Raw genomic sequence first — 42,137 nt, 5'->3', positions numbered from 1 at the left:
TCACCCAGGCCGATCGCCTCGTCCTGGGCCTGCTCTGCCAACTGCTCCATGGGACACCTCCGACTCAGCTGATGCAACAGCAGAAGGATATCTCAGAAGTCAGTGTTTAAGTTAGCGCTTATGGGATTTGATCCGGCATCCATGACCCCGGCTGTCATTGCGGACTTGATCCGCAATCCATGAACCCGAATTCATTCGTTGTGTTCTGAGGCCGCGTGGCAAAGCTGTGCGTGGGCGGGCTGCGGCGCGATGGCTACGGCGTTCGGCTTCGGTGCTTCGCACCTCCAGCCGAATCCCTTGCGCCGGGAGACCCCGCGACCCGCGCGAAAAAACTCGCCTCCGCTACGCTGCGACTCAAACAATTTTCGCGAGCATGAGACGGTCGCACGGCTGAAGCCGTGCTGGGTCGCGCGGTCACCCGCCGCAAGCGCCTGGGCTTTATTCGCGCCACAGCCCGCCCACGCACAGCTTCGCAAATCATCGAGGCGCGCCACCGGTAGAGTGCCAACACTTCACGGGGCCGCCGACACGTCGGCGCACCACCGCTGGCACGCCACCCTGTCACCGCAACGCCGTGCATGGCCGGGCCGCGGCGCGAATAAAGCACAGGCGCCCGCGGTGGGCCGCAAGACCGTCCAGCGCGGGGACTCCGGCAGGAGCTTGCGAGAGCAAGTGATGCCGGACGCCGTAGCCATCGCGCCGCGGCCCGGCCATGCACGGCGTTGCCGCGCGCGGCCTCAGAGCACAGGCAAGGAGTCATGGATTGCGGATCAAGTCCGCAATGACAGCCAAAGAGAGAGCCCCGCGATCCGGGGCCGCAATGACGACTGAAGCGGCTCAGTGGGCGTCGAGCAGTTCGACGTCGAACTTCAGTGTGGCGTTCGGCGGAATCACGCCACCCGCGCCGCGCGCGCCATAACCCAGCTGCGGCGGGATGATGAGCGTGCGCTTGCCGCCGATCTTCATGCCGGCGACGCCTTCGTCCCAGCCCTTGATGACCATGCCGGCGCCCAGCGAGAAGGCGAAAGGATCGTTGCGGTCCAGGCTGGAATCGAACTTTGCGCCTTGCTGGCCGTCGTTGAAGAGCCAGCCGGTGTAGTGCACGTGCACGTGCTGGCCTTTGGTGGCTTCGGCGCCGCCGCCCACGGTCGTGTCTTCGTATTGCAGGCCGGAGGGTGTGGTGATCATGGGTGTTCCTTTGCTTTTGATGGGTTCAACGCGGCAGTCCGCGGCGGGCGAGGTCGCGCATGAGCGCGGCTGTGCCATAAGTCCACGGTGCCACCTTGTCGCTGGTGTTGACGCGATTGACGAGTGTACCGAGGCGCGGGGTCGACACCGCAACGATGTCCCCGACGACATGGGTGAAGCCCTGGCCCGGGCCATGGCGGTCCTGCGTGGGCGCGAACATGGTGCCCAGGAACAGCATGAAGCCGTCCGGGTATTGGTGATTGGCACCGATGGCCTGACCGGCCAGATCGAGCGGGTCGCGGCTGATCATGGAGATGGCGCTCGAGCCCTGCATCACGAAGCCCTCCGGGCCGAGAACCTGCATCGCCAAGTCGCATTGGCGCACGTCGTCAATGCCGAAGGCATCATCGAACAGGCGGATGAATGGGCCGATCGCGCAACTCGCGTTGTTGTCTTTCGCCTTGCCCAGCAACAGCGCGCTGCGGCCTTCGAAATCGCGCAGGTTCACGTCGTTGCCGAGCGATGCGCCCACCACCTGGCCGCGGCCGTTCACGGCCAGCACGATCTCCGGCTCGGGGTTGTTCCAGGTGCTGGCGGGATGGATGCCGACTTCCGCACCGGTGCCCACCGAGCTCATGGGCTGCGATTTGGTGAAGATTTCGGCGTCGGGGCCGATGCCCACTTCGAGGTACTGCGACCACATGCCTTGCGCGACCAGCACCTCTTTCAAGCGCGCCGCTTCGGCGGAGCCTGGCCGCACGGCCGCGAGGTCTTCGCCGATCACGGAGACCACGGCGGCGCGAACTTCTTCCGCACGCGATGCATCGCCGCGCGCCTGCTCCTCGATCACGCGCTCGAGCATCGACGCGACGAACGTGACACCGGCGGCCTTGATCGCCTGCAGGTCGCACGGCGCCAGAAACCAGGGCAGCGAAGGCTTGCGCGCGTCGTACGCGCTGTTCAACAGGATGTCGGGCGTGGCGCCGATGCGCTTTCCCTGGCTGGCGCGCACGGCAGCGGCGGCGCCGGGCAGTTCGAGCAGCTCACTGCACGTGGCTGCCAGGTGCGACAGGTCGAACACGCCGTCGGGGCGCACCTGCACGACAACGGCTCCCGTGCCTTCGACATGCACGCGGCCGATGAGCAGCGCATCGTGCGCGTCCGCCGGCAACACGCGTGCGGCTTCGAGGTGGGCAATCATGCGGCTTTCTCTTTCTTCTTGATCTGGCTCGCGACCCACTTGGCCGCGAACGCAGGCAGTTCGTGCAGGCGCTTGAGCAGATCGGCGCCCGCAGGCGTGACGACGTAGCCGTCGCTGCCGTGCGTGACGAGTCCCGCTTCGCGCAGTTCCTTGATCCGGGTGTTGAGGGTGTTGGGGGTGATGCCGCCCACGCTGTCCTGCAGCAGGCGAAACGTCTGCGCATGGCCGTCACGCAAGGCCCAGAGCACCCGGATCGCATAGCGCGCCTCCAGCAGCCCCAGCAGCTGGCTGATGGCGGCGTTTTCCTTGGAACTCATGCCAGACGTGCTCCTCGAGCCGGTTTTGTTTTTTGGACGGCGGGGAACGGAGTGTACGCACTTGCCGCTATACAAACAATAGCAGCGTCAGCAAACCGCAACGAGGCAAACTACAGGTAGACTTTTTTCAGCAGGCGGATCAGGGTCTTGGCCTCGGTGGGCGAGAGGCGCCCCGAGACCTCGGCTTCGAGCGCCGCTGCGGTGCGCTCGGCATCGCGCATCAACTTCAGGCCGCTCGGGGTGAGGTGCAGTCCCATGGCGCGGCCGTCGCGCGGATGCGGCTTGCGCGCGATGAGTTCGCGCTTTTCCAGCGCATTGATCATGCCCACCAGGTTGGGCGGCAGGATGCCCAGCGTGCTGCACAACTGGCGCGATGTGATGCCCGGGTTGTGCGTGATGAGGGAGAGCACGGAGAAATCCACCGGCCTCAGGTCGTACGGCGCCATGCGCTCCATGAAGACTTCGATGACGGCCAGTGCCGCCCGCCGCGCGTTGTACCCCAGCAGGCCTTCGAGGTAGCTGGTGTCGACGGCATCAACCGCGGGCGCGGGGCTGGGAGTCTTGCGGGCGGGCACGTTCATCATCGGGCGGAGCGGCGAGCATAGCGCGCCAGTCCTCGCTTCGTCATGGCGTGCAACGGAAGCTGGCGGCGGACTCCGCATCGCCGCCACGATAACGCGGGACCTGTGGGTAGGGGCACAGGAGGCGCGTGCGCGTGGGGCTCCAGGTCGCCGGGACCTCGGGGTTGGGAACGGCAGAACCCGGCCCACGCGCCTGCGCGACAACAGCCTCGGGCGCCTGGCCTTGCTCCACCCACTTCACCAGCGCATCCAGCATGTTGACCTGGTCGGTGGCTGGCCCGCCGCGGCTGTGGTTCATGCCGGGCACCAGGTACAGGCGCGCGTGCTGGTCTGCCGCGCTGACGTGCACCTGCCGGAATGCATCGAGCCACGCGACGGTGTCCAGCGCGGAGAACACCGGGTCCGCCGTGCCGTGGAACGCCAGGAGCTTGCCGCCGCGAGCCACGAAAGCGCGCATCGCCGGATCGGGCGGCGTCATGAAACTCATCGCCGATTCGGTGTAGGGGCCACTGGTCGCGAAGATGGTGGGGAGGTCGCGATCGAGGTTGAACGACAGCGCGTAGTCGATGAGTGTGTTGCCTTGGCCCGTCACCACGGCGGGCGAAGCGGGCGGCGTGCTGAACACGAACGCGATGGCGATCGCGTCGCGCGGGCCCACGCTGTTGACGAACTTCCACGCGCCCCAGTCGCGCCCGGCGATGCCCGGGTCGGCAGGAAGGCCGGCGTACACCGCCGCGCCGGCGCGGTCTTTGGGCCCCGCCAGTACTTTGCCGAGCACCGCCTTTTGCGCATCGCTCAAGCACGTGCCTGCACCCGTGGCGGCCGAACACGTCGGCACGTCGCGCTCGATGCGAAACGCTGCCTGGCAGCCCTGCACGTCGGAAACGATGCCGTCCGCCAGGCCATCGAGGGCGTCGCATCGGGCGAGGACGCTTCGCGCGAAGACCGCGAGGTCGGCCGGCGTGAGCGCCGTCGTGAGGTCGGGCCGCCCGGTCGAGGCGTTGGGTTTGGAGATGCCCGCGAACTGCTGCGCGCCCCAGACTTGGGCCACTGCCGCGCGAGGAAGCCGCCAACCCGGTGTACTGACCAGGATGCCGTCGTACTCTTGCGGCAGCCGCGACGCGGTGACGAATCCGTGGCGGCCGCCGTTCGAAGTGCCTACGAGATACGAGACGTCCGGAGTCTTGCCGTAGTAGGTGCGAATCAGCGTCTTGGCCATCGGCGTGAGCTGCGCCACCGCGTTGTAGCCGTAGTCCAGGCGGGCTTGCGGATCGAGGCCGAACGTCGCACCCCCGATCGGGCTCGTCCGGTCGAAGGCGTGCCCGGCGTCCGAGCTGATGACGGCGAAGCCTTGCTGCAGGCCATTGGTTGCGGGGCCGCCGCCCAGGATGTCGCCGTAGGCCGGCGTCTGGAAGCCGTCCAGCCCGCCATTCGCTTGATAGAAGAAGCGGCCGTTCCACGCGATGGGCAGGCGCATCTCGAAGCCGATCGCGTAGCGCTTGCCGTCCACAGGACTGGTGCGCTCGTGCATCACGCCCTTGACCACGCAATGCTCGGGCATGGGCTGGGCGATGCCCGGCAGGGTCAGCTGGCCCGCGGCAATTCGTTCAGCCGACAGCAACCGCGTTTGCGGAAACGCGAAGCGCGCAGCCAGTGCGTCGCACGCCATCGCGGCACTGGCGGGCGCGGCAGCCTTGGCCGTGGGCCGATGCGGCGTGCTGCCGCATCCGGCGAGCGCAGCGACGCATGCGGCCGCCAAGGCGGCGCGCATCACGCGGCGCCCCGTCGCGGCGCTCATCACGACTCCGCCGTGAAGCCGACCTTCTTGACCAGCGGGCCCCAGCGCGCGAATTCTTCCTTCTGGCTCTTGTCCATGTCGGCTGCCGATGAGCCGTGGGCTACCAGGCCCATCACGGCCAGCGACTCGATGACGCTGCGCTCGCGCAGCGCGGCGTTGATCGCGGCGTTGGCGTTGGCGACGACATATGCCGGCGTCTTGGCCGGCGCGTAGAAGCCGAACCATTCTTCGGTGGTCAAGTCGGCGAAGCCTTGTTCCGCGTACGTGGCCACTTCAGGCGTGAACGGCGTGCGCTTGGCGCCCGACGTCGCGAGGATGCGGACCTTGCCGGCGCGATGGTTGGCCAGCGCGTCGCCGGTTGGAGTCGACGTGGAAGCCAACTGTCCGCCGAGCATGTCCGCCACGGCGGGCAACGAACCGCGGTACGGCACGTGCTTGAGATCGACGCCCGTGTTGATGCCCAGCAGCGCTGCCAGGAAGTGCGGCGTCGAACCGGCGGCGGGCGAACCGTAGTTGGCGTCCTTCGGGTTGGCCTTGGCCCATGCCAGGAAGTCTTTCACCGTCTTCACGCTGGCCGGTACCATCGGGCCGACCGTGAGGGCGTGCGTCATCACCGCGCCCATCGACACGGGAACGAGATCCTTGAACGGGTCGTAGCTGAGCTTGCTGTAGATGTGCGGGTAGATGGCGGTGCACGAGTAGGGCGTGAGCAGGAGCACAGAGCCATCCGGATTGGCCGACTTCACCGTTTCGCAGGCGATGCGTCCGCCGGCGCCGGGCTTGTTCTCGACGACGCCGGCGCTCTTGGAGTACGGCGTGCCGCCGAGCTTTTCAGCTACGCGGCGGCTGGTGCTGTCGGCCGTGCCGCCGGCGGGAAAACCGTTGACGATCTTCACGGCATCGAACGACTGGGCGAAAGCGCCCAGGGGAAAGGCTCCGAGCGCAGCAAGCGAAGCGGCGGACTGGACGAATTGGCGGCGCGTAGTCATTGACAAATCTCCGATCGGTGAACATCCGGGGGCCACCGCGGAACCGGCTTTGCCGGGCCGCCAGTGGCGCCCCCTTGAGGGGGAGGCGGCCGCAGGCCGCTTCGGGGGTGGGCTAGGACTCTGCCGTGAAGCCGATCTGCTTGATGAGGCGGCGCCATTCTTCGGCGTCCGCACGCAGCAGGTCGCCCAGCACTTGCGGCGACGAAGACTGCACCTCCATGCCGACCTGCGCCATGCTGGTGATCAGGTCCTGCTGCGCAAGCGCGGGCTGCAGGTAAGCGGCGGCGCGGCGCACGGCTTCCGGCTTGGCCTTGCCGGGCAGGAAGACGCCGTACCACTCGCGCACGGTGATCGGGTAGCCCTGTTGGCGGTACGTGGCCACATCGGGCACGAACGGGCTGCGGTTCAGGCCGGAGATGGCCAGGATGCGCAGCTTGCCCGACTTGAGGTAGGGCAGGTAGTCGCCGACGGGCGACGACATAGCGGAGATCTGTCCGCCCAGCAAGTCCTGGATGCCGGGCGCCGATCCGCGATAGGGAATGTGCTTCAGGTCGCTGCCGGTCAGCTTGTTCAAGAGGCCCACGATCAGGTGCGGCATGGAGCCGGCGCCGGGCGAGCCGTAGTTGGCCTTGGTGGGGTTGTCCTTGGCCCACGCCAGGAAGTCCTTCACGGTCTTGACGCTCTCGGGCACCGCGGGGCCGACGCCGAAGGCGTGGTTGAAGTAGCAGGCCAGCGAGACCGGCTGAACGTCTTCCAGCGGCTTGTACGGCAGCGTCTTGTAGACGAAGGGGTAGATCGACAGCATGGACGACGGCGTCAGCAGCATGGTGCTGCCGTCGGCCGGGCTGTCCTTGAGCAGGCTGACGGCGATCTGGCCGCCGGCGCCCGGCTTGTTCTCGACCACGACGTTGTTCGCGTAGTTGCCGCGCAGCTTGTCGGCGATGCGGCGAGACATCGCGTCGCTGGTGCCGCCGGGCGGAAATCCGCACAGGATCTTGGCGAGGTCCAGGCTCTGCGCCCGTGCGGTGAGCGGCAGGCCCGTTGAGCCGAGAGCGGCAAGGGCGGCCGTTTGGTTCAGGAAGTGGCGTCGAGTGGTCATGATGTCTCCTGGCTTGTGATCAGTGTAGGGTTCAGCGGGGCGCCATGCGCAATGCGCCGTCGAGGCGAATCACTTCGCCATTGAGGTGGGTGTTGGTGACGATGTGACAGGCCAGCTGGGCGAATTCCTCCGGCTTGCCGAGCCGCGGCGGGAACGGGATGGACGCGGCCAGCGACTGCTGCACGGGTTCAGGCAGCTGGCGCATCAGCGGCGTCGAGAACAGGCCCGGCGCCACGGTGCACACGCGAATGCCGTGCTGCGCGAGGTCGCGTGCCATTGGCAGCGTCATGCCCACCAGCCCGCCCTTGGACGCACTATAGGCCTGCTGGCCGACCTGGCCGTCGAAGGCCGCGACCGAAGCCGTGAACATCATCACGCCGCGTTCGCCGTCTTCCATCGGCGCCAGCTTGGCACATTCGGCCGCGAACAGCCGGCTGGCGTTGTAGGTGCCGATGAGGTTGATGGTGACGACGCGAGCGAAGTCTTCCAGCGGCGCCGCGCTGCCGTCTTTCTGCACCACGCGCTTGGCGCTGCCGATGCCGGCAATGTTCATCAGGATGCGGGCCGGGCCGTGCGCAGCGGACGCCTTCGTGAGCGCGGCAGAGAGGCTGTCGGCGTTCGTGATGTCGCACTGGCACGCCACGCCGCCAATGTCAGCGGCAACCTTCTCCGCCAGTTCGAGATTGACGTCGAGCACCGCGACCTTCGCGCCCAGCCGCGCGAGTTCCCGCGCTGTCGCTTCGCCCAGGCCCGATGCGCCGCCGGTCACCAGTGCGGCTTGTCCTTCGATCTTCATTTCGTATTTTCTTTCGGTGTCAGGGTATGCGGCAATGTGCCGTCGTGCAAGGCATTGACCAGCGCTTCGCGGTGCTTGAGCACGGCGCGCTGGTTGATCGAGCCCTTGTCGGTGACTTCGCCCTTGTCGATCGACGCGGGCTCGTGCAGAAGATGCATGCGCGCGACACGGCTGGCGCTGCCCGTGGCGCCGCTCGCGAGTTCATCCAGCACCTTCTGGAAGTGCGCCTGGACCGGCGGGCTCTCCAGCACGTCCTTCATCGTCGCGCCGTCGGGCAGGCCCGCCAGCTTGCGAATGGCGGTGGTGGGGAAGATCAGCGCGCCGATCTCCTTCAAGTTGATGCCGGTGATCACCGCGTCCTGCACGTAGGGCGCTCCCGCCGCGATGATCTTCGAGCGAAGCGGCCCGACCGAGACGAAGGTGCCGGTGGCGAGCTTGAAATCCTCGGCGATGCGGCCGTCGAACTTCAGGCCCTGATGCACGTCGTTATCGTCGATCCACAGCACCGCGTCACCGGTGCAGAAGAAACCTTCTTCGTCGAACGCCTCGGCGGTCGCATCGGGCGCGCGCCAGTAGCCGGGGGTGATGTTCGGCCCCTTGTAGCGGATTTCCGTCTTGCCATCGGTCGGCACCAGCTTGAGTTCCAGGCCCGGCGTGGGCACGCCGAGGTAGCCGGCCTTGACGTTGGGGTTGGTGACGAACACGGCGAACGGCGACGACTCCGTCATGCCCAGGCCCGTGCCCATCACGATGCGTTCGCCGATCTCGCGCTCCTGCACTTCATGCAGTGTGTCCCACACCGGCTGGGCGAGCGCCGCGCCGGCATAGAAGAACATCTTGACGCGCGACAGCAGGTTGCGGCGCAGCGCGTCATCCGTCTTCATCGCGTTGGCGATGGCTTCGAAGCCCGTGGGCACGTTGAAGTAGACCGTGGGCGCGATCTCGCGCAGGTTGCGCAGCGTCTCGCCCATCAGCGCGGGCACCGGCTTGCCGTCGTCGATGTACAGCGTGCCGCCGTTGTAGACGGTGAGCCCGAAATTGTGGTTGCCGCCGAAAGTGTGGTTCCAGGGCAGCCAGTCCACCAGTACCGGCGGCTCTTGCGCGAGCACCGGCATCGACTGCCGCATCTGCTGCTGGTTGGCGCACCACATGCCGTGGGTGTTGATCACGGCCTTGGGCAGCTTGGTCGAGCCGGAGGTGAACAGGAACTTGGTGATGGTGTCGGGGCCGGTGGCCTGCATCGCGGCGTCGACGGTGGGCGAGGCCTCTGTCGCCAGCAGGGCGGAGAGAGCAGTCGTTGCCCGGCCGTCGATGGCGCCATGGGTCAACACGACTTCGACGTCGGCCGGAACTGCCGCCGTGATCGCCTTGCCGTAACGCGCCGAATCGGCGGCGAAGACCAGGCCTGGTGTCAGCGTCGTCAGCACGTGGCGCAGCTTTTCGTAGTCCTGGCTCACCGTCGAGTACGCGGGCGACACCGGGCAGTAAGGGATGCCGGCATACAGGCAGCCCAGCGCCAGCAGCGCGTGCTCGAGATCGTTTTCGCTCAGGATCGCCACAGGCCGTTCGGCATCGAGCCCGCGGTCGAGCAGGGCCTGCCCGATGCGACGCGCGCTGTCGAGTGCCTCGCCGTACGAGATGCGGCGCCACTCGCCTGTACTGCCATCCGCGTTCCTGGTGCGGCGTGCGATGAAGGTGCGATCGGGCTCGGTGTTGGCCCAATGAACCAGACGGTCCGTCAGGCGGCGGGCGTGCTCGGCCAGGGGCTGCTCGGCGCGCACATAGCGCTCGCCGGCGGGGCCGTCGCGCAAGGCGACGCGCGTCACGCCGAATTCGAGGGGGCGGTACTTGGGCTGGCTCACGTCACACCTTCGCGACTTTGGCGGCCCGGCCTTCCAGGAAGGCGCGGACACGGTCTTTGGCTTCAGGCGCGCTCTGGGCGATGGCGGCCATCAGGGCTTCGGTGAGGAAGCCCTGGTCGGCCGGCTGCTCGGCAATACGCGGCAGGGCGTGCATCAGGGCGTAGTTGGTGAGCGGCGCGTTTTCCGCGACCCGCAGCGCGAGTTCGAAGGCCTTTTCGGAAGCCTGGCCCTTGGGCACCAGGTATTCCGCGAAGCCCACGCGCTCGCCGTCTTGCGCGTTGTAGACGCGGCCGGTGAGCATCATGTCCGTCATGCGTGAAACGCCGATCAGCCGCGGGATGCGGACCGCGCCGCCACCGCCGACGAAGATGCCCCGCGAGCCTTCCGGCAGCGCGAAGAACGCGGACTCATCTGCAACGCGGATGTGGCAGGCGCTCGCCAGTTCGAGCCCGCCGCCGACGACGGCGCCATGCAACGCCGCGATGACGGGAACCGGGCCGTACTGCACCTGCTCCAACGCCGAGTGCCACATGCGGGAGTGGTGCAGCCCCTCGCCCGCGTTGCGGTCCTTGAGCTCGGACAGGTCCAGCCCGGCGCAGAAGTGATCGCCCTCACCGTCGAGCACAGCGGCGCGGACGGTTTCGGGCAGGTTTTCGAACACGCCGCGCACTTCCGCGATCAGGCCGTCGCTCAGTGCATTGCGCTTGGCCGGCCTGCAGAGCCGCACCACGGCAACGGGGCCGCGGATTTCGAGGGAGATGTCTTTGAGGTTCATCAGGGATTTGCGAAGTTGAAGGATTATTGTTATAAATCATAACCAATTCAAGCCGCACTTCCTAGTACTTTCCCTAGGTCGCGCGTAAACCCGGAGCCATCATGGACCACGCCAACCTCATCGCCATCGACGTCCACACCCACGCGGAAGTCAGCTGCTGGAACCCCTTCGACAACTACGGCGAAGAGTACGACCGCGCCGCGGACAAGTACTTCCGCAACAGCCGCCGCCCGACCATCGCGGAAACCATCGCGTACTACCGCGAGCGCAAGATCGGCCTGGTGATGTTCACCGTCGACAGCGAGTCGAAGCTGGGGCGCCGCCGCATCCCGAACGAGGAGATCGCGCAGGCGGCCCAGGAGAACAGCGACATGATGATGTGCTTCGCCAGCATCGACCCGCACAAGGGAAAGATGGGCGCGCGCGAGGCCGAGCGGCTGATCAAGGAACACGGCGTCAAGGGCTTCAAGTTCCACCCGACCGTGCAGGGTTACCACCCGTACGACAAGATGGCCTGGCCCATCTACGAGGTGATCAACGCGCACAAGATGCCGGCCATCTTCCACACCGGCCACAGCGGCATCGGCTCGGGCATGCGCTGCGGCGGCGGCCTGCGGCTGGAGTACAGCAACCCCATGCACCTGGACGACGTCGCGATCGACTTCCCCGACATGCAGATCGTGATGGCGCACCCCAGCTTCCCGTGGCAGGACGAGGCGCTGTCGGTCGCGACGCACAAGCCCAACGTGTGGATCGACCTGTCGGGCTGGAGTCCCAAGTATTTCCCCAAGCAACTGGTGCAGTACGCCAACACCTTGCTCAAAGACCGCATCCTCTTCGGCAGCGACTATCCGCTGATCACGCCCGAGCGCTGGATGAAGGACTTCGAGGACGCCGGCTTCAAGCCAGAGGTGATGCCGGGGATCTTGAAGGGCAACGCGGTGCGGCTGCTCGGGTTGGTTTGACTATGTGGTACGTACCATAGTTGATGGTTTCTTGGCAAGACGGGGGAACAGGATAACGTCTATGCAATTAAATTGGTACGTACCAGTATTGCGAATTTCAGGCCCTAGCTCTATCATCCTGCCATCCCGACTCGATCGGATGGCAGGAGTGAGACATGACGGTACGAAACACGGCGCTGGTGGTTGCGCTCGCGGCCCTTGCGCTGGCCGCGCAGGCCCAGGGCTTCGCGAAGCAGGCGCCGGTGCGCCTCACCATCCTGCACACCAACGACCACCACGGCCACTTCTGGCGCAATGAAGCCGGCGAATACGGGCTGGCGGCGCGCAAGACACTGATCGACGGCATCCGCGCCGAGGTGAAGGCGCAAGGCGGCCATGTCCTGTTGCTGGACGCGGGCGACGTCAACACCGGCATCCCCGAATCAGACCAGCTGGAAGGCGAGCCCGATTTCCGCGGCATGTCGCTCTTGGGGTACGACGCCATGGCGGTGGGCAACCACGAGTTCGACAAGTCGCCGGCCACCCTGGAGCAGCAACGCACGAACTGGTCAACCTTTCCCTGGCTGTCGGCCAACATCTACAAGGGCGGTGCGCGGGCATTCGAGCCGTATCGGGTCTTTCACTTCGGGACGCTGCGCGTCGCCGTGATGGGCCTGACCACCGACGACACGGCGAAACTGGTCGACCGCAAGAAATTCCCCGATGTTTCGTTTCGCTCGCCGATCGAGGAGGCGCGCCGCGTGGTCCCCGAGTTGCGCAAGCAGGCGGACGTCGTCATCGCCGCCACCCACATGGGCCACTACACCGATGGCCGGCGTGGCGTCAACGGTCCCGGCGACGTGGAACTGGCGCGGTCGGTGCAGGGCATCGACGTGATCGTAGGTGGGCACAGCCACACGGCGCTGTGCATGAAGCACGAAAACGTGCGTGTCGAGAACTACGAGCCGGGCGCGGGCTGCCTTCCCGACCACCAGAACGGCGCGTGGATCCTGCAGTCCGGCGACCTGGGCCGGTTCGTCGGCCGCGCCGATGGCGAATACCGCGACGGGAAGTTCCGACTCATGCAGTACAGCCTGCTCCCTGTGAATCTGCGCAAGAGCGGCGCGGCCGAAGGTCCCCGCATCGCCGAAGACCCTGCCATGCTGGCATTGCTGGAGCCCTTCCAGCAAAGGGCGGCCGCCGGTCTGTCGATGGCCGTCGCGACGACCGAGGGACTGTTCGAGGGCGCCCGCCCGCTGGTACGGGCCAGGCAAACCAATCTCGGCATGCTGATCACCGCCGCGATGGTTGACAAGACCAAGGCGGACATCGGCCTCATCAGCTCGGGAGGCGTGCGGGACTCGCTGCCGGTGGGGCTGGTCAGCTACCGCGACATCCTCAAGGTGCAGCCGTTCGGCAACCACATCTACGTCGTCGCCTTGACCGGCGCGGAATTGATGGACTACCTGCAGTTCGCCGCGACCCGGACGCCCGGTTCGGGCGCGCTGCCGCAGATGTACGGGGTGCGGCTGCTCGTCGAGCAGGGACGGTTGCGCCAAGTAGAAGTCGGTGGCAAGCCGGTTGAGCCGGCGGCCACCTACCGGCTGGCCGTCAACAGTTTCGTCGCCAAGGGCGGCGACGGCTACCCCGATCTTTCCATTCACCCGTCGGCGGTGAACACCGGATACGTGGACGCCGAGGTGCTGCGCGAATACGCCGCGTCGCGCAAGGTGCTGCGCGCCGGCGCCTTCGACCCGTCTGGGGTGCTGGTTCGCAAGTGACCTTGCGAGCGGCCTAACGCTCCGCGACCTCGAACGCCAGGAACTGGTTGACCTGTTGCGGCGCGAAGTTGTCGTCGGAGATGAGGATCAGCGTCGCGTTGCCGTTGGCCAGGCGCGGTCCCCAGGCGGCGGCCTCGATGTTGTCAATGCTGCCGATGCCGGCCTGGTTCAAGTCGAGCACGAGGCGCTTTGACATGGGCACGTAGCGGGCCCCGGCCAGCGAATCGACTCCCGCGATGTTGGTGGCGGCGCCGAGCTTGACCTCGTAGATGCGGATCGCGAACTGGAACACCAGCTCCGCGACCTCGTAGCCGCACCGCTCGATCACGAGAAGTGTGTCCTCGTCGACGGCGAGGATCTCGCTCACGCCGTTGTCGGAGCGCAATTTGCCGCCGGTGGCATCGCGCGGGATGGCATCGGCCGGGTAGGCGTACTGCCCGGTCACGCGGCGGTTCGCATCGAGCCTGGTGAAGCGCGCGACGGCGCCGGCCATCCGGCTCGCGGCAGGGCCGTCCTCGTAAAGCGGCGCTTCCATCGCCACCCACAACCCGCCCGAAGGCGTGAAAGCCATGCCTTCGATGGCCAGGTTGTTGCGGGCTCCTCTTTCGGTGTCCTTGTGGGTTGCCAGGTTTGCCGGCAGCGCCACCTCGCCGGCAAACGCGCCGTCGCGGGTGGACTGGCGCACGAACGGGCTGAGCCCGAGCCGGCGGTCGCCTTCGCTGGACCAGAACAGCGTGCCGGTCGCCGGGTCGAAGCGGATGGCTTCCGGATCGGCCACCTCACCGCCAGCCTTGGGCGCCGGGTACAGCGAGCCGTCCGGCCGCTTCAGGCTGACCGCCGATGTGATGTGGATGGACTTGAAGCCGCGCTCATTCACGTCGATGGCTGCGGTGTAGAACCGCGCCGGCGCTTTGTCCGAACGGTCGTCGCTGAGCAGGTACCAGGTGTTGGTGGCAGGGTCGCGGTCGGCGCCCGAGATCCCGCCGAGGTCGCGCGTCAAGGCGGAAGCATCGCGGGTGATGACGACGCTGCCCAGGAAGCCCAGCGATTTGACCGCCGCAGGGGCCGACGCCAGCTGCGCAGGCCCGTGCGCACAACCAGCCAGCGCCAGCGCGCCGAACAGCAGCCAGGCTGCATGACGTGTCTTCACGGGGTTTTCCTCCAGAGTCGGCGTAATTGGTACGTACCATAGCCAATGATGAATTACGAGTCAATAACGAAAACCACAGGAAATGGCGAACAAAATGCATTTATAGTGGTACGGACCAGTTATGAGCTGATTCCAAGGGCGGAACCGGGCAGCACTTTTTCTTTCGGGAGCATGAACATGAACACCCCATTTGGCAACCTCACCCGCCGCGCCGTCCTCGGCTGCGCCGGCGCCTCTCTGGCGCAGGCCAGCGGGCTGGCAAGCGCACAGCCGGCCGCCCGCGGCAAGACGCTGCGGTTCGGCCTGTTCACCGCGCGCGACCGCGAAAAGATGCTGGAGGACTGGAAGCCCTTCATGGCGCTGTTGTCTCGCGCGACGGGCCGCGAGGTCGAGGCCGTCGCGGCGGCCGAGAGCGAAATCGTGACGGCTTTCAAGGCGGGCGACCTGGACCTGGCGTGGCTCGGGAACGTGCCTGCGCTGGAGGTGGTCGAAAGCGGCGTGGGTGCCGTGTTCGCGCAGATCGTCACCAAGGAAGGCCTGTCTGACTACGCGTCGGTCATCGCGGTCGATGCGGCCAGCAAGTTCCAGACGCTCGACGACGTGCTGGCACAAGCGGGCAAGCTGCGGTTGGCCATCGGCGACAAGGGCAGCGTATCGGGCTACCTGGTCCCGCTGTATTACGCGTTCGCCAAGCGCCGAGTCAATGCCCCGGAAAAGGTGTTTCAGCAGGTCACGACGGGCTCGGCCCGCCAGAACCTGACGGCCATCGCCAGCGCGCAGGCCGACGTGGGCGTGAGCAATACCGTGGAGATCGGGTTCCTCAAGGCGAGTAAGTCCGATCTGCTGAAGAAGTTCAAGGTCGTGTGGACGTCGCCGCTGATCCCCCAATCCCCGCTGGTCTGGAACATCGGCCTGCCGGCCGACCTGCGCCGCAAGATCCAGGACTTCTGCGCGTCCTTCGGCAAGAAGTCGCCGGAAGAACTCGTCGCGCTGAACAAGGTTCACCTCGGCGGCTTCAAGGTGTCCAAGAACCGGCAGCTGGTCCCGATCGCCGACATCCAGATGTTCCTGGAGTGGCAGCAGATCAACAACCTGCCGGCGCAGTCGCCCGAGGAGAAGCGCAAGGGCGTCGAGGCGGTGGCGCAGCGCGGCTCGCGGCTGGAGATGCTGCTGAAGATGGAGAAATAGAAAGTTCTTCGCTGAACTCCGTTTCGTGTGTTACGCATTCCTGGACCTCGCGGCCCAGCCGTGCGCGGCGTTGTCGCGAGGTCGCAGAGTGCAGACAGGGAACGCGGGATTTCCCGTCACTCGAACTTGAACGCGAATTCCTGGGTGGCGACCACATCACCGCCGGTGGTCACGCAACGGTAGCGCAGCATCGCCTCGCGCACGGGTTCGCGGAACACTTGCGGACCCGACAGAATGTCCACCTTGACCACCGCGCCGTCGCGGATCAGCACCTGCGCGCGGACCACGCCCTCTATGCCTTCCTTGGCGGCCCGGCTGGGCATCTCCGGCCGGACCTGGGTTGGGCATGCGACCTTGATGTCGGCTCGTCCCACCGGTGCGGGTGCAGGCGGGGGTGGCGGCGCGATGACCGCCGGCGTCGGCGGCGGAGCCTGCACCGATGCAATGGTCGGCGCCGAGGTCGTTGGCGGCGTGACCTCCGGAGGCGGCACGAAAGGCGGCGGCGGAGCCTCCACCTTAGGCTGCTTGATCTCCGGCTGCTTGATCTCCTTGGGCGGCGGTGGAGGCGGCGGCGGGATGATCACTTCCTGGATCACCGCGGCTTCCAGCGGCTTCTTGATGATCTCCAGGCCCTTGCGCGCGGTGCCGGTGACCAGCGCCCACAACACGATGGCGTGAACGGCGACCACCACGCCCCAGCCCACCATGCGGCGGGTCGGATCGCTCGAGCCGAACCCGGCCCTGGGTATGACAGCGGCGCTCATAGCACGAACTGCTCATGGCCGATGACGGCCATTTTGGAGAGCCCCTTGCGTTTGGACGTGGACAGCACGTTCGCGAAAACCGCGTACTGGCAGTCCTTGTTCGGCCGGATGTGCACTTCCGGCTGCGGGTTCATCGCGGCCAGCGCGGTCATCTTCTCGTCGAGCTCGGCCGCCGACACGGGCAAACCCTGCCAGTAGACGGTGCTCTTCTCGTCGATGTCGATCTGCACCTTCTCGGGCTTGATCTCGTTGGTGGGAGGCGTTCCCACCGGCATTTCCAGGTTCACCGCGTGAAGCTGGATCGGGATGGTGATGATGAGCATCACGAGCAGCACCAGCATCACGTCGATCAGCGGCGTGGTGTTGATGTCCATCATGACTTCGGCGTCGCCTCCTTTGCCGAAGCGCTGGGATGTAAGGCCCATATGTATTCCTTCAGCCGCCCAGGGGCGGGGGTTCGGTGATGAACGCGACCTTGGTGATGCCCGCGCGCTGGCAGGCCAGCAGCACCTTGCCCACGCCCGCGTAGCGCGCCGTGGCGTCGCCACGGACCTGCACTTCGGGCTGCGGCGTCTTCCTGGATACGTCCTTCAGCTTGGCCACCAGGGCTTCCTCGCCGGCCATGCGCTGGTCGTACCAGAAGATGCCGCCCTTCGGGTCCACCGAAATGATGATGTTCTCGGGCTTGGTCTCCCGCACCTCGACGCGTTCCTTGGGCAGGGACACGGGGATCGAGGTGGTGACCACCGGAATAGTGATCAGGAAGATGATCAGCAGCACCAGCATCACGTCCACGAGGGGCGTGGTATTGATGGCGGAGATGACGTCGTCGTCCGACGACTCGCCGACAGCCATGGCCATGGTTACGCGGCCTTGCCGTGCGAACCGATGATGACCGCGTTGATCTCATGCGCGAACTCGCGCACTTCATCCATCACCGCCTTGTTGCGGCGGGCCAGCCAGTTGTAGGCCAGCACGGCGGGGATGGCGACCGCGAGGCCGATGGCCGTCATGATCAGCGCCTCGCCGACGGGGCCGGCGACCTTGTCGATGGAGGCCTGGCCGGAGATGCCGATGGCCGTCAACGCGTGATAGATGCCCCACACGGTGCCGAACAGGCCGACGAAAGGAGAGGTGGAGCCGACGGTGGCGAGGAACGCCAGGCCGCCCTGCGTGGTGGCATGAACGCGGTCCACGGCGGCGGTGATGCTCATCGGGATCCAGTCGGCTACCGGGATGTGGCCTTTGAGGCCCCCGTGTTCCGCCGTGGCGCGCGCGCCGGCCTCGGCAATGAAGCGGTAGGCGCTCTTTTTCTCCAGCGCGCCGGCGCCCGCGATGACGGACGGCGCGCGCCAGAACTGCCGGGTCACGGTGCGGGCGTGGCGGTTCATCTTGGACTGTTCGAGCAACTTGGTGACCATGATGTACCAGCTGCCGACGCTCATGATGGCCAGCAGCACCAGCACCGACCGCGCGATGTTGTCCGAGCCTTTCCACAGCGCTTCGATGCCGTAGGGGTTCTCGACGGCGTCGCCGCTCTTCTTGGCTACGCCGGATGCGGCGGGTGACGCCGCAACGATGGCTTGCGGGGCCGCGGGCGCTGGCTGCTGCGCGAGCGCGTGGCCCGGCAGCAGCGCCGCGGCTGAAAGTGCCAGCGCGCAGGCGGCGCGGCGGGCTTGGAATGAAATGGAAGTAAGCAAGATGAACTCCTTCTTGTCGACTGGGGAATGCGCTCCGCCATCCCCCGGGCGAATCGTCCAGGGGAGGGTGCGGATGGGGTGGCTGGCGGCTAGGCCGTCACATCTCGACCTTCGCCCACAGCACGATGGTGCGGGGCGCGCCGATGAAGTAGCGGCCGACGGTGGACGGCGACGTCATCAACTCCGGCGCGATACCGGAGATGTATTTCTTGTCGCCGATGTTCTCGACGTTCACGCCGATGCTGCCGTTCTTGAAGCTGTAAGACCCGTTCAGGCCGAACAGCGCGTAGGCGGGCAGCCTTTCGTCGGTGCCGCTGCCGGCGATGCGCGGATTGGCGTAGTAGCCGGCGCGGCTGCCGATGTAGCGGCCGTTCATCGCGAGCTTCAGGTTTTCGGTGGGCCGCCACGTCGCTTCGAGGAAGAGGTTTTGGCTCGCGATGCCGACCAGGTCGGCGCCGTTGCGGATGAAGCCCTTTTCCGGATAGCCCGCCGCGTCGGTGTTGCTCAGCACGTACTTGTGCTTCTGGATCGTGTAGGCGCCAAACAGCTTCCAGTCGCCGATGCGCCCGCTGTACGTCATCTCCAGGCCGTGGATGCGCCGGCCCTGGCTGACGTTCTGGGACTGCAGCGTGCCGACGATGTCGGCGGCCACCGTTTCCTTGGAGTCGATCAGGAACGCCTGGGCGCCGACCGCGTAGTTGTCGCCCTTGTGGCGCAGGCCGACGTCGAAGGCGTTGGCCGTGTCCATGTCCCGCACCTTCGAAGCGGCAGCCAGCGTGGCGGCGGCGCCGCCTTCGAGCGTGGCATCGGTGACGCTTGCCGCGTTCTTGGCGTAGCCGCCGAACAACTCGGTGTTCTCGGCCAGCGAATAGACCGCGCCCACCTTGGGCAGGAAGCCCGAGTTCACGTCGGCTTCATTGACGAAGTTGAACTTGTTGGTCCTGGAGTCCTGGATCGGCGCACGGTAGTCGACCTTGTTGGCCATGTACGTGACGCCGTAGTCAAACTTGAGGCGGCCGTCCATGAAGCTGGAGCGGTTCGCGGCGTACAGCATGCCGATGGTGTTCTTCCAGTGCTTGTTTTCGCTCGTGGTGGCGGGCGTGCCGCTGTACGCCGGGCCCACGGCTTCGCTGAGCACCGGGTACCAGTTGCGCACCTGGCTGCGGTCATAGGTTTCGTACCACGCGCCAACGCGCCAGTCGATCAGGTCGCTGTGCTTGCCGGCCAGGTCGGCCAGGGCGCCGCGGCGGATCATGCCGTACTCATTGGCGCGGAAGTAGATGCTGCTCGCCTGCCCGTCCAGGCCCGGAAAGCCACCGCTGCCCAGACCGGTTTCCTTGCCGATGCCTTCCTGCGTGTGGTAGTAGACCTTGCCGGTGAGCTTGAGGTTCGAGCCCAGCGGCATCGAGCCGTCCAGGTAAGTGAGGTGGTCCTGGCGCGGATTGCCCTTGAGCCCGCGGTAGTTGCGGTCGGTGCCCGGCGTACCCGTCCAGGTGTCGGTGTAGCCGTCGGCCTTCGGGTTCTTGTTGAACTGCGTCAGCGTCACGATGTTGGTGCCGCTTTCTTCCTTGCGGTCGTTCCAGCCGCTACGCAGCTTGAGCACGGCGCCGTTGTCGAATTTCGACATCAGCTTCACGTCGACGTGGTCGCGGCTGTTCTCGCCCGCCGGATCGTCGACATACGACACGCGCCATTGCTGCTTCGACACGCTCAGGTAGCCGCTGAGGCCGGGAGCGATCTCGCCGCTGTCGACCCGCCCGTACAGGCGGCCATAGCGGGAACTGCCGCCGGCGGCCTCGGCGCGCGCACCGAAGCGCTTTTCCGGATCCTGCGTCAGGTAGTTCACATGGCCGACCAGGGATTGGTGAGAAGGCGAGCCGATGACGCCGGCCGACTGCGACACGTCCACGCCGGCCAGGTTGCTGGAATCGAAATAGCGGGTCGGGACGGAGCCGCCGCCCAGCGTGGTCCGCCCGTTGGGCACGCCGTCGATGGAGAAGCCGATGCTGTCCTTGGCGAAGCCGCGCATGTTGATCGTGCTTTCGAAGCCGTCGCCCCCGAACGCGTTCGACGAGCCGAGCTGGATGCCGGTGACGCGTTCGAGCACCTTGTCGGCGCTGACGCCGGGCGGGTAGTACTCGAGGTCGGCCGCCGTGATCTTGACGTTGGCCCGGGTCTGCCGGATGCCCACGGCGTTGCCGAAGATCGTGACCTGTTCGAGCGCCTTGGCAGCTTCGGCGGGCGTCTGCGTGGGTGTGGGTTCCGGAGCGGGTGCCACCTGGGCCAGCGCAGGCAGCACCTGCGTCGAGATCAGGAAGGCCAGCAGCTTGAACTTGAGGCAAGGGGTGGTTCGCATCGTTATGGCTCCAAGAGGGATTGGCTGGGTTTGCGGGAGGAAAGTCAATATCCGTATGAAAATGTAGTGTGGTACGTACCAGCTGTCAATGGGCTACGGGAAAACGATGACAAAAATACCAGCACCATCAGGGAACGCCTACTCGGCAATGCACCAAAACCGGTGCGAAGTTGTTTGACATTGTGGTACGTACCACATTACAATGACGTCACCGTGGCGGTTCTGGGCGAAACTTGAAGCACATGCACTACCGCCCCCACGGGAGACACACGATGGCCACGGAACAAAGCAACTCGACCACCACGCCCCGCTACAAGCAGCTCGCGGACATCATCCGCAACGCGATCGAGCAGGGCCTGCTCGCCGACAACCAGGCGCTGCCCTCCGAGCGCGAGCTGGCGGAGAAGTACGAAGTCAGCCGCGACACGGTGCGCAAGTCGGTGCGCTACCTGGAGGAGCGGGGCGTGATCTACAGCGACCACGGCCGCGGCACCTTCGTGGCGCCGTCCATCGTGCGGCGCATGTCGCGCTTCATCGACAGCTTTTCGCAGGACACGCAGCATCGCGGCGGCGCGCCGGGCCAGCGCATCCTGACGGTGGAGCCATCGGCCGCGTCGATGGGCGTCGCCGGGTTACTGGGCCTGGAGCCGGGCTACCCGCTGATCCGCGTGCGGCGCGTCCGCCTGATCGACGGTGCGGCCGTTGGCCTGCATGACGCCTACTTCCCGCTGCCGCGCGGTTCAAAGCTGGACCGCGCCGAACTCGAGCAGGCGGAGTCCCTCTACAAGCTGCTGACCGAGAAGTTCGGCTTCGCGCCCGCCGAAGCCGTGGAGAACCTGCACGCCGGCAGCGCCGACGCGGAAGACGCCCAACTGCTCGGCATTCCCCCGGGCTCACCGATCCTGATCGTCGAGCGCATCACGCTGTCCGACCGGCGCGAGCCGATTGAGTACTGCCTGATGAAGTACGTGTCGAGCTACCGCTACAGCACGCGCATCGCCAAGTACAGCGGCGTCGCCTGAACTGGTACGTCCCATGCCCGAGCTGTCCGCCATCAAGTCCTTCATCCGGAGCGCCGCCATGCAAGCGGCCTGGATCCTGGGCACGCTGGCGATCCTGTTCGGCGTGGCGCAGCTGAGCGAGCGCACCGGCGCCGCAAAGCCCGAAGGCGTGAAGCTGCGGGTGGCGCTGTTCATCAACGGCACCTTGGGCGACAAGTCCTTCTTCGACTCCGCGGCGCGCGGCCTGAAGAACGCGAAGCAGACGCTGCCGGTGATGGTCAAGGTGATCGAAGGCGGCACCGACCCGACGCGCTGGGAGGCGGCCCTGACGGACCTGGCCGACAGCGGCGACTTCGACCTGATCGTGGCAGGCACTTTCACGATGGTGCCCTACATCCAGCGGCTGGCCGGCGAGTTTCCGCAGGCGCGCTTCGTCGTGTTCGACGCGGCGGTGGACTATGCCGCGTGCAAGTGCGCCAATGTGCACTCGATCCTCTTTCGCCAGAACGAGGGCGCCTATCTCGCCGGCTATCTGGCCGCCAGCCTCGATCGCGCGGGGTTTGCCGGCCTCAAGCCTTCGAGCGGGCTGGGCGTGGTGGGCGGTATGCAGTTCCCGGTGATCGACGACTTCATCGTCGGCTTTCGCGCGGGTGCGCTGGCGGCGACGCCCGGCGTGACGGTGCTGAGCCAGTACGCCAACTCCTTCTCCGACCCGGCGGCCGGCAAGGAGATCGCCAAGGCGCAATACGGCCGCGGCGTGGCGCTGATCTTCCACGCGGCCGGCGCGACCGGGCAGGGCGTGAACGAGGCGGCGCTGGAAGCCGGTCGCTATGCGATCGCGGTCGATATGGACCAGTACGCGATGTACCAGGCGACCAAGCCGGCGCTGGCCTCGCGCATCGTGACGTCTGTGCTGAAGAACGTGGACGTGGCCGTGCTGCGGGCGATCCAGCAGCAGCTCGAAGGCCGCCTGGCCTTCGGGCGCACCGAGTCGTTGGGCCTGGCGGAGCATGGCGTCAGCCTCGCGCGCAACTCGATGGTGTTGTCGCAGGCGCCGCCTGCGTTGCTGAAGTCGCTCGACGAAGTAGAGACGGCCATCGTCGAAAAGCGCGTGATGGTGCCTAGCGCATTCACGCCGAAGGCCGTGGCCTCGGCCGCGCGAGGTGCGCCATGAACGCCGTCGAACTGCGCGGCGTGTCCAAGCGCTACGCCAACGGGACGCTGGCCAACGACGGGGTGAGCCTGTGCGTGGCGCAAGGCGAGATCCACGCGATCGTCGGCGAGAACGGCGCGGGCAAGTCGACGGTGATGAAGATGCTCTACGGCCTGGAACAGCCCAGCGCCGGCGAGATTCTTGTCAACGGCACAGCGGCACGCTTCAAGCACCCGCGTGAGGCGATTGCCGCCGGTATCGGGCTGGTCCCGCAGCATCTCGAACTGGTGCCTTCGTTCACCGTGGCGGAGAACGTCGTCCTGGGCAGCGAGCCGATGCGCGGTATCGTGATCGACCGGCGCCGTGCGGCTGCCGACGTAGCCGAAGTCTCGCAGCGCTTCGGCCTGGAGGTCGATCCGCATGCGATGGTGCGGGATCTTTCCGTTGGCGAGCAGCAGCGCGTGGAGATTCTCAAGACGCTCTACCGAGGCGCGAAGATCGTGCTGCTGGACGAGCCCTCGGCCGTGCTCACGCCGCAGGAAACGCAGGCGCTGTTTGTGGCGTTGCGCAAGCTGGTGACGGCCGGCTTCACAGTGATCCTCATCACCCACAAGCTCTCCGAAGTGCGGGAGGTGTCGGACCGCTTCACCGTGATGCGTGCCGGCAAGGTGACCGGCCAGGCCGAGTCGCGTGGCGCGCGCGCCGACGACATCACCGAGATGATCGTGGGCCGGCCGGTCGCGCCGCTGCGCGTCAGCCGCGTGCTCAAGCACGGCGCCGCCGCGCTGGTGGCAGTCCAGGACTTGACCTTGCACGGCGGCGACGGGCAGACCCATGTGGAAGATGTTTCCTTCGACATCGCCGCCGGCGAGATCCTGGGCATTGCCGGGGTCGAGGGCAACGGGCAGGCCGCATTGGCCGACTTGCTGGGCGGCCTGCGCCAGCCTTCGCGCGGGACGGCGATGCTCGAAGGCCGCGTGTTCACCGGCCTTGGCGTGCGCGCGGTGCGTACCAGCCGCGTGGCCCTGATCCCCGAGGACCGGCTGCACAACGGCGTCGCGGCCGACATGAGCATCACCGAGAACGTGATCGCGGTGGACTATCACAAGCCACCGCTGTCGCGCCTCGGGTGGCTCGACACCGGTGCGGCCCGCACCCTGGCGCAGCGCGTGCTGACGGACTACGGCGTGGTCGCGCGTTCGCCGGACCAACCCATCGCGGGCCTGTCGGGCGGCAACATGCAGAAGGTGGTGCTGGCGCGCGAAGTGGCATCGCAGCCGCGCTTCCTGGTCGCGAGCCAGCCGACGCGCGGCGTCGACATCGGCGCGGCGCAGTTCCTGAGGCAGCAGCTGGTCGACCTGCGCGACAAGGGCGCGGCGGTGCTGCTCATCTCGGCCGACCTGGATGAGGTTCTCGCGCTGTCGGACCGCATCGCCGTGATGTTCCGCGGCAGGATCGTCGCGCACTTCGCGGCCAACGCAGCCGACGCTCGGGAGCTGGGCCTCTACATGACCGGATTGGCTTCGCAGGAGGGTGCCACGGCGCTGCTGGACGCGCCCTTCACGCCGGCGCGTGCCGAGGAGATGGCATGAGCACGGCAGGCAGCACCAACTCGTCGCGCTTGCAAACGGCCGTGGCAGTGATCGCCGCGCTGGCCGTGGGCTTCGTGATCACGGCGTTCGTGAGCGAGTCGCCGGTGCGGGCCTACATCGCCCTCATCACGGGCGCGCTGCCGGACATCCGCTGGACGGAGGAAGGGTGGCAGGTCCGCCGCCTGGTGCGCTTTGGCTCGGTGATCGAGGACGCGATCACCCTCACTTTCCTCGGCCTGGCCGTTGCCATTCCCTTCCAGGCCCGGCAGTTTTCGCTGGGTGCCGACGGGCAGATGTTCCTCGCGGCACTGGCGGCGGCGGCGATGAGCCTGTATGTGGGCGGCCCGTGGTTCATCGTGCTGCCGGTGGCATTTGTCGCGGCCGTCCTGACGGGCTTCGCCTGGGGGCTCGTTCCGGGCCTGCTCAAGGCCCGCTACAACGCGAACGAGATCGTGACGACGCTGATGCTCAACGTGATTGCGGTGCAGTTCTACCGGCTGATGATCTCGGAGCACATGCGCGATCCGGGTGCGGGTTTCCTCGTCACGCCGCTGCTGCCGTCCGCCTCTATCCTGCCCAACCTGATGGCGCGCACCAACGTGACGGCGATGCTGTTCCTGGTTCCGCTGGTCGTGGCCGCGGCCTGGCTGTTGCTGCAGCGGACCACGGTGGGGTATGAGATCCGCACCGTCGGGCAGGCGCCATCGTTCGCCCGGCAGGTCGGCATGCCGGTCACGCGCGCCGTCGTGCTGTCGATGGCGATTGGCGGCGCGTTCGCAGCCTTCGCCGGCGTGCACATCAGCAACGCGCTGCTCAAGCGCCTGCCGGTGGACCTGAGCCCGGGCATGGGGTTCGAGGGCCTTGTCGTGGCCCTGCTGGCGCGCAACGACCCGAAGTCCATACCGTTCGCGGCCTTCCTCTACGCGTACCTGCGCACCGGCGCCCAGGCGATGGAACGTACCACCGACGTGTCGCGCGAAGTCGTGCTCGTGATCCAGGCCTTCATCATCCTGTTCGTCGTGTCGCAGCGGCTGCTGCCGCGCAGGGAAGGGCGGCCTTCATGAGCGCCGATTTCCTCTCGTGGGGCCTGCTCGCGGCGACGATCGTGGTCGCGGTGCTGCGTGCGGCGACGCCCATCCTCTTCGCCGCGCTCGGCGGCCTGATTTCGGACCTGGCCGGCAGCATCAACGTCGCTCTGGAAGGGCTGATGCTGATTGCCGCGTTCTTCGGCGTGATTGCGTCGGTGCAAGCCGCTGCGTGGTTCCCAGGCCTGCCGGTATGGACGTACCCGTGGATTGGCTGCGCGGTCGGTGTCGCCGCGGCGCTGCTGGCGACTGCGCTGCTCGCGTTCTTCCATCTGGAGTTGGGTGCCGACCTGATCGTGGCCGGCATCGCCATCAACATCCTGGCCGCCGGCCTCACCGTGTTCCTGCTGGTGACCATCGCGGGTGACAAGGGTTCCACGGCGGGCTTGAACAGCCCCGCGCTGCCGTCCATCCGCATTCCCGGCCTGGCCGACGTCCCGCTGCTGGACACGCTTATCAACGGCGAGGGCGGCCAGGGCCATCATGTGCTGCTGTACCTGGCGTTCATCGCCGTGCCGGCGACCTGGGCGATGCTGTCGCGCACGCGCTGGGGCATGTGGATGCGCGCCGTGGGGGAGAACCCGCAGGCCGCGCTGGCGGCCGGCATCCCGGTCAAGCGTGTCCGGTACGCGGCGCTGCTGCTCAGCGGGATGCTGGCCGGCCTGGGCGGCGTGTATCTCAGCATGGGCTTGCTCACGCTGTTCCAGGCCGACATGACGGCGGGCCGGGGCTTCCTGGCACTGGCCGCGATCTTCCTGGGCGCGCGGCGCCCGTTGGGCACGATGGGCGCGGCGCTGCTGTTCGGCGCATCGGGCGTCCTGGCCACGCAATTGGGCGCCGTCGAGATCCCCACGCAGGTGGTCTACATGCTGCCGCCTTTCATCACGATCTGCGCGCTGGTTTTTGCCGGGCGGCGCGGCACACAAAAATCAAGGAGTACCGTTTGAACCAAGACATGATCCAGGACCGCATCCTGGCCTCGCTGACCCTGGCCGGCATGGGCGACGCGCTGGGCGCGCCCACCGAGCAATGGAGCATCGCCGAGATCGCCGCCAAGTATGGCGGCCTGGTGACGAGCTTCGGCGAGCCACCGGAGGACACCTTCGCGGGCGCCAACGAGGGCCGATGCGCCGAGGTGACCGACGACGCGAGCCAGATGTATTACCTGGCTCGCGCATTGATCGTTGCCGGCGGCACGCTCGACTACGAGGGCTGGGTCGACTGCCTGCTCGACTGGGCCGGCACCAGCCCCAAGGCCGGCTTCATGGGCCCGAGCACGGCCGGCATGGTCAAGGCGCTGCAAGAGGGCAGCGACACGGCGCGTGTGGGCATCATCGGCCGCTCCAGCCGCAAGATGACGTCGGTGGGCATCACCAATGGCGCCGCGATGAGGGTCGCGCCGGTCGGCTTGATCTTTCCCGGCGACATCGAGCGGGCCTGCAAGCAAGCGCTGGTCACATGCCTGCCTTCGCACGATACCGACATCGCGATTTCGGCGGCCTGCTCGGTGGCGGCCGCGGTGGCCCAGGCCGTGGTGCCCGGCCGCCTGGAGGACGTCATCGCCGCCGCGGTCCGGGGCGCCGATCGCGGCGAGCAGCTCGCGAAGGAACATGCCCGCATCGTGCCGGGCGCCAGCTACCGCGCTCGGCTGGACCTCGCGCTCAACATCGCCTGCAAAGCCACTGACGACATGACCTTCATGACCGACATCGAGCGGCTGGTCGGCAACTCGGTGCTGGCGGCCGAATCGGTGCCGGCCGCGCTGGCAGTCGTTCTCTATGCCAAGGGCGATCCGATGCGCACCATCTCGGTTGCGGCGTCGATGGGCAACGACACCGACTCGATCGCCACCATGGCCGGCTCCATCGTGGGCGCGATGGCCGGCACTCGCGATTTGCCGCCAAAGCTGGTTTCCGAATTCCGCCAGGCCAACGCCAGGGACTTCGATCTCGACACGATGGCGTCGGGCCTGGCGGGCATCGCCTGGCGGCACTTCGCAAAGTGAGGATGGAAATGAACCGGCGTTGGGACGTTCTGGCATTCGGAGACCCTTGCGTGGACATCGTTCTGGCGGCTGATCAGTTGCCGGTCATCGGCGAAAAAGTCCTGGGCCGGCCCGTCGGTGTCTTCGCCGGTGGCACTGAGGCCAATGTGGCCTGCGCCGTGGCCAGGCTGGGCAGAAGGTCCGCAGTCTATGGTCGCGTGGGTAGCGACGCGCACGCGGCTATGCTCCGGCGCACGTTGGAGGATTTCGGCGTCGGCACCGAACCGCTGGTGGTCGAACCGTCCGCGCAGTCGGCGTGTGCCATCGCAATGCTGGCCGGCTCGGGCGAACGGGCCATCGTCTACCTGCCGATGCCACCCCGGCCCGCCGATCCGCCATCCCTCGACAACGCGCTGCACCAGGCGGCCATCGCGTATTCGATGCCCTATGAGCTGGACGCCTTTCTCACGCTGAGCCGCGCGGCGCGGCGTGCATCCACGCTGGTCGCGATCGACATCGAAGCCGCGGTCGCGCCCGACGCCGCTGCCATGTGGAGCCGCGTCGAGGCCGCCGACATCGTTTTTTTCAATGAGGACGGCTTCCTGGCCGGCACCGGCGAGCAGCCGGGGAGGGAGGCGCTGGGCAAGCTGCTGCGTGCCGGGCCGCGCCGCGTCGTGGTCAGCCTGGGCGCCGGGGGCGCGGTCGCGATGGATCGCGATGGCACCTTCGCCAGCCAGGCGGCGTTCCCCGCCAAGGTGGTCGATACCACGGGCGCGGGCGATACCTTCAACGCAGCGTTCCTGGTGGCGTACATGGACGGCCGGCCGCTGGCCGAGGCGCTGCGGTTTGGCTGTGCCGCGGCCAGTTGCACCGTGGCCGCGATGGGCGCGCGGGCTGGGTTGCCGGATCGCGCAGCCGTCGAATCCATCGCGGGGCCGATGCCAGCCGCGGCGCAAGGAGCGGTGTCATGCTGACCGTCTTCGGATCGATCAACCTCGATGTCTGCGTGCGCACGAAGCGCATGCCGAAGCCCGGCGAGACGGTGCTGGGCTCCGATGCACTGGTTTCGCCGGGCGGCAAGGGGGCCAACCAGGCCCATGCCGCCGCGCTCTTCGGTGCCGCTACACGCCTGTACGGGATGGTCGGCAACGACGGCTTCGCCGTGCCCGCCCTGTCCAAACTGATCGCCCACGGCGTTGACACCTCGGGCGTCGGCGTTGCCAAGGCGCAAAGCACGGGGGTGGCGCTGGTCACCGTCAACGACGCCGGCGACAACACCATCGTGGTCGCGCCGGGCGCCAACTTGTTCGCGCGGGCCGAGCAGGTTCCCGCCGCCGTACTGCGCGATTCATGCGTCGTGCTGCTGCAGCTCGAAGTGCCGCAAGACGAATGCATGGAGCTCGCCCGGCGGGCCGGGCGAGCGGGTTGCAAGGTGGTCCTGAACGCGTCGCCGATTCCGGCCGGCTTCAGCCTGAAGACGGGCGAGGTGGACGTGCTGATCGTGAATCGGGTGGAACTCGACCAGTTGTGCAATCAGCTGCAGGCTTTCGGCATCGACCCGCTGGACAAGGCCCGTCTGGCTGCGCGATCGCTGGGCTTGGAGGTGCTGGTGACGCTGGGCGCCGAAGGGTCGGTCCTGGCCCGCCCCGACGGCAAGTCCTTCGCCGCCCGGGCCAGCAACCTCTCCGTGGTCGACACGACGGGGGCCGGCGACACCTACGCCGGTGTGTTCGCGGCTTCCATCGCCATGGGCAGCTCGACAGCGGAGGCCATGGAAGTGGCGTCCGCGGCGGCGGGCCTGGCGTGCACGCGGCAGGGCGCACAGGTGGCCCAGCCGTCGCGGGGGGCCATCGACGCTGAACTGGCGCGGCGCAAGCTGCGCACCGGCCAGGGGGTTGCATGATTCCATTGATCATCGACTGCGACCCTGGGATCGACGACGCGCTGGCGTTGTTGCTGGCCGCAGGCAGCGTGGAATTCGAATTGCTCGCGGTGACGACGGTGGCCGGCAACCGCCCGGTGGAGACCACGACGGCGAACGCGCGCCGCATCCTGGACCTGGCCGGTCGCGAAGACGTTCCCGTTCACGCGGGCTGCGCCCGGCCCTTGGGTGCCGCCGCGCCGCGCTGCAACCTTGTCCATGGCGAAGACGGCCTGTGCGGCGCACGGCTACCACCAACACGCGCGGCCGCCCCTGGCCACGCGGCCGACCTGATCACGGCCACGCTGATGCAGTCGCCGCCCAACACGGTGACACTGGTGGCGGTCGGGCCACTGACCAACCTGGCACTGGCGGAGATCAAGACGCCCGGTGTGCTGCGGCGAGCCCGGTCGCTGGTGATCATGGGCGGTGCGGCGTTCTGCCCCGGCAACATCACGCCCGCGGCGGAGTTCAACTTCCATGCCGATCCGCTGGCCGCGCACACGGTCCTGGCGGCCGGCGCGGACGTGAAGCTGTTCGGGCTCGACGTGACGTCCAAGGCCGCAATGTCAGCTGAGTGGATCGAGTCGCTCGGCGCGTTGCGCACGCGTTGCGGCACGGCCGCCGCCGCGATGCTGACGGCCTACGCCCAGGCCGATCCGCTGCTGCACGACGCTTGCCCGGTGGCCTGGTTGCTCGATCCCACACTGTTCGCGGGGCAGCAGTGCTCGGTATCGGTGGACTGGCGCGCCGGACCGACCGAGGGCCAGACGCTGGCGTGGCAGGAAGAGCGTATGGACAAGCCATTCCCTCCCAATGCACGTGTGTTTGTCGATCTGCGAACGGACCGCGTACTGGAGTTGGTCCGGCAGCGGATCGCGCGACTGCCTTGAGCGTAGGCCCTTGATCTAGAGCGCACTCGAGGTTTTCCAATCGCCTTTCTTGAAACCACGAGAGGCGAACATGAATACCACGACCCACTCGGGCAAGCGGTTGATGCAGACCATGTTCAACGGCCTGGTCATCGGCGACTCCAAGCTCTTCCTCAACAGCTTGCACGTGGACTTGTGCTGGACGCGTACCGGCGCCTTGCGCGTCAAGCCGCCGTAGGCGGTTGCGAAGGTTGCGACCACTGTTCGACCACGTGCCTGAGGGCATCGCCCAGGCGATACAGGTCGATGGGTTTCGCAACGTAGCCGTCGCAACCCAGGTCGTGGGCCTTGCGCACGTCCGCCGGATTGCTCGAACTGGTGAGGACAACCATCGGGATCCCACGCAACCGCCCATCCCGGGAGCGCTCGGCCAGCACGTCGAAGCCGCTCATTCGCGGCATGTTCAGGTCGAGCAGCACCAGGTCGGGTGGAGGCCCGTCCTCGCGCAGGCGGGCCAGGCAGGCCTCGCCGCTGTCGGCGCGGCTGAGCTGCACGTGAACCCCGGCAAACTCGAGTGCCGTCTCCACCAGCAGGACCTGGTCGTCCTGGTCTTCCACCAGAAGGATGTTCATGCCGGCACGGCGGCGCCTCGCAGCGCCACCTTGAACGTGCTGCCCTTGCCCTCTTGCGATTCCACCCAGATGCGGCCGCCTTGCCGCGCCGCGATGGTCCTGCAAATCGCCAGCCCGATGCCGGTGCCGCCGTAGTCGCCGACCTTGTGCAGGCGGTTGAACACCTCGAAGATCCGCTCGTGATGCTTCGGGTCGATGCCGATGCCGTTGTCGGCGACGCTGATGACCCACTCTGCACCCGCCCGCTCGGCCGTGATCCGGACTTCGGGTGCCTGTTGCCCGTGGTACTTGACGGCATTGGCAATCAGGTTGAGGAAAAGGTGTGTCAATTCGCCGTGCACGCCCATCACCACGGGAAGATCGCCCACAGTGACGGTTGCGCCCGCGTCGCGGATGGGTTGCTCCATCAACTGCAGCGCCTCCTGGACGGCGTCCCGGCAATCGACCGGGGCGAAGGCAGGTACCTCGCCTTCCAAGTCCGCGAGCTGAAGCAGGTCGTCAGTGAGTTGCTCCAGCCGTGCGGCCGCCGCGGAAAGCCGGCGCAGCAGGCCGATGCCTTTGGCATCGAGCGCGCCGTGGTACGAGTGCTCAAGGATCTGGGCGATCCCGCCGATGGAACGCAAGGGCGACTTGAGGTCATGCGATGCGACGTAGGCGAACTGCCGCAAATCCGCGTTGCTGCGCTCCAGCGCCTGGCGCGCCTTCACCCGCTCGGTGATGTCGCGCAGGACCACCGTATAGAAGTTCTTGCCGTCCTCGTTGATCTTCGAGATCGAAGCCTCGATCGGAAACTCCTGTCCGTCTCTATTCAGTCCGAGCAATTCGCCGGATTCGCCCATGCCGCGCCGCGCTCTGTTGCGCTGCCCGAACGCCTCGACATGCCGCACATGCGCGTCGCGAAAGCGAGCCGGGATGAATTGGGACAGCGGCCGGCCGACGGCTTCCTCGGGGGGCCAGCCGAACACTGCAGCCGCCGCACGGTTGTACAGGATCACCCGCTGGTCGTCGTCGACGGTGATGATCGCGTCCATGGCCGAATCCATGATGGCCGTCAGGCGGGCATCGTGCCGGGCGACGGCCGCGCTCGCATCGTGCAGCAAAGCCGACGCGGTCGAAAGCGTTTCGCCCAGAACATTGGCCTCGTGGAAGTAGAGCGGGGGCACGGTGACCTTCGCGCCGTACCCCAACGCGAACGCCGGCTTGGCCAGTTCGAATATCGACCCGGAGATGCGAGAGCCAATGTGCCAGGCGGTCGCGAAGCCGGTGGCAAGGAGCACGCCGACGACGGCAATGGCCACGACGACGGCCAGCCAGAGCTGGTTCGTCAGGGACCTCCTGGGAATGCCCAGCGCCACGGCCCAGCCGCTGGAAGGCGAACGCACGAACGCGGTGTACACCTTCACGCCTTCGAGGGTGACGGTGTCGAGCGTCCCGTGGGTTTCGGCCTGGAGCCTTTCCCGCAGGCCGGGGGAGGCCTTCTTGCCGACGAACTCGTCCATCTGGTGGCTTCTTGCGACGATGGTCCCGCTGCTGTCGAAGACGGCGGCAATCCAGTCCCGCGGCAGGTTCTGCTGCCTGAGCATCGCGGCCACCGTCTCGGGCATCACGCCCGCCGCAAGGGCATGCGTTACCCGGGTGCCATCGCTGACGGGCACGGCGATGCCGAACAGGTGGGTTTTGAGTGCCTTGCCGTAGAACAGGTCGGTGACGACGGGCCGATCGGCATCGAACAGTCCCTTGACGCGCACCGGCTGGCCGACCACGGGGAGCGGGCTGCCAAACGGTACCCTGGTGTTGACCAGCTGCTGGCCCGAGGGGGCCGTGAGAACGATGTCGTGGGCCTTCAGGTTCTGGAGCACGCGGCTCGCCCGCTGCTGGAAGCCCGCCAGATCGCCCTTTTCGAGGAGGTCGGAAGTGCCCAGTGCGTAGAGGGCCGATTGTGTGCTGGCGAAGTCCCGATCGACTGCGTTCACGGCCGACTGCGCCAGTTCGTGCGCCTGCTCCAGCGCGTGCGCCTTTTCCCTCTGGAAGTTGTACGCAATGAGGAGTATCGCAGCGAGAACTGCCGGGATCGCGCAGGCGAGAACGAGCATCGCAAGGCGTGAGCCCAACGTCGCTACGGCGGGTGCGGATTGTGTCACCGGAAGCACGGTCCCATCGCTTTGGATGGGTTCAGTCTACGCGACCCGAAGCGCAGGGACTTGACATGTATCAACCGCAGCCGCGAGGCCGTGCGTGGCGGCGGTGAGGCTCTTGGGCCTCGACAAATAGCTTGACCTAGAGCGCACTCCAGGTTTTCCAATCGTGGTTCTCCACCAAAGGAAAGACCATGGAAGCGCAAACCCACCCAGGCAAACTGCTGATGCAGGCGATCTTCGGCGGCTTAGCGGCCGGCGACCCGAAACCCTTCCTGGGCAGCCTGCACGAAGACTTCTGCTGGACAGTCACCGGGAGCAACAGCTGGTCGGGCGTCTATCGGGGGCGCAAGGCTGTGCGCGAGCAATTGCTGCGTCCGCTGTTCTCCAACTTCGCCACGCAATACACCAACACGGCGCGCCGCTTCATCGCTGACGGTGAATGGGTGGTGGTGGAGTGCCAGGGAAAGGTCAAGACGAAGGCCGGCCAGCCCTACGACAACCGCTATTGCTGGGTCTGCCGCGTGGAGGACGGAAAGCTGCTCGAATTGATTGAATACATGGACACAGAGCTGGTGGCCACCGCGCTGACGCCCAGGGCCTAAAGCGTCTCCTGCGGAACGCCGGCGTGCCGCTTGATCCACTTGTCGTAGAGCTGCACCTTCTTGTCGATCAGCGCGAGCGCATCCCGCAGTTCCTGCACCTGCGCCTCGACCTGGGCCCGGTGTTCACGCAGCAATTGCTGGCGCGCCGTCAACGTGCTCTTACCCGCCCGGACCTGGCGTGCGTAGACCTGCATCTGCCGGATGCTCATACCCGACGCGCGCAGCCGGTGCATCAGCTCCAGCCAGTCCACGTGGAGCTGGTTGAACACGCGCCGGCCGCCCGCGTCGCGCGCCGCGCCCGGCATGAGGCCTTGCGCCTCGTACCAGCGGATGGTGTGGACGCTGCGGCCCGACAGGCGAGCGAGTTCGCCGATGCGCAGTTGCGGCGGTGTTTTGGCGGCGACGGAAGGGGGCTGCTTGCTCATGCAGCGATTCTGGCAAACCGAAAGGCCAGGCCGCAAGGCCCAGCCGCCCTCAAGGCATGTACTGCCCGCCGCTGATGTCGATGATCTGCCCGGTGACATAGCCCGACAGGGCCTCGGAAGCCAGGTAGAGGAAGGCGCCGACGCATTCGTCGGGCGTGCCGAGGCGCCCCATCGTCATGCCGGCGAAGGAAGAACTGTCGGGGGTCATGGAAAGCTCCTTACTTGCCCAAGACGATCGACGGCAGCCACAGCGAAAACGCCGGCACGTAGGTCACCAGCATCAGCGCCGCGATCAGGCCGCCGTAGAACGGCCAGATGGTGCGCATCACGGTGCCCACCGAGACCCCTCCGATGGCGCACCCGACGAACTGGGTCGACCCCACGGGTGGCGTGTTGAGGCCGAGCGCGCAGTTGATCAGCATCATCACGCCGAACTGCATCGGGTTCATGCCGAACTGCGCGCAGATCGGCAGGAAGATCGGTGTGCAGATCAGGATGGTGGCCGCCATGTCCAGGAAGGTTCCCAGGACGAACAGCAGCACGTTGACCATCAGGAAGATGACCCACGGCGTCTGGCTGATCGACGCCATCATCTCGCCTGTCTTCTGCGGCACTTCGTACAGCGCCATGAAGTAGCCGAACGCCGCCGAAATGCCGATCAGCAGCAGCACCACACCCGTGGTCTTGCAGGCCTTGGCACAGGCCTTGAAGAAGTGCTCGCGTGACAGAGATCGATAGACCAGTACCGTCACCAGCAGTGCCCACAGCACGGCGGTGGCGGCCGACTCTGTGGCCGTGAACACGCCCGACAGGATGCCGCCCAGGATGATGAAGATCACGAACAGGCCGGGCAGCGCGGCGGCCAGGCTGCGCCCCACCTCGCCCCAGCCGACGAAATCGCCGCGGGTCGGGTAGCCGCGCTTCACGGCGACAAAGTAGGCAGCGGCGAGGTTGCACAGCGTGAGGATCACGGCCGGGATCAGGCAGGCCACGATCAGGCCCAGCACACTGACCGACGCAATGCCTGTGGTGGCCAGTACGAAGATGATGATGTTGTGCGAGGTCGGCATCAGGGCGCCGACGAGCGCCGCGTGGGTGGTGACATTCACCGCATAGTCGGCGTGGTAACCCTCCTTCTTCATCAACGGGATCATCACCGAGCCCATCGCCGACACGTCGGCCAGCGGCGATCCGGCAACGCCGCCGAACAGGGTGCAACCCACCACGTTGCTCATGCCCAGCCCGCCGCGCACGTGGCCCACCAGGCTGTTGGCGAAGCGCACGATGCGGTCCGCGATGCCGCCGTAGAGCATCAGCTCACCCGCGAAGATGAAGAACGGAATCGCGAGGAAAGAGAACACCTGCATGCCGCCGACCATCTTCTGGAACACGACAGCGACAGGCAGCCCGGCCGCCACGATGGTGGCGACGGACGAAAGGCCAATGGCGAACGCCACCGGCACGCCCATCAGCAAGAGGAGCGTGAAGCTCAGGGCCAGGACAGTCAATTCCATGCGGGTGCGACCTCGTGCCCGCGCAAGAGGGCGATGATGTGTTCGGTGCAGAAAAGCACGATGAGGATGCCGGCCACGACGAGCGGCACGTAGTCGGCGCCTTCGGGGACGCCGAGCATGGGCTTCTTCTCGTTCCATTTGCCGGTAGCCCAGAGCCAGCCGCTCTTGGCCATCAGCACGCCGAAGGTCGCAACCAGCAGGTGCACCACCATGGCGAGCCAGCGCTGCCATGAGAGCGGCAGCAGCGTGGCGAGCGACTCCAGGCCGATGTGGCCGGCGTCACGTACGCCCACCGCCACGCCCAGCGAAGTCATGTACAGCACGAGCAGCAGCGCCAATGCCTCGGCCCAGGTCGGTGTGTCGTTGAAGACGTAGCGGCCGATCACCTGCCATTGCACGCAGACGATGACGCCGATGAGAAGGGCCACGGCCAGCATCAGGCTGGCACGGGCCAGGCCCGCGCAGAGGGCCGTGTACCAACGGAAAACCGCGGGCCCGGCCTGCGGCGCGTGCGCCGCGGCTGTTTCCTGCATTTACTTGGTGTCCTGGACGGTCTTCACCAGGCGCTTCAGGTCCGGCGTGGTGATGAACTTGTCGTAGACCGGCGTCATGGCGTTCTGGAACGATGCCTTGTCCACTTCGACGATTTCCGCGCCGGCGGCCTTGACCACCGACAGCGACTTGGCTTCCTGCTCGTCCCACTTCTTGCGCTGGAAAGCCACGGAATCCTTGGCGGCCTTGCGGATCATCTGCTGCTCGGCGGGCGTGAGCTTGTCGTACACCGTCTTGCTCATGAGCAGCATCTCCGGGGCCATCGAGTGCTCGGTCTTGCTGTAGAACTTGACGGCTTCATTGTGCTTGGACGTGTCGTACGACGGCACGTTGTTCTCGGCGGCGTCGATGATGCCGGTCTTCAGCGCGGTGTACACCTCGCCATAGGGCATGGGGGTGGGGTTGGCGCCCATCGCGCCGACCAGGGCGACCCACAGGTCAGACTGCTGGACGCGAATCTTCAGCCCCTTCGTGTCCGCCACGGTCTTGATCGGCTTCTTGGCGTAGATCGAGCGCGCGCCAGAGTCGTAGAACGCCAAGCCGACGAAGCCGTAAGGCTCGCAGTCCTTCAGGATCTCGTCGCCCACCGGGCCGTCCAGCACCTTGCGCATGTGGTCCACCGAGCGGAACAGGAACGGCATGGTCGGCACCTGCGTCTTGGCGCAGATCGCGTTCATGGGGCTGATGTTGACGCGTGTGAAATCCAGCGCGCCGATCTTCGTCTGGTCGATGGTTTCTTTCTCGGAGCCCAGGGCGCCCTTGTTGAACACCTTGATCGAGTGCTTGCCGCCACTGGCCTGCTTGAGCAGGTCACTCATGTATTTGACGGCGGCCACGGTCGGGTAGTCGTCGCTGTTGTGCACGTCGGACGAACGGAATTCGGTGGCGTGGGCGCCCAGGGCCAGGGCGGCCGCCAGCGCGGGGAGCAGGGTCTTGAACTTCATGTCTTCCTCTTTGGGGGTTGCGAAAAAAAAGCGGTGGGAACGCTCAGGGCGTTTCGAAAGGGCCGGCTTTCACGAAGCCGCCGCCCTGGTACTGCGCGGCGGGGTCGGCCGCGTCCAACGGAGGGAAGGCCTCGACCTTTTCGCGGAACGGCTCCGAGCTGTCTTGTGGATGAAAGCCCAGGTGCGCGGCGGCGGTGTTGTCCCACCACTTGTCGCGGTTGGCGGACATGCCATAGACGATGGTGTGGCCCAGGCGGGGCGCGAACAGGCAGCAGCGCACCAGCTCCGCCAGGTCGCGATAGCTGAGCCAGGTGATCAGCATGCGGCGGTCCTTGGGTTCGGGAAACGAGGATCCGATGCGAAGGCAAGCCGTCTCGATGCCGTAGCGGTCGAAGTAGAAGCGCGAGAGGTCTTCGCCATACGCCTTGGACAAGCCGTAGTAGCCGTCGGGCCGGGGTTCGCAATCTGTTTGCAGCATCTCACCCTGTTTATGGAAGCCCACCACGTGGTTCGAACTCGCGAACACGACCCGCTTGACGCCGTGGCGGCGGGCGCCTTCGTAGAGGTTGAACACGCCCTTGATGTTCGCTTCGAGGATTTCTTCGAACGGGCGTTCCACCGAAACGCCGCCCAGATGGACGATGGCATCGCAGCCTTGCACCAGACGGTCGACTGCCGCCTTGTCGGCGAGGTCGCAGCGCACCGCCTCTTCGCTTTCATTGGCCGGGGTGATGGGCACAATGTCGGACAGGCGCATCAGCTCGGCATAGGGTTTGAGCCGTTCGCGCAGGACTTTGCCCAGGCCGCCGCCGGCACCGGTGAGCAGCAGCCGCCCCAATCTGTTTGTTTCGGTCATCTTGTGTTGTGTTATCAGTTGTCGTACAACAATAAAGCAATTATCATGAGGGCATGGCGACCTTGTCAACCGCGCGGCCTGCGGACAATCCCGAAGTGCTCGTGCCCTTGCCGGACAGTGCCGGGCACCCGCCGGCGCCGTTGCGCAAGCGCTCGCGCAGCCTCGCGCACGAGTTGGTGGAAAGCATCGGCGCCCGCATCCAGGGCCAGCTGCTCAAGCCCGGCGACAAGCTGCCCACCGAATCCGAGATCATGAAGTCGTACGGCGTCAGCCGCACCGTGGTGCGGGAGGCGATCTCACGCATGCAGGCAGGCGGCCTGGTGGAAACGCGGCACGGCATCGGTACATTCGTGCTGGAGCCCCGTCCCGGGCAGGGCTTTGGCATCGACCCAGCCGATATCGCCACGGCGGTGGACGTGATGGCCGTGCTCGAGCTGCGCATCAGCCTCGAGACGGAGTCGGCCGGCCTGGCCGCCCAGCGGCGCACCGAGGCGCAGCTGGCCGAGATGCGGGCGGCGCTCGATGCGTTCGAGGCCAACGTCGGTGGGGCGGGGGACGCGGTCTCGCCGGATTTCCGTTTCCACCTCGCCATCGCGAACGCCACGGCCAACCGTTACTTCGCGGACATCATGAGCCACCTGGGCGCGACGCTCATTCCGCGCACCCGGATCAACTCGTCGCGTGTCGCGCAGGAAGACCTCCCGCAGTACCTGCGCCGGGTCAACCGCGAGCACGAAGAAATCTTCTCGGCCATCGCGCGGGGCGATCCGGAATCGGCCCGCGCGGCGATGCGCATCCACCTGACCAACAGCCGCGAGCGGCTGCGGCGCGCCCAGGAGGCCGTCCAGGGCGGCGCTGCGGGCGGGCATTCCTGACCGGATAGGGTGTCGATTTTCCGGGCTTGCGCTTTCTTTTTTATGGTTGTACGATAACCGACAACTTGCTGTCATCGACCAAAGGAAAATCCATGTCCATTCCTCGCCGTGCCGTCCTGGCGGCTGTCGCCGCGGCCATTGCCGCTCCCGCTGTCCGGGCCCAGTCCGCCTGGCCCGGCAAGACCTTGCGCATCATCGTTCCGTACCCGCCGGGTGGGTCGTCGGACATCATCGCGCGTTCCATCAGCCAGCCCTTGTCCGACGCGCTCAAGCAGAGCGTGATCGTCGAGAACCGGGCAGGGGCCAACGGCAACCTCGGCGCCGACCTGGTGGCCAAGTCGGCGCCGGACGGATACACCATGCTCCTGTGCGACACCGGTGCGCTGGCCATCAGCCCGTCCGTCTACACCAAGCTCGCGTTCGACCCGTCGAAAGACCTGCGCGGCGCCACCATGCTCGCGTATTCGCCGCACCTGCTGGTGGTTCATCCGTCGGTGCCGGCCAACAACCTCAAGGAACTGGTCGCGCTGTCGAAGCAGAAGGATCTGAACTTCGCCGTGACGGCCACTGGCAGTGCGCCCCACCTGGCTGGCGTGGCGCTGGAGCGCGCGAGCGGTGCGCGCTGGCAGTACGTTCCCTACAAAGGTGGCGTGCAGGCCGTGCTCGACACGGTGTCCGGCCAGACGCAGGTGCTGATGAACGGCATGCTTGCCACATTGCCGCACGTGCAGAGCGGCAAGCTCAAGGTGCTGGGCGTCTCCAAGCGCACGCGCATGCCGCTGATCGGCGACGTGCCCACGATCGCCGAACAAGGTGTGCCGGGCTACGAGTCGGGCACATGGCAAGGCATGCTCGTCCCGCGCGGCACGCCCGATGCCATCGTGCAAAAGCTCAATGCGGAATTGATCCGTGCCATTCGCTCGCCCGACGTACGGGCCCGCCTGGCAGGGCAAGGCGCCGAGGTTGTCACCATGACCTCCGCGGAACAAGACCGGTTCTTCGACACCGAACGCGTCCGCTGGGCGCAGGTTGTCGCCCAGGCCCAGATCAAACTCGACTGATACCCACCTTCACTTTCCAAGCATGAGCCCCCAGAACCTCAAGACCATCATCGGCTCCGGCCTGCTTTCGTTCCCGCTCACCGACTTCGACGCGCAGGGCGATTTCGACGCGGCCGGCTACGCCCGGCGGCTCGAATGGCTCGCGCCCTACGGCGCCACAGCACTGTTCGCCGCGGGCGGCACGGGCGAATTCTTCTCGCTCACGGGCGATGAATATCCGCGCATCATCAAGACTGCCGTCGACACCTGCCGCGGCAAGGTGCCCATCATCGCGGGCGCGGGCGGGCCGACGCGCTTCGCCATCCAGTGCGCGCGCCAGGCGGAAATTGCCGGCGCCCACGGCGTACTCTTGCTGCCGCACTACCTGACCGAAGCAGGGCAGGAAGGCCTTGCCGCTCACGTCGAAGCGGTGTGCCACAGCGTGCGCTTCGGCGTCATCGTCTACAACCGCGGCGTCAGCAAACTGCTGCCCGAGACGCTGGCGAAGCTGGCCGACCGCTGCCCCAACCTGATCGGCTTCAAGGACGGCATCGGCGACATCGAACTGATGATGTCGATCTACCAGAAGATGGGCGACCGCTTCGCGTACCTGGGCGGCCTGCCCACGGCCGAGGTGTACGCGGCCGCGTACAAGGCGCTGGGCACGCCGGTGTATTCGTCGGCGGTGTTCAACTTCATTCCGAAGACGGCGATGCAGTTCTACGAAGCGGTGCGCACGGACGACCATGCGACGCAGCACCGGCTGTTGAAGGATTTCTTCATGCCGTACCTGGACATCCGCAACAAGGGCGCCGGCTACGCAGTGAGCATCGTCAAGGCCGGCGCGACCATCGTGGGCCGCGGCGCCGGGCCGGTGCGCCCGCCATTGACCGACCTCAAGCCCTCGGAAGTGGAAGAGTTGCGCGTGTTGATCGAGAAGCTCGGGGCGCAGTAACCTCCCCGGTCCTCATGCCGAACTTGATCCGGCATCCATGGGGGATGTGACCACGTTCGTTCATCCTCGCGTCGCGGCAGACGGTCCCCGGCAGGGCCTCACACTGTGGCGGTCGTCGCTTCGCGCCGACTTCGCTGAGATTCTTGGCCCGGGGCCGGCGCCGTACAACTCGCAGAGCGCCTAAGGCCGCTCTGCTCAAACAGGTCCGGCGAGCATGAAACGAAGCGCGCAAGCGCGCCCAGCCCCAGTCCAAGAATCTCAGCCGCCACAGAGATCGGCCCTGCCGGGGACCGTCTGCCGCGTGGAACCAAGTTAGCTCTCGACGGATGCGACCCGTCGTGGTCTCGGGAAGAAGCTTCCGTTGGAGCGCGCGCGGGGCATCAATCGCCGATCCGGATTGCCGTGCGTTGTGCGAGGTACCGTGGTATGGCTTAATCAACCCGTGTCCAGAGCAAGAGACTTGTTCATTCGACTTCGCGATGGGGGATGTGCGGCACTTGATGCGCTCATCGCCGAGCGCGAACTTGAGTCGCTCTTTTTGGACTTCAAGCGATCGCCCGCCGACGGTGCAGCAGTTCATTTCGCGCCCGACGACAACAAGAATTTGGCAAAGGCGGTGTCCGGTTTCTCGAACTCCTCTGGTGGCGTCCTCGTTTGGGGCGTGGATTGTCGCAAGGATCCTGCAACAGCAAAGGAAGTCGCCGAGAAACGTCCTCTTGTGGATGCTGCTGGCTTCGCAACAAAGGTGCAGAACGCAATTTCGCGAGTAACTTTGCCTCCGCATACAAGCGTGGAGGTTGCCTTCTTTGACGAGCCTAGTGCATCCCCTACCGGGTATGTCGCGGTCCTCATTCCCCAATCAGTGGTTGGGCCGCTTCGCTCGGTCGTTAGCAATCACTACCACCTCCGCTCCGGATCCGACTTCGGCATCGTTCCGCACGACGTGCTCGCTGGCATGTTCGGCCGTGCGCCTCAGCCTGAGGTGGATATTAACGTCGTCTCTTATCGGGCGCGGCTTGATGGCCGTCCGGGTTGCTTCACGCTGGCGCTTGGACTCTTCGCCGTTAATCTTGGAGCGGTCGTAGCAGAGCGACCATACATTTCAGTTGCCTACTTTGACACGCCCTACGAATTCCTTGCGGTTCAGTGCCCAGACTCTGAGAACTTCTCTGTGTTGCGAGGCCCACTACCCGTATTCAGCGCAATAGCAAATTCTGGTGTGGTCCTGCCACCGGGTTCTTCGGCGCACGTTTGCGACATCGTTCTCGACACGCCACTGGAGCAGCCAAGGTCAATCAAGCTCGATTGCACCCTGGGTGTTTTGGGTGCTCCACCGAAGCGGTTCTCGTTCGTTGCCTCCGAGGCCATGGTTCGTGATGGCATGAATCGGGTCAAAAAATCCGCGCTCCAGACAACAGAGGTTTTGCAACTCAACCCTCGCGCGGAGCAATAGCGCCTTCACGCCCCCCATCGCGGTGTGTTCCCCGCCCCCAAGTCCCAGTACAAC

41 protein-coding genes and 1 pseudogene are annotated in these 42,137 nt (G+C 66.4%); 18 read left to right on the top strand and 24 right to left on the bottom strand.

Annotated elements, in window-relative coordinates:
- Nucleotides 1-837: 837 nt before the first annotated feature.
- The 10 genes from EEB15_RS30730 to EEB15_RS30685 form a co-directional block, all read right to left on the bottom strand.
- Nucleotides 838-1,188 (bottom strand): FKBP-type peptidyl-prolyl cis-trans isomerase, encoded by a 351-nt coding sequence (locus EEB15_RS30730; protein WP_141513796.1) that lies wholly within the window; start codon nt 1,186-1,188, stop codon nt 838-840.
- Nucleotides 1,189-1,213: 25 nt separating this feature from the next.
- Entirely contained in the window at nt 1,214-2,389 is a 1,176-nt protein-coding gene (locus EEB15_RS30725; RefSeq protein ID WP_141513795.1) for a fumarylacetoacetate hydrolase family protein, read from the bottom strand.
- Nucleotides 2,386-2,706: a helix-turn-helix domain-containing protein gene (locus EEB15_RS30720; RefSeq protein WP_141513794.1), complete on the bottom strand. Its 321-nt coding sequence runs from the start codon at nt 2,704-2,706 to the stop codon at nt 2,386-2,388. Before EEB15_RS30720 ends, EEB15_RS30725 begins: the two co-directional genes overlap by 4 nt.
- 110 nt (nt 2,707-2,816) lie before the next feature.
- Entirely contained in the window at nt 2,817-3,290 is a 474-nt protein-coding gene (locus EEB15_RS30715; RefSeq protein ID WP_141513793.1) for a MarR family winged helix-turn-helix transcriptional regulator, read from the bottom strand.
- A 40-nt stretch (nt 3,291-3,330) separates the two neighbouring features.
- Complete coding sequence (locus EEB15_RS30710) at nt 3,331-5,085, bottom strand: tannase/feruloyl esterase family alpha/beta hydrolase (protein ID WP_233259694.1); 1,755 nt, start codon at nt 5,083-5,085, stop codon at nt 3,331-3,333.
- Nucleotides 5,085-6,074 (bottom strand): Bug family tripartite tricarboxylate transporter substrate binding protein, encoded by a 990-nt coding sequence (locus EEB15_RS30705; protein WP_141513792.1) that lies wholly within the window; start codon nt 6,072-6,074, stop codon nt 5,085-5,087. Before EEB15_RS30705 ends, EEB15_RS30710 begins: the two co-directional genes overlap by 1 nt.
- Before the next feature lie 112 nt (nt 6,075-6,186).
- On the bottom strand, nt 6,187-7,173 hold the full coding sequence (locus tag EEB15_RS30700; protein ID WP_141513791.1) for a Bug family tripartite tricarboxylate transporter substrate binding protein: 987 nt from the start codon (nt 7,171-7,173) through the stop codon (nt 6,187-6,189).
- A 31-nt stretch (nt 7,174-7,204) separates the two neighbouring features.
- Nucleotides 7,205-7,969, bottom strand: coding sequence for an SDR family NAD(P)-dependent oxidoreductase (locus EEB15_RS30695; RefSeq protein WP_141513790.1), 765 nt, complete (start codon nt 7,967-7,969; stop codon nt 7,205-7,207).
- Entirely contained in the window at nt 7,966-9,831 is a 1,866-nt protein-coding gene (locus tag EEB15_RS30690; protein WP_141513789.1) for a feruloyl-CoA synthase, read from the bottom strand. Before EEB15_RS30690 ends, EEB15_RS30695 begins: the two co-directional genes overlap by 4 nt.
- Nucleotide 9,832: 1 nt before the next feature.
- Entirely contained in the window at nt 9,833-10,606 is a 774-nt protein-coding gene (locus EEB15_RS30685; RefSeq protein ID WP_141513788.1) for a crotonase/enoyl-CoA hydratase family protein, read from the bottom strand.
- Nucleotides 10,607-10,707: 101 nt separating this feature from the next.
- On the opposite strand from EEB15_RS30685, the gene EEB15_RS30680 reads away from it, so the two are divergent.
- Nucleotides 10,708-11,571, top strand: coding sequence for an amidohydrolase family protein (locus EEB15_RS30680; RefSeq protein WP_141513787.1), 864 nt, complete (start codon nt 10,708-10,710; stop codon nt 11,569-11,571).
- 155 nt (nt 11,572-11,726) lie between these two features.
- Nucleotides 11,727-13,331: a bifunctional UDP-sugar hydrolase/5'-nucleotidase UshA gene (gene ushA / locus EEB15_RS30675; protein ID WP_141513786.1), complete on the top strand. Its 1,605-nt coding sequence runs from the start codon at nt 11,727-11,729 to the stop codon at nt 13,329-13,331.
- Between the two features lie 13 nt (nt 13,332-13,344).
- On the opposite strand, the gene EEB15_RS30670 is transcribed toward ushA, so the two are convergent.
- Entirely contained in the window at nt 13,345-14,481 is a 1,137-nt protein-coding gene (locus EEB15_RS30670; RefSeq protein WP_158290283.1) for an esterase-like activity of phytase family protein, read from the bottom strand.
- Between the two features lie 177 nt (nt 14,482-14,658).
- On the opposite strand from EEB15_RS30670, the gene phnD reads away from it, so the two are divergent.
- Nucleotides 14,659-15,669: a phosphate/phosphite/phosphonate ABC transporter substrate-binding protein gene (phnD, locus tag EEB15_RS30665; RefSeq protein ID WP_158290282.1), complete on the top strand. Its 1,011-nt coding sequence runs from the start codon at nt 14,659-14,661 to the stop codon at nt 15,667-15,669.
- A gap of 116 nt (nt 15,670-15,785) precedes the next feature.
- On the opposite strand, the gene EEB15_RS30660 is transcribed toward phnD, so the two are convergent.
- From EEB15_RS30660 to EEB15_RS30640, 5 genes are all read right to left on the bottom strand, one after another.
- Nucleotides 15,786-16,433 carry an energy transducer TonB gene (locus tag EEB15_RS30660; RefSeq protein ID WP_141513783.1) on the bottom strand — a complete coding sequence of 216 codons (648 nt, stop codon included), beginning with the start codon at nt 16,431-16,433 and terminating at the stop codon, nt 15,786-15,788.
- Nucleotides 16,430-16,858, bottom strand: a complete 429-nt coding sequence (locus EEB15_RS30655) for a biopolymer transporter ExbD (protein ID WP_141513782.1) — start codon at nt 16,856-16,858, stop codon at nt 16,430-16,432. The genes EEB15_RS30660 and EEB15_RS30655 overlap by 4 nt, the downstream gene beginning before the upstream one ends.
- Before the next feature lie 10 nt (nt 16,859-16,868).
- Nucleotides 16,869-17,294: a biopolymer transporter ExbD gene (locus EEB15_RS30650; RefSeq protein ID WP_141513781.1), complete on the bottom strand. Its 426-nt coding sequence runs from the start codon at nt 17,292-17,294 to the stop codon at nt 16,869-16,871.
- Nucleotides 17,295-17,296: 2 nt separating this feature from the next.
- Complete coding sequence (locus EEB15_RS30645; RefSeq protein WP_233259693.1) at nt 17,297-18,133, bottom strand: MotA/TolQ/ExbB proton channel family protein; 837 nt, start codon at nt 18,131-18,133, stop codon at nt 17,297-17,299.
- 97 nt (nt 18,134-18,230) lie between these two features.
- Nucleotides 18,231-20,489: a TonB-dependent receptor gene (locus tag EEB15_RS30640; RefSeq protein WP_141513779.1), complete on the bottom strand. Its 2,259-nt coding sequence runs from the start codon at nt 20,487-20,489 to the stop codon at nt 18,231-18,233.
- 272 nt (nt 20,490-20,761) lie between these two features.
- Between EEB15_RS30640 and EEB15_RS30635 the strand changes: the two genes are divergently transcribed.
- The 10 genes from EEB15_RS30635 (at nt 20,762) to EEB15_RS33865 (ending at nt 30,335) form a co-directional block, all read left to right on the top strand.
- Nucleotides 20,762-21,511: a GntR family transcriptional regulator gene (locus EEB15_RS30635; protein ID WP_141513778.1), complete on the top strand. Its 750-nt coding sequence runs from the start codon at nt 20,762-20,764 to the stop codon at nt 21,509-21,511.
- 13 nt (nt 21,512-21,524) lie between these two features.
- Nucleotides 21,525-22,664 carry a BMP family protein gene (locus EEB15_RS30630; protein WP_233259692.1) on the top strand — a complete coding sequence of 380 codons (1,140 nt, stop codon included), beginning with the start codon at nt 21,525-21,527 and terminating at the stop codon, nt 22,662-22,664.
- Nucleotides 22,661-24,235: an ABC transporter ATP-binding protein gene (locus EEB15_RS30625; RefSeq protein ID WP_141513777.1), complete on the top strand. Its 1,575-nt coding sequence runs from the start codon at nt 22,661-22,663 to the stop codon at nt 24,233-24,235. The genes EEB15_RS30630 and EEB15_RS30625 overlap by 4 nt, the downstream gene beginning before the upstream one ends.
- Complete coding sequence (locus tag EEB15_RS30620; protein WP_141513776.1) at nt 24,232-25,299, top strand: ABC transporter permease; 1,068 nt, start codon at nt 24,232-24,234, stop codon at nt 25,297-25,299. Before EEB15_RS30625 ends, EEB15_RS30620 begins: the two co-directional genes overlap by 4 nt.
- Nucleotides 25,296-26,267, top strand: coding sequence for an ABC transporter permease (locus EEB15_RS30615; protein WP_141513775.1), 972 nt, complete (start codon nt 25,296-25,298; stop codon nt 26,265-26,267). The genes EEB15_RS30620 and EEB15_RS30615 overlap by 4 nt, the downstream gene beginning before the upstream one ends.
- Nucleotides 26,264-27,325 (top strand): ADP-ribosylglycohydrolase family protein, encoded by a 1,062-nt coding sequence (locus EEB15_RS30610; protein ID WP_141513774.1) that lies wholly within the window; start codon nt 26,264-26,266, stop codon nt 27,323-27,325. Before EEB15_RS30615 ends, EEB15_RS30610 begins: the two co-directional genes overlap by 4 nt.
- 2 nt (nt 27,326-27,327) lie before the next feature.
- On the top strand, nt 27,328-28,278 hold the full coding sequence (locus EEB15_RS30605; RefSeq protein ID WP_141513773.1) for a carbohydrate kinase family protein: 951 nt from the start codon (nt 27,328-27,330) through the stop codon (nt 28,276-28,278).
- Nucleotides 28,272-29,207: a ribokinase gene (locus EEB15_RS30600; protein WP_141513772.1), complete on the top strand. Its 936-nt coding sequence runs from the start codon at nt 28,272-28,274 to the stop codon at nt 29,205-29,207. The genes EEB15_RS30605 and EEB15_RS30600 overlap by 7 nt, the downstream gene beginning before the upstream one ends.
- Nucleotides 29,204-30,118: a nucleoside hydrolase gene (locus tag EEB15_RS30595; protein ID WP_141513771.1), complete on the top strand. Its 915-nt coding sequence runs from the start codon at nt 29,204-29,206 to the stop codon at nt 30,116-30,118. Before EEB15_RS30600 ends, EEB15_RS30595 begins: the two co-directional genes overlap by 4 nt.
- A gap of 70 nt (nt 30,119-30,188) precedes the next feature.
- On the top strand, nt 30,189-30,335 hold the full coding sequence (locus EEB15_RS33865) for a hypothetical protein (RefSeq protein ID WP_158290280.1): 147 nt from the start codon (nt 30,189-30,191) through the stop codon (nt 30,333-30,335).
- Here EEB15_RS33865 and EEB15_RS30590 read toward each other — a convergent pair.
- Together EEB15_RS30590 and EEB15_RS30585 are read right to left on the bottom strand one after the other, a co-directional pair.
- On the bottom strand, nt 30,322-30,729 hold the full coding sequence (locus EEB15_RS30590; protein ID WP_141513770.1) for a response regulator: 408 nt from the start codon (nt 30,727-30,729) through the stop codon (nt 30,322-30,324). The genes EEB15_RS33865 and EEB15_RS30590 overlap by 14 nt on opposite strands.
- Nucleotides 30,726-32,870, bottom strand: coding sequence for an ATP-binding protein (locus EEB15_RS30585; protein ID WP_158290279.1), 2,145 nt, complete (start codon nt 32,868-32,870; stop codon nt 30,726-30,728). Before EEB15_RS30585 ends, EEB15_RS30590 begins: the two co-directional genes overlap by 4 nt.
- 188 nt (nt 32,871-33,058) lie before the next feature.
- Here EEB15_RS30585 and EEB15_RS30580 point away from each other — a divergent pair, with 188 nt between their 5' ends.
- A complete protein-coding gene (locus EEB15_RS30580; RefSeq protein WP_141513768.1) occupies nt 33,059-33,469 on the top strand; it encodes a nuclear transport factor 2 family protein in 411 nt (136 codons plus the stop codon).
- Here the strand turns inward: EEB15_RS30580 and EEB15_RS30575 are convergent.
- The 6 genes and pseudogenes from EEB15_RS30575 to EEB15_RS30550 all read right to left on the bottom strand — a co-directional run bounded on the left by EEB15_RS30575 (nt 33,466) and on the right by EEB15_RS30550 (nt 37,760).
- The gene (locus tag EEB15_RS30575) at nt 33,466-33,894 is read right to left on the bottom strand and encodes a MerR family transcriptional regulator (protein ID WP_141513767.1); all 429 of its coding nucleotides are present in this window, start codon (nt 33,892-33,894) and stop codon (nt 33,466-33,468) included. The genes EEB15_RS30580 and EEB15_RS30575 overlap by 4 nt on opposite strands.
- 49 nt (nt 33,895-33,943) lie before the next feature.
- Nucleotides 33,944-34,072 (bottom strand): annotated as a pseudogene (locus tag EEB15_RS30570) (SDR family oxidoreductase); the annotation flags it as partial.
- Nucleotides 34,073-34,112: 40 nt separating this feature from the next.
- Complete coding sequence (locus EEB15_RS30565) at nt 34,113-35,408, bottom strand: TRAP transporter large permease (RefSeq protein WP_141513766.1); 1,296 nt, start codon at nt 35,406-35,408, stop codon at nt 34,113-34,115.
- A complete protein-coding gene (locus EEB15_RS30560; RefSeq protein ID WP_141513765.1) occupies nt 35,399-35,941 on the bottom strand; it encodes a TRAP transporter small permease in 543 nt (180 codons plus the stop codon). The genes EEB15_RS30565 and EEB15_RS30560 overlap by 10 nt, the downstream gene beginning before the upstream one ends.
- Nucleotides 35,942-36,904, bottom strand: coding sequence for a TRAP transporter substrate-binding protein (locus EEB15_RS30555; protein ID WP_141513764.1), 963 nt, complete (start codon nt 36,902-36,904; stop codon nt 35,942-35,944).
- A gap of 43 nt (nt 36,905-36,947) precedes the next feature.
- A complete protein-coding gene (locus tag EEB15_RS30550; RefSeq protein WP_141513763.1) occupies nt 36,948-37,760 on the bottom strand; it encodes an NAD(P)-dependent oxidoreductase in 813 nt (270 codons plus the stop codon).
- A 53-nt stretch (nt 37,761-37,813) separates the two neighbouring features.
- Between EEB15_RS30550 and EEB15_RS30545 the strand changes: the two genes are divergently transcribed.
- From EEB15_RS30545 to EEB15_RS30530, 4 genes are all read left to right on the top strand, one after another.
- Nucleotides 37,814-38,635, top strand: coding sequence for a FadR/GntR family transcriptional regulator (locus EEB15_RS30545; RefSeq protein ID WP_141513762.1), 822 nt, complete (start codon nt 37,814-37,816; stop codon nt 38,633-38,635).
- A gap of 92 nt (nt 38,636-38,727) precedes the next feature.
- On the top strand, nt 38,728-39,696 hold the full coding sequence (locus EEB15_RS30540) for a tripartite tricarboxylate transporter substrate binding protein (protein WP_141513761.1): 969 nt from the start codon (nt 38,728-38,730) through the stop codon (nt 39,694-39,696).
- 22 nt (nt 39,697-39,718) lie between these two features.
- Nucleotides 39,719-40,630, top strand: coding sequence for a 5-dehydro-4-deoxyglucarate dehydratase (gene kdgD / locus EEB15_RS30535; protein WP_141513760.1), 912 nt, complete (start codon nt 39,719-39,721; stop codon nt 40,628-40,630).
- A 460-nt stretch (nt 40,631-41,090) separates the two neighbouring features.
- Nucleotides 41,091-42,083 carry a helix-turn-helix domain-containing protein gene (locus EEB15_RS30530; RefSeq protein ID WP_158290278.1) on the top strand — a complete coding sequence of 331 codons (993 nt, stop codon included), beginning with the start codon at nt 41,091-41,093 and terminating at the stop codon, nt 42,081-42,083.
- The last annotated feature ends 54 nt before the right edge of the window (nt 42,084-42,137 follow it).

Source organism: Ramlibacter sp. WS9 (genome assembly GCF_003797765.1).
Taxonomy (GTDB): Bacteria; Pseudomonadota; Gammaproteobacteria; order Burkholderiales; family Burkholderiaceae_C; genus Ramlibacter.
This window is presented reverse-complemented; position numbering and strand designations above follow the sequence as displayed.

Coding starts and splice junctions, on each gene's coding strand:
- EEB15_RS30730 (WP_141513796.1), bottom strand. CDS start 1,188: ATGATCACCACACCCTCCGGCCTGCAATACGAAGACACGACCGTGGGC.
- EEB15_RS30725 (WP_141513795.1), bottom strand. CDS start 2,389: ATGATTGCCCACCTCGAAGCCGCACGCGTGTTGCCGGCGGACGCGCAC.
- EEB15_RS30720 (WP_141513794.1), bottom strand. CDS start 2,706: ATGAGTTCCAAGGAAAACGCCGCCATCAGCCAGCTGCTGGGGCTGCTG.
- EEB15_RS30715 (WP_141513793.1), bottom strand. CDS start 3,290: ATGATGAACGTGCCCGCCCGCAAGACTCCCAGCCCCGCGCCCGCGGTT.
- EEB15_RS30710 (WP_233259694.1), bottom strand. CDS start 5,085: ATGAGCGCCGCGACGGGGCGCCGCGTGATGCGCGCCGCCTTGGCGGCC.
- EEB15_RS30705 (WP_141513792.1), bottom strand. CDS start 6,074: ATGACTACGCGCCGCCAATTCGTCCAGTCCGCCGCTTCGCTTGCTGCG.
- EEB15_RS30700 (WP_141513791.1), bottom strand. CDS start 7,173: ATGACCACTCGACGCCACTTCCTGAACCAAACGGCCGCCCTTGCCGCT.
- EEB15_RS30695 (WP_141513790.1), bottom strand. CDS start 7,969: ATGAAGATCGAAGGACAAGCCGCACTGGTGACCGGCGGCGCATCGGGC.
- EEB15_RS30685 (WP_141513788.1), bottom strand. CDS start 10,606: ATGAACCTCAAAGACATCTCCCTCGAAATCCGCGGCCCCGTTGCCGTG.
- EEB15_RS30680 (WP_141513787.1), top strand. CDS start 10,708: ATGGACCACGCCAACCTCATCGCCATCGACGTCCACACCCACGCGGAA.
- ushA (WP_141513786.1), top strand. CDS start 11,727: ATGACGGTACGAAACACGGCGCTGGTGGTTGCGCTCGCGGCCCTTGCG.
- phnD (WP_158290282.1), top strand. CDS start 14,659: ATGAACACCCCATTTGGCAACCTCACCCGCCGCGCCGTCCTCGGCTGC.
- EEB15_RS30660 (WP_141513783.1), bottom strand. CDS start 16,433: ATGAGCGCCGCTGTCATACCCAGGGCCGGGTTCGGCTCGAGCGATCCG.
- EEB15_RS30655 (WP_141513782.1), bottom strand. CDS start 16,858: ATGGGCCTTACATCCCAGCGCTTCGGCAAAGGAGGCGACGCCGAAGTC.
- EEB15_RS30650 (WP_141513781.1), bottom strand. CDS start 17,294: ATGGCCATGGCTGTCGGCGAGTCGTCGGACGACGACGTCATCTCCGCC.
- EEB15_RS30640 (WP_141513779.1), bottom strand. CDS start 20,489: ATGCGAACCACCCCTTGCCTCAAGTTCAAGCTGCTGGCCTTCCTGATC.
- EEB15_RS30635 (WP_141513778.1), top strand. CDS start 20,762: ATGGCCACGGAACAAAGCAACTCGACCACCACGCCCCGCTACAAGCAG.
- EEB15_RS30630 (WP_233259692.1), top strand. CDS start 21,525: ATGCCCGAGCTGTCCGCCATCAAGTCCTTCATCCGGAGCGCCGCCATG.
- EEB15_RS30625 (WP_141513777.1), top strand. CDS start 22,661: ATGAACGCCGTCGAACTGCGCGGCGTGTCCAAGCGCTACGCCAACGGG.
- EEB15_RS30620 (WP_141513776.1), top strand. CDS start 24,232: ATGAGCACGGCAGGCAGCACCAACTCGTCGCGCTTGCAAACGGCCGTG.
- EEB15_RS30615 (WP_141513775.1), top strand. CDS start 25,296: ATGAGCGCCGATTTCCTCTCGTGGGGCCTGCTCGCGGCGACGATCGTG.
- EEB15_RS30605 (WP_141513773.1), top strand. CDS start 27,328: ATGGAAATGAACCGGCGTTGGGACGTTCTGGCATTCGGAGACCCTTGC.
- EEB15_RS30600 (WP_141513772.1), top strand. CDS start 28,272: ATGCTGACCGTCTTCGGATCGATCAACCTCGATGTCTGCGTGCGCACG.
- EEB15_RS30595 (WP_141513771.1), top strand. CDS start 29,204: ATGATTCCATTGATCATCGACTGCGACCCTGGGATCGACGACGCGCTG.
- EEB15_RS33865 (WP_158290280.1), top strand. CDS start 30,189: ATGAATACCACGACCCACTCGGGCAAGCGGTTGATGCAGACCATGTTC.
- EEB15_RS30590 (WP_141513770.1), bottom strand. CDS start 30,729: ATGAACATCCTTCTGGTGGAAGACCAGGACGACCAGGTCCTGCTGGTG.
- EEB15_RS30580 (WP_141513768.1), top strand. CDS start 33,059: ATGGAAGCGCAAACCCACCCAGGCAAACTGCTGATGCAGGCGATCTTC.
- EEB15_RS30575 (WP_141513767.1), bottom strand. CDS start 33,894: ATGAGCAAGCAGCCCCCTTCCGTCGCCGCCAAAACACCGCCGCAACTG.
- EEB15_RS30565 (WP_141513766.1), bottom strand. CDS start 35,408: ATGGAATTGACTGTCCTGGCCCTGAGCTTCACGCTCCTCTTGCTGATG.
- EEB15_RS30560 (WP_141513765.1), bottom strand. CDS start 35,941: ATGCAGGAAACAGCCGCGGCGCACGCGCCGCAGGCCGGGCCCGCGGTT.
- EEB15_RS30555 (WP_141513764.1), bottom strand. CDS start 36,904: ATGAAGTTCAAGACCCTGCTCCCCGCGCTGGCGGCCGCCCTGGCCCTG.
- EEB15_RS30550 (WP_141513763.1), bottom strand. CDS start 37,760: ATGACCGAAACAAACAGATTGGGGCGGCTGCTGCTCACCGGTGCCGGC.
- EEB15_RS30545 (WP_141513762.1), top strand. CDS start 37,814: ATGGCGACCTTGTCAACCGCGCGGCCTGCGGACAATCCCGAAGTGCTC.
- EEB15_RS30540 (WP_141513761.1), top strand. CDS start 38,728: ATGTCCATTCCTCGCCGTGCCGTCCTGGCGGCTGTCGCCGCGGCCATT.
- kdgD (WP_141513760.1), top strand. CDS start 39,719: ATGAGCCCCCAGAACCTCAAGACCATCATCGGCTCCGGCCTGCTTTCG.